The 51,414-nt window shown below is 51.2% G+C and carries 42 protein-coding genes and 2 rRNA genes (1 of these 44 cut by a window edge); 37 read left to right on the top strand and 7 right to left on the bottom strand.

Going from position 1 to position 51,414, the window contains the following annotated elements:
- The 7 genes from F3H20_RS06970 to F3H20_RS06935 all read left to right on the top strand — a co-directional run.
- Positions 1-125: ribosomal RNA gene (locus F3H20_RS06970) — 23S ribosomal RNA — on the top strand; the annotation flags it as partial.
- A 77-nt stretch (positions 126-202) separates the two neighbouring features.
- Positions 203-319 (top strand): 5S ribosomal RNA (gene rrf, locus F3H20_RS06965).
- 670 nt (positions 320-989) lie between these two features.
- The gene (locus F3H20_RS06955) at positions 990-1,421 is read left to right on the top strand and encodes a peptidylprolyl isomerase (protein WP_149734220.1); all 432 of its coding nucleotides are present in this window, start codon (positions 990-992) and stop codon (positions 1,419-1,421) included.
- 127 nt (positions 1,422-1,548) lie between these two features.
- Positions 1,549-2,313, top strand: coding sequence for a TSUP family transporter (locus F3H20_RS06950; protein WP_149734219.1), 765 nt, complete (start codon positions 1,549-1,551; stop codon positions 2,311-2,313).
- 250 nt (positions 2,314-2,563) lie between these two features.
- Positions 2,564-4,495: a PrkA family serine protein kinase gene (locus F3H20_RS06945; RefSeq protein ID WP_149734218.1), complete on the top strand. Its 1,932-nt coding sequence runs from the start codon at positions 2,564-2,566 to the stop codon at positions 4,493-4,495.
- 40 nt (positions 4,496-4,535) lie between these two features.
- The gene (gene yhbH / locus F3H20_RS06940; protein WP_149734217.1) at positions 4,536-5,723 is read left to right on the top strand and encodes a sporulation protein YhbH; all 1,188 of its coding nucleotides are present in this window, start codon (positions 4,536-4,538) and stop codon (positions 5,721-5,723) included.
- On the top strand, positions 5,716-7,020 hold the full coding sequence (locus F3H20_RS06935) for a SpoVR family protein (RefSeq protein WP_149734216.1): 1,305 nt from the start codon (positions 5,716-5,718) through the stop codon (positions 7,018-7,020). Before yhbH ends, F3H20_RS06935 begins: the two co-directional genes overlap by 8 nt.
- A gap of 86 nt (positions 7,021-7,106) precedes the next feature.
- On the opposite strand, the gene ytaF is transcribed toward F3H20_RS06935, so the two are convergent.
- Complete coding sequence (gene ytaF / locus F3H20_RS06930; RefSeq protein WP_149734215.1) at positions 7,107-7,745, bottom strand: sporulation membrane protein YtaF; 639 nt, start codon at positions 7,743-7,745, stop codon at positions 7,107-7,109.
- Between the two features lie 180 nt (positions 7,746-7,925).
- Between ytaF and gyrA the strand changes: the two genes are divergently transcribed.
- From gyrA to F3H20_RS06900, 6 genes are all read left to right on the top strand, one after another.
- Entirely contained in the window at positions 7,926-10,361 is a 2,436-nt protein-coding gene (gene gyrA, locus F3H20_RS06925) for a DNA gyrase subunit A (protein ID WP_149734214.1), read from the top strand.
- Positions 10,362-10,447: 86 nt separating this feature from the next.
- A complete protein-coding gene (locus tag F3H20_RS06920) occupies positions 10,448-10,858 on the top strand; it encodes a VOC family protein (protein ID WP_091751756.1) in 411 nt (136 codons plus the stop codon).
- A 23-nt stretch (positions 10,859-10,881) separates the two neighbouring features.
- Complete coding sequence (locus F3H20_RS06915) at positions 10,882-12,051, top strand: MalY/PatB family protein (RefSeq protein ID WP_149734213.1); 1,170 nt, start codon at positions 10,882-10,884, stop codon at positions 12,049-12,051.
- A gap of 203 nt (positions 12,052-12,254) precedes the next feature.
- Positions 12,255-14,156 carry a sigma-54-dependent Fis family transcriptional regulator gene (locus tag F3H20_RS06910; protein WP_149734212.1) on the top strand — a complete coding sequence of 634 codons (1,902 nt, stop codon included), beginning with the start codon at positions 12,255-12,257 and terminating at the stop codon, positions 14,154-14,156.
- Positions 14,157-14,212: 56 nt separating this feature from the next.
- On the top strand, positions 14,213-14,863 hold the full coding sequence (gene trmB, locus F3H20_RS06905; RefSeq protein WP_149734211.1) for a tRNA (guanosine(46)-N7)-methyltransferase TrmB: 651 nt from the start codon (positions 14,213-14,215) through the stop codon (positions 14,861-14,863).
- Positions 14,864-14,928: 65 nt separating this feature from the next.
- Positions 14,929-16,149 (top strand): DUF2935 domain-containing protein, encoded by a 1,221-nt coding sequence (locus F3H20_RS06900; protein WP_149734210.1) that lies wholly within the window; start codon positions 14,929-14,931, stop codon positions 16,147-16,149.
- A gap of 412 nt (positions 16,150-16,561) precedes the next feature.
- Here the strand turns inward: F3H20_RS06900 and F3H20_RS06895 are convergent, their stop codons facing one another.
- On the bottom strand, positions 16,562-17,533 hold the full coding sequence (locus F3H20_RS06895) for a hypothetical protein (protein ID WP_149734209.1): 972 nt from the start codon (positions 17,531-17,533) through the stop codon (positions 16,562-16,564).
- A 148-nt stretch (positions 17,534-17,681) separates the two neighbouring features.
- On the opposite strand from F3H20_RS06895, the gene F3H20_RS06890 reads away from it, so the two are divergent.
- The 5 genes from F3H20_RS06890 to F3H20_RS06870 all read left to right on the top strand — a co-directional run bounded on the left by F3H20_RS06890 (position 17,682) and on the right by F3H20_RS06870 (position 20,713).
- Positions 17,682-18,872 (top strand): FtsW/RodA/SpoVE family cell cycle protein, encoded by a 1,191-nt coding sequence (locus F3H20_RS06890; protein ID WP_223191662.1) that lies wholly within the window; start codon positions 17,682-17,684, stop codon positions 18,870-18,872.
- A 118-nt stretch (positions 18,873-18,990) separates the two neighbouring features.
- Positions 18,991-19,266 (top strand): PspC domain-containing protein, encoded by a 276-nt coding sequence (locus F3H20_RS06885; protein ID WP_149734208.1) that lies wholly within the window; start codon positions 18,991-18,993, stop codon positions 19,264-19,266.
- Positions 19,267-19,378: 112 nt separating this feature from the next.
- Complete coding sequence (locus tag F3H20_RS06880; protein WP_223191661.1) at positions 19,379-19,603, top strand: spore coat associated protein CotJA; 225 nt, start codon at positions 19,379-19,381, stop codon at positions 19,601-19,603.
- A 183-nt stretch (positions 19,604-19,786) separates the two neighbouring features.
- Entirely contained in the window at positions 19,787-20,044 is a 258-nt protein-coding gene (locus tag F3H20_RS06875) for a spore coat protein CotJB (protein ID WP_149734207.1), read from the top strand.
- Between the two features lie 24 nt (positions 20,045-20,068).
- On the top strand, positions 20,069-20,713 hold the full coding sequence (locus F3H20_RS06870; RefSeq protein ID WP_149734206.1) for a manganese catalase family protein: 645 nt from the start codon (positions 20,069-20,071) through the stop codon (positions 20,711-20,713).
- A 48-nt stretch (positions 20,714-20,761) separates the two neighbouring features.
- On the opposite strand, the gene F3H20_RS06865 is transcribed toward F3H20_RS06870, so the two are convergent.
- Positions 20,762-22,195: a sodium:solute symporter family protein gene (locus F3H20_RS06865; protein WP_149734205.1), complete on the bottom strand. Its 1,434-nt coding sequence runs from the start codon at positions 22,193-22,195 to the stop codon at positions 20,762-20,764.
- Positions 22,196-22,603: 408 nt separating this feature from the next.
- On the opposite strand from F3H20_RS06865, the gene F3H20_RS06860 reads away from it, so the two are divergent.
- The 7 genes from F3H20_RS06860 (at position 22,604) to mutY (ending at position 32,063) form a co-directional block, all read left to right on the top strand.
- Complete coding sequence (locus F3H20_RS06860; RefSeq protein ID WP_223191660.1) at positions 22,604-23,878, top strand: ammonium transporter; 1,275 nt, start codon at positions 22,604-22,606, stop codon at positions 23,876-23,878.
- 146 nt (positions 23,879-24,024) lie between these two features.
- The gene (locus tag F3H20_RS06855) at positions 24,025-25,269 is read left to right on the top strand and encodes a glycerate kinase type-2 family protein (RefSeq protein WP_149734204.1); all 1,245 of its coding nucleotides are present in this window, start codon (positions 24,025-24,027) and stop codon (positions 25,267-25,269) included.
- Positions 25,270-25,491: 222 nt separating this feature from the next.
- Complete coding sequence (locus F3H20_RS06850; protein ID WP_149734203.1) at positions 25,492-27,045, top strand: ArnT family glycosyltransferase; 1,554 nt, start codon at positions 25,492-25,494, stop codon at positions 27,043-27,045.
- Positions 27,046-27,062: 17 nt separating this feature from the next.
- A complete protein-coding gene (locus F3H20_RS06845) occupies positions 27,063-28,655 on the top strand; it encodes an ArnT family glycosyltransferase (protein ID WP_188128226.1) in 1,593 nt (530 codons plus the stop codon).
- Between the two features lie 41 nt (positions 28,656-28,696).
- The gene (locus F3H20_RS06840; protein ID WP_149734201.1) at positions 28,697-29,374 is read left to right on the top strand and encodes a response regulator transcription factor; all 678 of its coding nucleotides are present in this window, start codon (positions 28,697-28,699) and stop codon (positions 29,372-29,374) included.
- Positions 29,375-30,673 carry a sensor histidine kinase gene (locus F3H20_RS06835; RefSeq protein WP_149734200.1) on the top strand — a complete coding sequence of 433 codons (1,299 nt, stop codon included), beginning with the start codon at positions 29,375-29,377 and terminating at the stop codon, positions 30,671-30,673.
- A gap of 334 nt (positions 30,674-31,007) precedes the next feature.
- Positions 31,008-32,063 carry an A/G-specific adenine glycosylase gene (mutY, locus tag F3H20_RS06830; RefSeq protein WP_188128225.1) on the top strand — a complete coding sequence of 352 codons (1,056 nt, stop codon included), beginning with the start codon at positions 31,008-31,010 and terminating at the stop codon, positions 32,061-32,063.
- 188 nt (positions 32,064-32,251) lie between these two features.
- On the opposite strand, the gene F3H20_RS06825 is transcribed toward mutY, so the two are convergent.
- Positions 32,252-32,683, bottom strand: a complete 432-nt coding sequence (locus F3H20_RS06825) for a hypothetical protein (RefSeq protein WP_149734198.1) — start codon at positions 32,681-32,683, stop codon at positions 32,252-32,254.
- Positions 32,684-32,886: 203 nt separating this feature from the next.
- On the opposite strand from F3H20_RS06825, the gene F3H20_RS19850 reads away from it, so the two are divergent.
- The 5 genes from F3H20_RS19850 (at position 32,887) to polX (ending at position 40,543) form a co-directional block, all read left to right on the top strand.
- Positions 32,887-33,051, top strand: a complete 165-nt coding sequence (locus tag F3H20_RS19850; RefSeq protein WP_188128224.1) for a hypothetical protein — start codon at positions 32,887-32,889, stop codon at positions 33,049-33,051.
- A gap of 346 nt (positions 33,052-33,397) precedes the next feature.
- Positions 33,398-34,864, top strand: a complete 1,467-nt coding sequence (locus F3H20_RS06820) for a two-component system sensor histidine kinase NtrB (RefSeq protein ID WP_223191663.1) — start codon at positions 33,398-33,400, stop codon at positions 34,862-34,864.
- A gap of 206 nt (positions 34,865-35,070) precedes the next feature.
- A complete protein-coding gene (locus tag F3H20_RS06815; RefSeq protein ID WP_149734196.1) occupies positions 35,071-36,666 on the top strand; it encodes a putative polysaccharide biosynthesis protein in 1,596 nt (531 codons plus the stop codon).
- A gap of 209 nt (positions 36,667-36,875) precedes the next feature.
- Complete coding sequence (locus F3H20_RS06810; RefSeq protein ID WP_223191659.1) at positions 36,876-38,813, top strand: penicillin-binding protein; 1,938 nt, start codon at positions 36,876-36,878, stop codon at positions 38,811-38,813.
- 5 nt (positions 38,814-38,818) lie between these two features.
- Entirely contained in the window at positions 38,819-40,543 is a 1,725-nt protein-coding gene (gene polX / locus F3H20_RS06805; protein ID WP_188128223.1) for a DNA polymerase/3'-5' exonuclease PolX, read from the top strand.
- A 122-nt stretch (positions 40,544-40,665) separates the two neighbouring features.
- On the opposite strand, the gene F3H20_RS06800 is transcribed toward polX, so the two are convergent.
- Positions 40,666-40,929 carry an alpha/beta-type small acid-soluble spore protein gene (locus F3H20_RS06800; RefSeq protein WP_149734193.1) on the bottom strand — a complete coding sequence of 88 codons (264 nt, stop codon included), beginning with the start codon at positions 40,927-40,929 and terminating at the stop codon, positions 40,666-40,668.
- 433 nt (positions 40,930-41,362) lie between these two features.
- Here F3H20_RS06800 and F3H20_RS06795 point away from each other — a divergent pair, with 433 nt between their 5' ends.
- The 6 genes from F3H20_RS06795 to F3H20_RS06770 all read left to right on the top strand — a co-directional run bounded on the left by F3H20_RS06795 (position 41,363) and on the right by F3H20_RS06770 (position 48,756).
- Entirely contained in the window at positions 41,363-41,554 is a 192-nt protein-coding gene (locus F3H20_RS06795) for an aspartyl-phosphate phosphatase Spo0E family protein (protein WP_149734192.1), read from the top strand.
- Between the two features lie 32 nt (positions 41,555-41,586).
- Positions 41,587-42,699 carry an alanine racemase gene (gene alr / locus F3H20_RS06790; RefSeq protein WP_149734191.1) on the top strand — a complete coding sequence of 371 codons (1,113 nt, stop codon included), beginning with the start codon at positions 41,587-41,589 and terminating at the stop codon, positions 42,697-42,699.
- Between the two features lie 403 nt (positions 42,700-43,102).
- On the top strand, positions 43,103-44,221 hold the full coding sequence (gene ald, locus F3H20_RS06785) for an alanine dehydrogenase (protein WP_149734190.1): 1,119 nt from the start codon (positions 43,103-43,105) through the stop codon (positions 44,219-44,221).
- A gap of 285 nt (positions 44,222-44,506) precedes the next feature.
- On the top strand, positions 44,507-45,562 hold the full coding sequence (locus F3H20_RS06780) for an HD-GYP domain-containing protein (protein WP_149734189.1): 1,056 nt from the start codon (positions 44,507-44,509) through the stop codon (positions 45,560-45,562).
- 182 nt (positions 45,563-45,744) lie between these two features.
- Positions 45,745-47,778 (top strand): methyl-accepting chemotaxis protein, encoded by a 2,034-nt coding sequence (locus F3H20_RS06775; protein WP_149734188.1) that lies wholly within the window; start codon positions 45,745-45,747, stop codon positions 47,776-47,778.
- A gap of 198 nt (positions 47,779-47,976) precedes the next feature.
- The gene (locus F3H20_RS06770; RefSeq protein ID WP_149734187.1) at positions 47,977-48,756 is read left to right on the top strand and encodes a CheR family methyltransferase; all 780 of its coding nucleotides are present in this window, start codon (positions 47,977-47,979) and stop codon (positions 48,754-48,756) included.
- A 129-nt stretch (positions 48,757-48,885) separates the two neighbouring features.
- Here F3H20_RS06770 and F3H20_RS06765 read toward each other — a convergent pair whose 3' ends face one another.
- Positions 48,886-50,049 carry a D-alanyl-D-alanine carboxypeptidase family protein gene (locus F3H20_RS06765; protein WP_149734186.1) on the bottom strand — a complete coding sequence of 388 codons (1,164 nt, stop codon included), beginning with the start codon at positions 50,047-50,049 and terminating at the stop codon, positions 48,886-48,888.
- Between the two features lie 265 nt (positions 50,050-50,314).
- A complete protein-coding gene (locus F3H20_RS06760; protein ID WP_149734185.1) occupies positions 50,315-50,707 on the bottom strand; it encodes a hypothetical protein in 393 nt (130 codons plus the stop codon).
- 210 nt (positions 50,708-50,917) lie between these two features.
- Between F3H20_RS06760 and F3H20_RS06755 the strand changes: the two genes are divergently transcribed.
- On the top strand, positions 50,918-51,414 hold the 5' portion of the coding sequence (locus F3H20_RS06755; RefSeq protein WP_149734184.1) for a Crp/Fnr family transcriptional regulator. Its footprint extends 178 nt past the window's final position; the window shows 497 of its 675 coding nt (coding positions 1-497); its start codon is at positions 50,918-50,920; its stop codon lies beyond the right edge, outside the window.

The following is a 51,414-nucleotide window of genomic DNA, read 5'->3' as shown; positions in this document are numbered from 1 at the left end:
AAGATGAGGTCTCTCATAGCGTAGGCTAGTAAGGCCCCTTGTAGACGACAAGGTAGATAGGCCAGATGTGGAAGTCCTGTAAGGGATGCAGCTGACTGGTACTAATCGGCCGAGGGCTTGACTTATATTAAATGCGCACTTTCTTCTGTGAAGTTTTCAGGGAATGAAGCCCGTTAGGGAGAATTCACCTGAGAAATATATATCCAGTGACGATAGCTGTGGGGTTCCACCTGTTCCCATACCGAACACAGTAGTTAAGCCCACATACGTCGAAAGTACTTGGTTGGAAACGGCCCGGGAGGATAGATAGTTGCTGGTTAAGAGAAAGACACTCACATTTGTGGGTGTTTTTTTGTTGTGCTTTGAGAAAGGTTAACACATCAAGAAAGGCCGGTGGGGGTCGTATCATAACAACGCTTCAGCGCTGTCGCTGACTTACGCTTATGTTAAAATATACCCCCCACTGGGTGGCAGTAGTTGATCAAAATTTTTTAGCGCTTTGTAGAATTTTATTTATTTAGCTGAAAACCTATCCTCTTGAGCCGTTCCCGGCGGCCTTTACGGAAAAAGACGGTCCGTAGGATGAAAAAGGAGCGCCTTCCGTTAAGAAAATTTGTTTGTTTGAGCGAAGCGAGTTTCGGATTTTTAGGAAGGTGCTCCTTTTTCAAGTCTTTTGGAGTTCAGGCCTAGATTTTTTTGCCCCTTTTTGTATCATGACAAAAAGGGGGATTGATGATTGGTGATAGTTTAGCTTATAAGAATAAATGGCGGAAGCCATGCGTTAAATCAACACCAATGTTCGTGCTGAATTATGCTTTTGTTAGAGAACAATTTCTACATAAATGCTAGTAGCCCGCTCTAACACATTGCAGTAGAATAAAAGCTTCTAAGCAAAGCTAAGGAGGACATAATAAAAAATGCTATGAAACTTCCCCTATAATGGTATAATAATAAAGAAACACAGTGATGAATCAAAGTGAGGGATATGTTTGAAAAAGGCAATAATTGAAATGGATGCCGGGCAAATTGTGATTGAACTATTTGAGGCCGAAGCACCTAAAACCGTAGCTAATTTTGAGAAGCTGATCAACGAAAAGTTTTATGATGGTTTGACTTTCCATCGTGTGATCAAAGGCTTCGTGGCCCAGGGAGGTTGCCCTAACGGTAACGGTACCGGCGGTCCTGGCTATACTATTCCCTGTGAAACCAAGGGAAATCCTAAACGGCATGAACGGGGTTCTTTGTCGATGGCGCACCGCGGTCCGAATACGGGCGGCAGTCAGTTCTTTATCGTATATGAACCACAACCCCATTTGGATGGCGTCCATACTGTCTTTGGCAAAGTAATTGAAGGTATGGATGTGGTTGACCAGATACAACCGGGCGATAAGATGAACAAGGTCACCGTAGTCGAAGCATAATTGCTTGAGGCTAGTGTCTGGGCAATCTTGTCAGTGAATCTTGTCAGTGAATCTTGCTTGGTCGCAACAACTAATGACGTTGCTTGACGGCGTCATTTTTATTTTTTAAAAGTTGGGAGGGTGGCACATGGAATTTATCGACCCACATATGCTATTATTTTTATTGGCTGTCGGTTTCTGCGCCGCCTTTGTTGATTCCGTAGTGGGCGGTGGCGGCCTGATCTCATTGCCGGCCTTGCTGCTTACCGGTATGCCGCCCGGCTTGGCCCTGGGGACGAATAAAATGGCCAGCGTCATGGGCAGCTTTACCAGTACACTTTCGTTTATGTTTTCGGGGAAAGTAAACTTTAAGTTAATCAAATATCTTTTTTTTATTGACTTTTTTGGTTCCATACTGGGTGTCTATACGGTACAGCATATTCCGCCTCATTTTTTGAAACCGCTGGTCGTTGTGCTGCTGGTAGTGGTAACGGTATATACCTTGCTGCGGAAAGATTGGGGCGATGTCTCTACCTATGGCGGCATCACGGCGAAAACGCTCTGGCTCAGCGGTGCAGCCGCTGGGTTGTTGGGATTTTATGACGGCTTTTTCGGTCCCGGTACTGGATCGTTTTTGATTTTCGCCTTTCTCATGCTGGGGTTTGATTTTGTTGTAGCGGCAGGAAACGCCAAGGCTTTGAATTTTGCCAGCAACATCGCCGCAGTCATTGCTTTTGCCTATTTTGGCTCTATCCAGTATTCCTACGGCATCGTGATGGGCTTGGCGATGATTTTGGGCGCGTTGGCCGGCTCCCGGGTGGCGATTAAAAATGGGGCGGCTTTTGTTAAACCGGTGTTTATTTTTATGTCGTTGCTGCTGATCGGTAAGCAAATTTGGGATGTGGCGCACTGACTCGTCACGACAATATGACAGCAAGAAGGTTTCCCGCAGGCCGGGAGGCCTCTTTTTTTTGCAGCCAGGCAAGCCTGTCTCCCATAGAAAAATCAGAAGGTCTTGAAGGAAGGCTGCCCGGCCTTTTCTCTGCTAATTAATAAGATGACTATCCTAAATCGGGCAAAACGGTAATACATTGTAGTATGGCTATGTGTTAGCATTCAACTTTGCCGCATAGAGACTCAATCAGGATGAGGAGGGTACTTCTGTGGTTGATTTTAATTTTGCGACGCTGATCAAAAAAGACCGGGAAGAACGGCAGTATGTACCGTTTACCGGAACGTTTCTGGAATATTTAAAGCTAGTTGCCGAAAATCCTAAGCAGCACTCGATGTTGGCCCATCAGCGCATGTTCAATCTCCTGGTGGAGCCTGGCGTGGAGACAATCAAGACGGAGGAGCATCCACACTTAAAGCGCATCTATGGGAATGAAACCATTAAGCAATACGAATTTTTTAAACATGATTTTTTTGGCATTGATAACAGTATTATGAAAATCATGCGTTATTTCCACGCGGCGGCCATGAAAGGGGAAGAGTCGCGTCAGGTGCTGTATTTGGTTGGGCCGGTCGGCGCTGGTAAGTCGTCAATCATGGAGGCGCTAAAGCGGGCCTTGGAAGCAAGTCCGGATATTTACGTGCTGCAGGGCTGCCCGATGCGGGAAATGCCGCTGCACCTGATCCCGAAGCACCTGCGACCTGTTTTTGAACGGGAGCTGGGCATCAAGGTGGAAGGCGATTTGTGTCCGGTATGCCGCTATCGTCTGAAACATGAATTTGGCGGGGAATATGAGCGTTTTCCGGTTACGACGGCCGGGTTCTCGATACGGTCACGCAAAGGGGTCGGCGTAGTGCCGCCGGTAGATCCGAACAATCAGGATACGTCGGTACTAATCGGCTCGGTGGATATTTCCAAGCTGGATTTATACCCGGAGGATGATCCACGGGTGCTCTCATTAAATGGGGCGTTTAATGCCGGTAACCGGGGCATTGTAGAATTTATTGAGGTATTTAAGAATGAAGTCGAGTATTTGCACGCCATGATTACGGCCACGCAGGAAAAGTCCATTCCTTCACCGGGCAAGGGAGCGATGATTTATTTTGACGGCATTATTCTGGCTCATTCCAACGAGGCGGAGTGGAATAAGTTTAAATCCGACCATACCAATGAAGCGATTTTGGACCGGATTGTCAAGGTAGAGGTGCCCTATTGCCTGCAGTTGGATGAGGAAGTGAAAATTTACCGAAAAATCCTGAGAAACAGTAATTTTGATGCTCATATAGCGCCACACACCATCGAAATGGCCTCAATGTTCGCTATTTTGTCCCGATTGGCGCCATCGGTCAAGGTAGACGCTTTGACTAAGCTGAAAATCTACAACGGAGAAGAAATTGTAGAAAAAGGCTCGACTAAAAAGGTGGATATCTTCGAACTGAGGGAAGAGGCACAGCGGGAAGGGATGAGCGGAATTTCCACTCGTTTCATTATGAAGGCGCTGGATACGGCGTTGTCTGAATCGGAAAACAATTGTATCAATCCGCTGGCTATTTTGGATACCATGGTGAAAGCCACCAAGGAAATGGCTGTTAACGAGGATGAGAGAAAACGCTATCTGGGCTTTTTGCAGGATACAATTAAGAAAGAGTACAATCTGATTATTGAAAAGGAGGTAACCAGAGCCTTTATTCACGGTTATCAGGAGCAGGCGGAGAGTTTGTTCAACAACTATCTTGATCATGCCGAGGCCTTTGTTAACGTCACCAAGCTGAAAGACCCCAATACCGGGGAAGAGCTGGAGCCGGATATCAAGTTTTTGCAGTCCATTGAAGAGCAGATTGGTATTAGTGGTACAGCGTCTTTGGGCTTCCGGCAGGATGTTACTTCCTATATGTTTTCCATTTTGCGCAGCGGCGGACGGTTAGATTATAAAAGCTATGAGCCGCTCAAGGAAGCTATTGAGAAGAAGCTGACCTTTTCGGTTAAAGAGTTGTCGCGGGTGGTCACCAAAGCCAGGGTCAGGGATAAGGAACAGGACAGCAAGTATAATGCCATGGTAGAGGAAATGAAGCAAAACGGCTATTGTGATCATTGCTGCAATGTGATTTTAAAATATGCGGCCAATAATTTGTGGAAGGATTAGTGCATTAGCCATACTGGCTGCTGAAACGGAGTGAAGGACGATGGCGGTATTCAAGGATGGCGGGGCCGGTCATTCCGACCGGTCCGCATGGGATCGTAAGCGCCACCGGAAACTGATGGAGGATGCCATTAAGAGGAACCTGGGCGATATTATTGCTGAGGAAAGCATAATCGGTCAGAGCAAGGATAAAAAAATCAAAATACCGGTCAAGAGCATTAAAGAGTATCAGTTTATCTACGGAAAAGGCAATGACGGCAGTGCATCGGGTGACGGGCAGGAAAAGAAGGGGCAGGTCATCGGCAAGGTGGTGGGACAAAATGGAACAGGCAATGGGGGACCGGGTGGCAGTGATCCCGGTGAGGAAATTTACGAAACGGAAATTACCATGGATGAAATCATCGGTTATATGTTCAATGAACTGCAACTGCCGGATATCGACAAGAAGAAATACGGCCTTATCGAGGATGAATGCCGGATAAAGCGCAGCGGCTATCAGCCGAAAGGCATTCCGCCGCGGCTGGCGAAAAAGCGGACCGTTATTGAAAAGATAAAACGAAAGCAAAGCTACAGGCGCAATCAGGCCAACGGCGCGGAGCAAGCGATACCTGAGCGTATTCCTTTCCGGACCGAGGATCTTCGGTATCATCGGGTAAAGGAAGAGCATAAACGGCGTTCCAACGCGGTGGTCATTTGCATTATGGATACGTCCGGCTCGATGGACCAGACCAAGAAGTATCTGGCCCGGAGTTTTTATTTCCTGCTTTATCAGTTTGTCCGCTGGAAGTATGAGCAGGTGGAGGTGGTGTTCATCGCCCATACCACGGAGGCCAAGGAAGTAAACGAATGGGAGTTTTTTCATCGCGGCGAGTCGGGCGGAACGGTTATCAGCAGCGGCTACGCCAAAGCGCTGGAGGTCATTGAGGCAAGGTATAATCCGGCAGTGTGGAATATCTATGCCTTCCATTGCTCTGACGGTGACAATTGGGGCGATGACAATAACCGGGCCATCGGACTGGCCAAAGACTTGTGCGGGGTGTGCAATTTATTCGGTTACGGTGAAATTACTTTTACACAAAGCTGGAACGTCACTATCCGCCGGGATTTTGAGCGAGCCATGCAAGAGCCGAATTTCGTGATGGCAACCATGAGCAAAAAGGAAGATATTTGGCCGGCTTTTAAAAAAATATTGGATAAACATGTGACGGCTGGAGGAACGGAGCATGAATGATTACACGCTGCGCGAACTGGAGGCGTGGGGGGGCCGGATTGAAGAACTGGTCCGGGCGGCCGGCCTGGAGTGCTACGAGCAGTTTTTTGAGATATGCGATTATGAGGATATGCTGTGCTACGAGGCATATGCCGGCATGCCTTCCCATTATCCCCACTGGAGCTTCGGCAAGATGTATGAGCGGCAGCGGACCTTCTATCAATATAATCTGGTGGGCCTTCCCTATGAAATGGTGATAAATTCCGATCCCTGCCTGGCCTATTTGATGCGGGACAATACGCTGGCGCTGCAGGTTCTGACGATGGCCCATGTCTATGGGCACAATGATTTCTTTAGGAACAACCGTTTGTTTAAGGAATATACCCGGGCTGAGCTTACGGTGGAATTGTTTAAGAATCATGCCGACCGGGTACGAGGCTATATGGCAGATCCCTCCATCGGACCGGATCGGGTGGAACGGATTCTTGATGCCGCTCATGCGCTGCGCTATCAACTGCAGCGTTTTGGCAAAAGAGAGCAAAAGCACGACAGGGAGCAACTGACAAAGGAAAGCGAACAGGATATTCCGGACCGTTTAAAGAATGATCTGCTAACGTTTCTGGCGGAGCGGGGCAAGCTGACCGATTGGGAACGAAACCTGGTCTACATGGTCCGGGATGAAACCTTTTATTTTTTACCCCAATTGGAGACTAAGATCATGAATGAGGGCTGGGCCAGCTTCTGGCACTATAAATTGTTAAACCGGCTGTCTTTGCCGCAAAGTCTGCATTGGGAATTTCTCCAGCGTCACAATCTGGTGGTACGGCCCCATGCCAACCGGATCAATCCCTATTTTCTCGGGTTTAACATCTTCAGTTATTTAGAAGAAACCTATGGGTTGGACTATATCTTTCAGGTGCGGGCACAGGAACGGGATCAGTCGTTTCTGCGACGGTACCTGACCCGGGAATTATGCGAAAAGCTTTGTCTGTTCTCCTATACCGTACGGGGCAACGACATTGTCGTTAAGGAGGTCGGCGACGAGGAAGGCTGGAAGACGGTGCGGGACGATCTGGTCAAAGGAGTGGGACTGGGCTCTATTCCCTGTGTTGTTCCATCGGCGGTGGAACGGGACCAGCTTGTCCTCGAACATGTTTTTGAGGGCTGGGAGCTGGATATTACCTATGCCAGGGAGACGCTGAAATATGTTGTTGATTTATGGGGTGGCCTGGTGAGCTTGCGAACGCAGTTAAGCGGCAAGGCGAAACGGCTGATCTGCAGTGAGGATAAAGTAGTATCGCTGATCGACGATCTTTAGCGGGAACGGTAAATAAAAGCAACGCGACTGCCCTGTCAATGAACCGGGCAGTCGCGTCGCTTTTATTCGCTCAGGCGTGGGATGCGTCAGCTCAGGCGGAGCAGGCCGAGCAGGATTAAAATAATGCCGGGCAGGTAAGGGAAACGGCTTTTCAAAGCAGGGGAGACAAGCCGTTGGCAGGAGGCCAAACCCAGCAGGAGGGCACCCATTTGGACACAGCCCATCAGCAGCGGTGTGTAGGCAGGCAGCGAATTCATCAGAGCGGCAGCGAAGGTGGCTACCATGTTGTCGATACCCAGGGCCAGGCCCAGGAAAACCGCTTCCAATGCGCTAATGCGGCTGGAATGGTCCAAATCGGCAGTTTCCGGCTGAGCCATGATGCTGATGACAATGCGGCCGATAGAGATGGTGAGTTTTCGTGCCGTAGGTTCCTGACTATTTTCATAAGACTTTACGTCTTTGGTCAGATATTCCTGGAACAGGCTGCAGAGTCCAATCAAGATGAGCAGTAAGGCGCCGGCCACGACGGCGATATGGGGGTTCATAAAGTCGACGACATAAGCAGCGAAGAAAACGGCGGCCACAGTGGAGACCGCAGTGATGCTGCCTACAATCAGGAGGGATGCCGGCGGTATGCGGATATTTTTCAAGCCATAGGCTAAACCGGCAACAAAGCCGTCCAGACTCAGGGCCGTGGCCAGTAGCAGTACATAAAATATGTTCATACTGTAGCCTCCCGGATGTGTCAGGATGATCGTGCTACTTGTTTTTCGTGCTATAGTATGCAGGGGAGCGTCGCTTGGTTACCAGGAAAATCGCAGGCGACAGGAGGTTTTTTTTGTCCTTATGGGGAAATATATGGTATAATAAAGTGTTAGCACACTGAGCGATGTCGAGGTGAGAATGTGGATTTTGGATTAGGCAAGGTTTTGCCGGTACGTATTGAAGATGAAATGAAAAATTCCTATATCGATTACGCGATGAGCGTTATTGTTATGCGGGCGCTGCCGGATGTCCGGGATGGTTTGAAACCGGTTCACCGCCGCATTTTATACGCGATGCATGAGGCCGGGATGGCGCCGAACAAACCGTATAAAAAATCGGCCCGTATTGTCGGGGAAGTACTGGGTAAGTATCATCCACACGGTGATTCTTCGGTATACGATGCAACGGTTCGGATGGCGCAGGATTTTTCCATCCGCTATTTGCTGGTGGACGGGCATGGTAACTTTGGTTCGATTGACGGCGACTCGGCGGCGGCGATGCGATATACTGAAGTGCGCATGTCGCGGGTGGCCGAGTCCATGCTGGAGGATATTGAACGGGATACAGTCGATTTTGCTCCCAACTATGATGAGTCGTTAAAAGAGCCTACTGTTCTGCCCTCTAAGATTCCTAACCTGTTAGTGAACGGGTCGGCGGGGATCGCGGTCGGCATGGCCACCAACATACCGCCCCATAACCTGGGTGAAGTGGTGGACGGGCTGATTATGATGATTGATAATCCCGAGGTAACCATCCCTGAACTGATGATGGCGATCAAGGGGCCGGACTTTCCGACGGGCGGTTTGATCTTAGGCCGTGAGGGAATCCGTCAGGCCTATACAACCGGCCGGGGCGGTGTCAAAATGCGGGCCCAATGCCGGATTGAGAAAATGGCCAACGGAAAAAGCCGGATTTTGGTTACTGAAATCCCTTATCAGGTGAATAAGGCCAGACTGGTGGAAAAGATTGCCGAGCTGGTCCGCGACAAAGTGATTGATGGGGTTACCGATCTGCGGGATGAAAGTGACCGGAAAGGGATGCGGGTCGTTATTGAGCTGCGGCGGGATGTAAATGCCGATATTTTGCTTAATCAGTTGTACAAGCATACGCAGCTTCAGGAAACCTTCGGCATCATTATGCTGGCTCTTGTCGACAGGCGGCCGCGGATCATGAATTTGCATGAGATACTGCGGCACTATCTGGAGCATCAAAAAGAAGTCATTGTCCGGCGGACACGGTTTGAACTGGCTAAAGCCAAGGCGAGGGCGCATATCCTGGAAGGGCTGAAAATTGCTTTGGATCACCTGGATGCGGTTATTACGACCATTCGTCAGTCTAAGACGGTGGACATCGCCAAGGAAGCGCTGATGACCGGCTTTGACTTAAGTGAAAAGCAGGCCCAGGCTATTCTCGACTTAAGACTCCAACGCTTGACTGGCCTGGAACGGGAAAAGATCGAGCAGGAGTACAAGGATATTTTGGAAACCATCGAGTGGCTGGAATCGGTGTTGGCCGATGAGCATAAAGTTCTGGCGATCATTAAAGAGGAACTGCTGGACGTAAGGAAACGGTTTGCCGATGAACGACGCACAGTGATTACCACTGATGTTTCCGAACTGAATATGGAAGATCTCATTGCCGAAGAGGATATTGTCCTGACTTTGACCCATGGCGGCTATATCAAGCGGTTGCCGGTAGACACCTACCGCAGCCAGAAGCGGGGCGGCAAAGGGGTAACCGGTATGGGCACCAAGGAAGAGGACTTCGTGGAGCACCTGTTTGTGACCACGACGCATAACAATGTACTCTTCTTTACCAGCCGGGGCCGGGTGTATCAGTTGAAGGGCTATGAGATTCCGGAAGCCAGTCGTACGGCAAAGGGCACAGCCATTGTCAATATGCTGGCTTTAGAGCCGAATGAGAAGGTTACGGCCGTCATTCCGATTAAGGAATTCTCTGAACGGAAGTTCTTGTTGATGGTCACTCGTAAGGGCATCGTTAAGAAGACCGAGCTGATGGAATTTGATACAACCCGCAAGGGCGGACTGATCGCTATCAACCTGGACGATGACGATGATCTGATCGGTGTAAAACTTACCGGCGGTGAGCATTATGTCATTATCGGCACTAAGGACGGTCTGGCCATCTATTTTCCGGAAACCAATGTCCGGGCTATGGGCCGGACGGCTCACGGCGTCAAGGGGATTACGCTGCATGCCGGCGATAGTGTGGTGGGCATGGACACTGTCAAAAAGGACGGAGAACTGCTGACCGTTACCTCCGAGGGCTATGGCAAACGGACACCGCTGGCGGAGTACCGCAATCAGTCCCGGGGCGGCAAAGGCGTCATAAACATTAAGGTGACGGAAAAGACAGGGCATGTTGTGGGCATTAAGGTGGTTAAACCGGGCCAGGAACTCATGCTGATTACGGGAGACGGCATTGTCATCCGTACGGAAATTGATGCAATTTCGGTGTTTAGCCGCAACGCACAGGGCGTTAAGATCATGCGTACCGGCGAGACCGATACGGTGGTAGCCTTGGCAGTAGTTGAAAAAAAAGCGGACAATGAATAAAATAATATCCCGGCAGAGCCTGACCTGTTAAGGTTGGGCTTTGCCAGTATCACGGTGCAAATACATCTTTACTGGAGGCAGTTGCCATGCAAATCAAAAGGGTAGATTCGACCATCAGTACGTACAAACTACAGGAGTCAAGAGATTTCTACGTTAAGCATTTTGGCTTTGAGGTAGTATACGAGAGCGATTGGTATATCGAATTGCTGGCCAAGGGTCTGCCGACCGCGGGAATCAGCTTTGTGCTGGCCCAGCGGGAGGAGGGCGAGATTTTTAACGGTAAGGGCCTGATTATTTCCTTCGAGGTAGACGATGTGGACCGGGAGTTTTGGCGGCTTTCGGCCGAAGGAGTGGACATTTACCAGCCTATTCAGGAAAAACCCTGGGGTGAGCGGAGCTTTGTCGTTAATGATCCCAATGGGGTGCACCTTTACATTTATAAACTAATTCCGGCCCAGCCGGAATATCAAAAAATTTATGACGCCTATAAAAAATAACTCACAGGAAGGGCGGAATACCAATGTCGGCTACTTTTGATGAAATAATTGACCGGCGGCGGACGAACTGCCGTAAATGGGATGCGGCCTGCCAGCTTTTCGGTAATGACGAGGTACTGCCCATGTGGATTGCCGACATGGATTTTGCAGTCCCGGCGGCGGTGGCCAGGGCTGTGCAGGAACGGGCCGACCATGAAATTTACGGTTATCCTCACAAGGAGGAGCGCTTTTATCAAGCCATCCAAAACTGGCTGCTGCGCCGCCACGGCTGGCAGGTCCAGCCCGATTGGATTTTAGGAAATCCCGGCGTTGTGTCGGCTATCAGCACAGCCATTTTGGCCTTTACCGAACCGGGTGATAAAATTATTATTCAGCCGCCGGTATATCCGCCGTTTTTTAGTTGTGTGACGAAAAATAACCGGCAACTGGTGGAAAATCCACTACGCTTGGTCAACGGGCAGTATCAGATGGATTTTGAGGATTTAACCGGCAAGCTGGACGGGGTAAAATTACTGCTGCTCTGCAACCCTCATAATCCGGTAGGCCGGTCCTGGACCCGGCAGGAATTGCTGCGATTGGGACAGCTTTGTGTGGAACGGGGCATCGTTATTGTATCTGATGAAATTCATGCCGACTTGATTTTGCCAGGCTCTATTCATACGCCGATGGCATCCTTGTCACCGGAGATAGCCAGTCTGACGGTCACCTGTATGGCGGCCAGTAAAACGTTTAATGTAGCCGGCTTGTATACGTCGATTGCGCTGATTGCCGACCGGAAGCTGCGGCAGCGGTTTAACGGCATCCTGGAGGCTCTGGACCTGAATGGCGGTAATCTCTTTGGTATTACCGCACTGATTGCTGCCTTTGAAGAGGGGGAGGCCTGGCTGGATGAGCTACTCACTTACCTGGACGATAATGTGAGGTATATGATGGACTTTTTTGCTCAGCAGGTCGGGGGGATCACCCTGGCCCGGCCGGAAGCTACTTATCTGGCCTGGCTGGATTGCCGGGAATTGCAGCTAAGCCAGGCCCGGCTGAAGAAGTTTTTCATTCAGGAAGCCAAGGTGGGCTTAAATGACGGCATGACCTTTGGCCGGACAGGAGAAGGTTTCATGCGTTTAAATTACGGTTGTCCGCGAACAATACTGGAAGAAGGGCTTGGCCGCATCGCGCAGGCAGTCCGGCTTCTTTAGGGAACCACTGATTAATTTAGCGGAGCTTTTCCGCCCGGCTATGTCAGCAAAGCCTTGAAATAGCGGAGCTTTTCCTGGGGCTTTACTTTTCTTGTCAGGTGAGAACGTTTCTCGTCAAGTCGTAGGCTTGTTAGATCTGCGGTTCTTTAGCGGCTGGCCGGTCCTTTTCCGATTGATTGATTATACCGTAATGGAGGTTTACTATGATTCGTGAGCGGCGGAGCAAGGGGAAATTAGAGTCTTATTATCATCAGTTTGTGCACGAAGGGAAAATGGACCCCAATGTACATCCCTGGGTGGCGGAGTCATGGCAGCGGAGTGCGGCCAATCATATCGCCTATGAAAACATGCCCAGTTTAACGCGGCTGAGCAAGGCCGAACTGGCTGAACGGCAGCAAAGTCATCAGACAGCCATTGAATATTTGCAAGGGCTATATCAGGATGTACAGGAACACTTTACCCGTTATAATTTAAGTTTATTGCTGCTGGACCATGAATGCTATGTACTGAAAAGCTATGCCATGCCGTTTTTTCAAAAGACGCCGGGCGAGGTGGCCGGAGCCAGGCTGACGGAAGAGGACATCGGTACCTCCAGTATCAGCATTGCTTATGAACATCAAGTCCCGTTCCTGCTGTTTGGCCCGGAAATGTGGATTGAGGAATGCCAGACCGGGGACGCCTTTTCGGCGCCGATTATTCTGGGCGGTCAGACTAGGTATCTTTTGACCCTGATTTCAGCGGAGCGGGAGGCCTTGCCGTATAGTTCGGTGGCGGCGCTCATGCTCAGCATGAAATACGCGATGGAAAAACATTTGGATATGCAGGCTAAGCTGGCGGCCTGCCAGGCAATTTTAGATGCCGTGCCGCTGGCGGTATACCATATCGAGCCGGGCGGAGAGGTTACTTATGCCAACAAGCTGGGCGAGGAGCGGCTGGAGGCGGCCGGCGCGCCGCACAAACGGCCCAGCCTGAACGAGGTCGTCCTCAATTACCGTCATACTCCGCTGTACCGGGGCTTTCTGGGTATTCCCTCCTATAACAAGGAGGTCACCTGGATTACGCCGACCAAGACCTATGAGGACATTACCACGGTGGTTCCTCTGTATGGTCTGGATAAAGAAGTTGACAGCGTGCTGGCGGTTTCCCTGCCGATTGAGGATCTGAGAAATATGGTGGCCCATGCGGTGGGCTATACCGCCAGGTACAGTCTGGCCAGTATGGTAGGGGAAGATGAGGGCTTTGTCAGTCTGAAGGACAAGGCAGCCCGTATTGCCCGCTCCGGGCAGGCGGTGCTGCTGCAGGGTGAACCGGGTTCCGGTAAACAGCGGCTGGCCCATGGTATTCATCAGGCCAGTCCGCGGGCCGGTGGTCCGCTGATTACGCTGAAGTGTGGTGATATGCCGCCAGAGATGCTGGAAGACGAGCTGTTTGGCGTCAATATTTCGGCCGAGGAAAGCCGCACTGGCAAGCTGGAGCTGGCCAACGGCGGTACGCTGTTTTTGGACGAGGTGGAAAAACTGCCGCTCCATACGGCGGCCAGGCTGGCGGAATCGCTGGAGCACCGGCGGTTAACCCGCATTGGCGAGGAAGTTCTCCGGCCGATTGATGTGCGGATTATTGCGGCCTGTGACAGTGACTTGAAACGGCTTAGCGAAAAGGGGATTTTTTCGGAAAGCTTGTATAAATTAGTTTCCAAATCAATTATCCGGATGATGCCGCTGCGGGCCAGAAAGGACGACATTCCGGTACTGGCCCGGCACATCGTGGCCGAAATTGCCGGACAGCATCGCATGACCTCCAAGGAACTGGCGCCGGAGGCTGCTGAGTTTCTGATGTCTTATGACTGGCCGGGTAACGTGAAGCAACTGCAGGGTGTGGTGGAGCAGGCTTTCTTCAATACGCCGGGAGAAACTATCATGCCGGCGAATATCAATCTGCCGGGTAATAAGAGTCTGGCGGCTGCCACCTGGAAGGAAGACCGGGAAGTATTCATCGAGGCCTGGAAATCGGCCGGCGGCAATATCAGCCGCTTAGCCAATATGCTGAACGTCAGCCGGGTTACCTTGTACAGATATTTGAAAAAATACGGATTAGAAAAGGAATAGACCTTCGAAGAGGTCTAATACGCGGTAATATATGCGATAGATGAGGTGAACGGTAGATGAGACTCAGGCGAAAGCCCTGGATTGATGAAGCAATCAAAGACTATGAGGATATCGTGCGGTTTGGTCCGTTAGAGGGGTTGGCCGGCTGCTGGCAGCAAGAATTTGGCCGGACAGCGCCGCTTCATGTGGAGCTGGGAACCGGTAAGGGCCGGTTTATCTCGGAACTGGCCGAACGGTACCGGGACGTTAATTTTATCGGCATTGAGGCACAGCAGGATGTGCTGTTTTATGCTGCCCAGAAGGTGCGCGGCAAAGGATTAACCAATGTAAGGCTGCTGGTATTTGATATTAACGGCATTACCAATATTTTTGCTCCCGGCGAGGTAGACCGGTTTTATATCAATTTCTGCGACCCCTGGCCCAAGGCTCGTCATGCTAAACGGCGGCTCACGTACCGCAGTTTTCTGGAGAAGTACAGGACCTTGCTAAAGCCAGGCGGCGAGCTTCATTTTAAGACTGACAACCGGACACTGTTTGATTTTTCGTTGGAGGAATTCCGGGAGTGCGGCCTGCAGTTACGTAATGTAACCTATGACCTCCACGCCGAGGGTGCGCCTGGGGGTAGTGAGAACATTATGACCGAATATGAAGCGAAGTTCAGCGCCAAGGGTACAAAGATTAACCGGGCGGAAATATTATTTTTATGACCATCCGGGCGGGATGCGGCATACACTGTAATAGTCCATACTTTGTCGGATAGGAGAGTGTTTTTATGTCGCGTCAACCATCGTCCCGCACGGTTCCCCAGCCGCTGGAGCCCTTGAACGTGGAGGAGCTCAGGTTTTGGCTGACTATTATGAAAGAGCATGCCATCTTTATAAAAAACGGACTTCCCTGTGGCTGCACGGAATTGCGCGATGAAGCCCAGGCTTTTTGCGAAGAGTTTGCCATGCTGCTGGAACGGACCAAGCATGCCCAAAGCGATAAAAAATTTAACGAACTGGTCAATGATGCAAAATGCACGGTAAAGGATTTCTGCAAATTTAAACGGAGGCTGTTGGAAGACATCCTTCTTTGTAAAATCCAGGGCCACAGTTATCCCTTATTCATTGACCACATGGCGCGGGAGGCCGAATATGTTTTGATGCTGCTGGAGCAGATGAAGTCGGGGAAAATTCCGCTGACGACTGCGTCCAAAGCGCAGGAAACGCTCTTTTGGCTGCGCCTGATGGCCGATCATACCAAATTCATCGTGCATCTTCTGGACCCCTCCGAGCGGATATTAATCTGCACGGCCGAAGAGTTTGCCCGTGAATTTGATGATCTGTACTTACAGGGCCGCGATTTTGGCAGTATGATGCACCTGTGCAAGGAAGTAAATTCCTTTAGACGGTTTCTACGGGATGTACGGGCTGCAGTTATGCGGTTGCGTAATTTTAAAAAGGCCACCCATGATATGATTGTCGATTGCCGCCTGCTTGGTCTAATCCCAGCCGAGCTGGCTGATCATGTATACCGGGAGGCCGAACACTTCTTAATGGTTCTATCGCTGATGGATAAGGGAATTATGAAGCATGTTCTGGAACCCTGCGCCGACGGTTGTGCCGATTGGGAAAGCCTGCCGGAGGGACGGGAGGTCATCCAGACCGGCGAAGCGCCAGTTGCAGGGAGCGAACCGGTTATGCCGGAAGAGTTCGGTGAATTGACTGAACGGGAAGAGGAACTAGTTGTACCGGTGACGGAACTGTCCACCGCGTTTGAGTTTGAGCCGTCATTGCCGACAGATGGGGAGCTGCCTGCCGAACCGGCGGCTGAAACCGAAAAACCGGCTGCTGCCGTTCAGCCGCCGGATAAGAAAATGAAACCTGCCACGGGGAAAGCCAGCAAAGAGGTTCATACGAAAACTACAAAGCAGGATTCTCCTCCCCTGGCGAAACCTAAGTATAAATGGGGTGACCGGTGGCCCAGAAAATTAGGGAAGGAAATCAAGTAGTCGTGAAGGGGTCTAGGGCGTGTATTCAAACTATCTGAAGCGCTCCCTGTCGGCGCCTTTTATGCCATACCTCATTAATATTTTTTGAAATAGGGGCCGCTATTCCTGCAAGACTTAAAGGAAGCGCTGCTGTAATGAACCTGCCGGCCTGGTGAGAGAATTTCTCGGCTGGCAAGGGAGTAAAACCGCAGGAAAAGCTCAGCCATTTCAAGGTTTTATTGACGCAGCCAGACGGGAAAAGATCCGCCAGGCTGCGTGGTGTGAATAAATCAGCAGTTTCCTAATTCATCCGGCGCAAAAATCACTCGCCATGGATCATTCCGGTAGTTTAAATACACGCCCCGGTACATGAAAAAAACCTCCTAAGAATTGTTAGGAAGGTTTTTTTTGTCCTTATCGCTTGGCATGCAGTTTACTGAGTGTCCGACGGCAGTACGGCAATATAGCCGAGAAATTCGCGCTGCATATCGGTGATGGACAGTAGCCTGCCGTTTACCAGGTCGATCAAACTTAAGTCGGCGAACATGTGGCTGGAAGCGATGGCAAAATTACCGCCAGGCAGCAGATGCAGGCAGGAGATGGAACGGCCGACCGGAATCCGGCCGGTGACGGTTGCCGTAGGGATGTCGATGACCGTGATGGAGGCGCTTTCTTCATTAACAATGTAGGCCGTGTGCCCGTCGGGTGAAAAGGCGGCATGGGAAGGATAAGCGCAGGGAATGCTGCTGCTTTGGCAATTGCAATAGAGGATGGTCGCGGTAGCTTCGATCGCCGATGCTTCCGGCTGTCTGCTCATGAGAAATATTCCTTCGCCGGAAGCGCTTTCCGAAGTAAAGGGAATGATAAAATGGCCGTGGGAATCCTGTGTCAGATTAGTCGGTATGCCGGGAATGGATTGTTCATAAAGGAGCTGTCCCTGATGATCGAAGGCGGCGAAGCTGCCACCGCCGGGATGTTCCCAAATGCTATACAGCGTGTTGCCGTCAGTTTGAATACCGACACAGTAGGTCTCCGGTGAGCCGGGAGCGCCACAAGGCGTAACCGACAGGGAGACCAGGTCAAGCCGATGCAGGGAGCCCTCGGCAGTTGCGACAAAAGCCGACTGTCCGTCAGGCGATAGGGAGAATTGGCTGGGCGAAGGAATGGCCAGCGGCAGGCGATACAATGCCTGCTGGCGGAGATTGGCTGCCAGCAGTACGCCTTCTCCATTGGCGTCAGCCGGTATGTAAGCTTTGCTGCCATCGGCCGTCACCGCCAGATCGATGGGCGACAGGTCGGCAGAATAGGGCAGTTCGCTCACAATTTGCCCGGTGCCGCCATTGATTAGCAGCAGGGAATGGGCCAACGCATCCATTGCCAGCAACTGATAGGATATCCCTTCCATAATACTTCACCTCACATGATGATACCGGATTGTTACTGTTAAATCCGCTTGTCGGCATGATATCTTATGCAGGGCGGGGCAATTTGGTTATTGGGCTGGAGACAAATTTTCTGATATAATGGAAGAAAGTAGATACGGAGGCTTTGTTATGCTGAAAATTCCTAAAATATGGACAGGACCGGCCGAAGCGGTATTATATATTACTTTTATTTTATTTATCATTGGTACGGTTAATGTATTCAGTGCCAGCTTTGTTTTGGCGGGACAACTGCTGGACGACAGCTATTTTTTTCTTAAACGTCATTTGATCAGCTTTGCAATTGGTCTGGTCGGCCTAATTATCGCTACGAAGCCGGATTACCGGAAGTTGAACCGGCTGTCGGGGCTTTTGGCTGTTATGACGCTGGGCATGCTGATTGCCGTTCATTTTACCGGCGTTGATGCCAACGGAGCCCGGCGCTGGCTCAATCTGGGGATTAAATTTCAGCCGTCGGAGATTGCCAAACTGGCATCCGTCATTGTGGCGGCCAGTTATTTGGGACCACGGATTGATCGAAAAAGAAAAATTTCACTTCTGTCCTTACCGGTCATTTTTATTGGCATCATGGGGGTGTTGATTCTCAAACAGCCCGATATGGGGACCGCCGTGATTGTGGTGGGCCTTTGTCTGATCCTCTATGTGCTGGCCGGACTGCCCAAGCAGCAGCTTTATCTGCTGTATGGCGGCGGTGCGGCGGTGCTGGCTTACTTTTCCTATGCCGCTGCCTACCGGATGGACCGGATTACAGCCTGGCTTGATCCCTGGGAGCATCAGCAGGGAATTGGCTATCAGACGGTGCAGTCGCTGCTGGCCATTGGTTCCGGAGGCTTGTCCGGTACAGGGCTGGGGATGGGAGCCAGCAAGTTTTATTACCTGCCCGAATCGCATACCGACTTTGCTTTTGCGGTACTGTGCCAGGAATGGGGATTTTTTGGGGCTTTGCTGGTTTTGGTACTGATGGGGTTATTAGCCTGTTATGGCGGACAGATCGCCCGGCGGACTCCGGACGGCTTTGGCAAAATCCTGGCCATTGGTGTCACCCTGCTGGTAGCCGGCCAGGCGGTAATCAATATCGGTATGGTGTCAGGCTTGCTGCCGGTAGTCGGCGTACCCCTACCGTTCATTAGCTTTGGCGGCACGTCGCTGATTGTTAATCTGGTGGCTATGGGCATTTTAATTAATATCGGACGGCGATCGGCACGGCCGGCCGTGCCGGTGGATGAACTTTCCGGGCCAGAGCTGCCGGAAAAACCGGAAAAAAGATTAAAACTGGTGCAACGGCTAAAAGACCGCCGCTAGAAATCCTGCTATTAATCCCCGGCTGCCTGAGGCAGCCGGGGATTTTGATTAAAAGAAGCAAGAACCGGTAATACTGTTACTAACTATTGTTTGTTACGGGAACCGGGAGGTGGCGGTTGTGGTATGGGTAATCCGGGTTGGTGCATACCTATTTAGTGGCTTGACAATATGGCAGTTCATGCAAAGTAATACGGCCGGCGGCGGGCCGTTACATCGTCCGCTGGCGATTGACCAGGCGCATGCCATGATCCTCGGGGTGTGTGCCGGAGTCAGCAATTATACCGGAGTGGATGTGTCGCTTATCCGGCTCGTGTGGGTGTTGGCCGGACTGTACCGCGGGGCCGGTATCGTACTATACCTTCTGGCCTTTTTTATTATGCCGCTGGCCAGTTAATACAGAAATAACAATTACCGGCTCTGTCTTGTTGGCAGAGCCGGTTTTTTTGTGGCATTTGACTAGCCGTATACATAACATATACTAGGGTTAGTTGAGAGGAGGATAAAGCGTGGAACGGAGACCGAAGAAAACCTATGTGTCACCCGATACTGATGATTGTACCTATGACGAAGAGTATATGGAAGGAACGATTTGTCCGGCGGACATGGGGATGCGGCTGGCTCATTCGTACGTACCCTGGCAATTTTACAAGCAGGCCTTTAATCCCCAGGAGGCGCTTGCTAAAGGAACATTATTCCCCGAATTATATGGTGTTTATAAAATACCCCGCTAGTACTTTGTCAATTCTAAAAAGGTGGAATATGACTGGACTGTTTTTCGTAAGGCAAGGCGGAAAAAGGGGTCATACCGGGGAGTATGAGGACTGACAACAACGCAGACTTGCGGAAAATCGACCGACAGTATTTGCTGGATTAGGGTTGATAAGGTGCTAAGTGAGTAAGAGGAGGTGCATACCGTGGACTGTGAGAAACAGGCGGCAAGGCTGAAAAGAATTCAGGAAATGGAATTTGTAGCGGTCGAGCTTAATTTATATCTGGATACCCATCCCTGTGATGAAGAGGCTATTAATGACTATAACTGTGCCGTGCAGGCCCTGCGGAGACTGGTGGAGGACTATGAAGAAGAATACGGGCCGTTGATTCATTTTGGCATGGGCGGCTACAGCGGTGAACCCTGGCAATGGTCGCAAGGACCCTGGCCGTGGCAGCTATAAGGAAGAAGGAGGAATGTCAGCATCATGTGGCTATATGAAAAAAAACTGCAGCACCCGGTAAGAGTAAGCCGGCCGGATGTAAAGTTCGCCAAAATGGTCATTACCCAGTACGGCGGTCCGGACGGTGAATTATCGGCGTCGCTGCGTTATCTTAATCAACGCTACAGCATGCCTACCGATATGGCCAGAGCTACCCTTACGGATATCGGAACCGAGGAACTGGCCCATATGGAGATGATAGCCGCACTGGTCTATAAACTGACTGAGTGCGCGACTTGCAAGGATTACAAGGAAGCCGGCTGGGAAGGGCAGTTCGTGCAGCATGACGGCGGGCTGTTCTGGGCCGATGCCAACGGCGTACCCTGGTCGGCAAAATATATTGCCTGTCTGGGTGATCCCATTACCGATCTGACGGAAAATATGGCAGCGGAACAAAAGGCCCGTGCTACCTATGAACATCTGATTGCCTGTACCGACGATCCCTGTGTAAAAGACACGCTGCGCTTTTTGTGGCAGCGGGAAGTTGTTCACTTCCAGCGATTCGGCGAGGCTCTAAATGTGGTACAGGACTGGATGTGCCAAAGTAAGCATATCTGGACCGGCCATGAAATTAAACGGGAGGATGAAGAACAACCGGTGGAGGAAGACAAAACGAGTGACAGCCTCTGACCGGATAAATAAAAGGAGCAGTCTTGTGCGTGACAGACTGCTCCTTTGCTATGGGGTGTTTTTTTCGGAATCTCTGGCGGGAAAGAGAACCATCATGCCAAGCATGACGAGCATGGTGGCGACGAGAGCAGTCGATTGGGCGTTTAAAAAACCAAGGCCCTTACCGCCATAACCAAACTGCAGGACGGCGGTAATAACGATGCCTGTCAGAGCGGTGAGGAAGGCGGCTGCCGTACTTGGCCGCCGGGAAAACAGGCCAAACAGGAGTGGCGCGGTCAGCGAAACCGACATGAGAGAATAAAAAATAGACAAGGCCGCGATGATATTGGGCAGGACGATGGCCAAAAGCACACCAATCAGGCCGGCTACGGCGGTGACTACCCGGTTGATGCGCAGCAGCTTTTCGTCCGCGATGGAAGGGTTAACAAAGGTTTTGTAGAGGTCCTTGGTAAAGGCGGTGGTGATCATATAGAGCACTGCGTCGGCGGCACTGATCTCCGCCGAGAAGATGGCAGCCAAGGCCAGCGCCGAAGCCCAGAAGGGCATGCATTCTTTCATGACGGTAGGCAGTGCCAGATCACGCTCGGTAAGCTGCGGCAGCGTCACAAAAGCCGCCATGCCGAGGATGACCGGAACCAGGGAAAAGGCCAGCATGACCAGGCCGCACAGGAAGGTACTGCGGATGACTGTTTTTTCGTCTTTGGCACTATAGACTTTACCAATCAGGGCTGGTGAAATAAAAAAGGAAGGAGTCAGCATCAGGAAAAACCCAACCAGGGAAGTGATGCCGATGCCGTCAAAACTAAAATAGGAGGCAGTCAGGGCCGCATTGCCCAAATGGGCGGCCACCTTATCCTGCAGGCCGCTCCAGCCGCCTACCGCCTGCAGGACAAAGGGCAGGGCGATAGCAAAGCCAAGAAATTTGACACAAACCTGAATGATATTGACATAGGCGGCCGACAGCAGACCGCCGGCGCCGAAATATAGTACAACCACCAGGGCGCCACTGATAATGCCGGCTGTTTTAGACATGCCGGCTACTGCCGATAGAATCCAGGCGATGCCCATCAACTGTCCGGCAAAAATTGCGATGCTGCCAATGGCCATCAGCAGGGAAATCAAGGCGCGAAAACCGGGACTGTAACGGTAGTCAAGATAATCGCCCAAGGTATACAGGTTGTGTTTGACGGCTTTGCGCCAGATCGCCGGGCCAACCCAGAAGGCCAGAATCATGGTGCCGACGGCGGAGGCGATAATCCACCAGGCCGCCGATATGCCTGTTGTATAGCCAAGTCCGGCGATCCCGACGGTGGAACCGGCACCGATATTGGGGGCAATCAGGGTAGCAAATAGTAAACCGGCACCAAATTTGCGGTTGCCGACAAAAAAGTCATTAGTGTTCTTTACCCGGTTTTTTAATAAAAAGCCAATGGCAATTAAAAATAACGCATAACCAAAAATAATCCAGACGTATCCGTTCATGATTACAGCTCCCTCGACTCTCATCAGCCAGCAGGCTGACTGTTTGTCCGTTGATTTGGAATATATTCATTTTAGAGTATAGACCGGTATTTTTCCAGTGAAAAATTCTACAGACGAGAATACTAGTGGCTCACCAATGCTAAAAATGCAATTTTTTGACGGATCTTTTTCCGCAAGACTTTATTGCCGGTGTCTTGTAAAAAACTTTCATAATTTAATTCGCACCTCCAGATTTGACGGATCACTGTCTAATCCGAAGGGAAAATTAATTGAAATTGATATTGACAGTACCGTGAAAAATGTCTAAAATGATGAAGTAAAATTAACATAATGAAAATGAGGCAATGAAGCCTTCGCTATATGCGAGGGCTTTTTCTGTTTTTTTTTAAGTTTAAGGAGGTTGTCCGGATGGAGCAGGTAATGGCAATCAGTGCAGGAGACACAACGTTCGTATTAGTTTCGGCGGCATTGGTCATGTTTATGATCCCTGGGGTGGCTTTTTTTTATGGCGGCATGGTGGGGCAGAAAAATGTATTGAACACACTCACCCAGGTTTTGGTTGTGCTGGCTATTGTATCGATAGAGTGGGTTGTGTTTGGCTACAGTTTATCCTTCGGACCGGATCATGGCGGGTTGATCGGTGATATGAGCATGCTGGGGCTGCAGGGGGTAGGGCCTGCCGGAAATGGCGATTATGCCCCGACTATTCCGCATTTGGTATTTGTTATTTTTCAGATGATGTTTGCCGTGATTACACCGGCGTTGATTTCCGGTTCTGTCGTAGAAAGAATGCGGTTTCCCGCGTTTGTTGCCTTCACCTTTATCTGGAGTGCGGTGGTGTACAATCCGCTGGCTCACTGGGTGTGGGGCGTAGGCGGCTGGTTGCGGGAAATGGGGGCGTTGGATTTTGCCGGCGGTACGGTGGTTCATATCAGCTCCGGCATTGCCGGTCTGGTTGCCTGTGTCATGCTGGGCAAGCGCCGTAAGCAGACCAGGCCACATCATTTACCCATGGCCGTACTGGGAGCCGCTATGCTGTGGTTTGGCTGGTTCGGTTTTAACAGCGGCAGCGCATTGGCGGCCAATGCCCTGGCGGCCAACGCATTTTTAGTGACTCATCTTTCAGCGGCGGCTGGGGCGGCAGCCTGGCTTATCGTGGAATGCCTGCATGAGGGAAAACCCTCGCTGCTTGGCCTGATCAGCGGTGCGGTGGCCGGTTTGGTTGCCATTACGCCGGCAGCCGGTTTTGTCACAGCCATGTCTTCGATTATTATCGGGCTATTGTCCGGCGGTATTTGTTATTTTTCCGTTACGATTATGAAGGGGCGCCTGGGCTACGATGATTCGCTGGACGCTTTTGGTATTCACGGGGTCGGCGGCATCTGGGGCGCTGTGGCTACCGGACTGTTTGCCACGACATCAGTCAACAGTGCCGGGGCTGACGGCTTATTCTACGGTAACGCCGCCCTGCTGATACCGCAGCTTGTAGGAGTGCTGGCCGCCTGTGCTTTCAGCGGCATAGCAACCTATATCATCATGAAGCTGTTAGGCGCTGTCATGGCCGTCCGTACAGAGGCGGCGGTCGAAAGCACCGGTCTTGATATTAGCGAGCACGGGCAGGAAGCGTATGAACTGACGCTGGCCACGGTGCTGCCCCTGCCAAAGGAGAAGTTTTTGGGCTAAAGAGCGTTTTAAAATAAGCAATTTGTTTAATAGTTTATTTGTAATATAATAAAAGAGTCAGATATCATGGAATACATTGTGTAGTTGGACCAACTATATATGGATTTCATGATTTTTTATCTGCAGGTTAAGAGAAGAGGGATACGATGACCGATCTACGGGAAGACGCAAGAAGGATTGTCAATGAAGCCATTGCCGGAGTACTGCCCCACCAGGCGGTGGGAGCTGCACTGGCAGACTGCCGGTTTCCCGGCAGAGTTTATCTGGTTGCTATCGGTAAAGCCGGTTTCTCGATGGCGCAGGCCGCTGCCAAGACGCTTGGGCCGGCTCTGGTCAAAGGAGTTGTTCTTACTAAATACGGCCACGCCCAGGGGCTGCTGGAGCGGATTGAAGTAGTGGAAGCAGGACATCCGGTGCCTGACCGGAATACGCTGTACGGCACTGAAAAGGTGTTGGCGCTGGTTGAGGGGCTTACGGCAACAGATACCGTACTCTTTCTGGTGTCCGGCGGCGGTTCGGCCTTGTTTGAAAAACCGCTGCCCGGCGTGGACCTGACCGATCTGGAAAAAATCACGCAGCAATTACTGGCCTGTGGTGCCAATATTGTTGAAATCAATACCATCAGAAAAAGATTGTCGGCGGTCAAGGGTGGGCGTTTTGCGCACTTGTGCCGGCCGGCCCAGGTGTTTTCCGTTGTCCTGTCCGATGTGCTGGGGGACCGTCTGGATTCGATTGCCTCCGGTCCGGCCTGGCCCGACGCAGCGACAGTAGAGGAAGCCCTGGCGATTGTGGAAAAATATAAATTAAGGCTGCGGCCGGAGCTTTTGGCCAAGCTGAAGCTGGAAACACCCAAGCAGGTGGACAATGTTACCGTCATGGTTACCGGCAGCGTGAAAGCCTTGTGCCGCCAGGCTGCCGCCGCAGCGGAAAGACTCGGTTACCGTCCGGTTATTCTTACCACCCAGCTGACCTGTGAGGCTCGGGAGGGAGGACGGTTCTTAGCGGCGATTGCCCGGGAGATCAGGGATGGTGGCTATTTGCAACCGCCCTGTGCGGTCATTCTGGGTGGCGAGACCGTCGTAAATGTAAAGGGGAAGGGCAAGGGCGGTCGAAATCAGGAGTTTGCACTGGCCGCTGCCGAAGGGATCGCCGGGCTGGCGGATACGGTGGTTATTGCTGCCGGGTCGGACGGTACGGACGGCCCAACTGATGCTGCCGGCGGGCTGGTCGATGGCCAGACCCAGGAGGTGCTCTTGCGACAGGGGTTAAAGATAGGGGCGGTTTTGGAAGACAATGATGCTTATTGTGGATTGGCGGCTTGTGACGGCCTGGTGTTGACCGGGCCGACGGGGACCAATGTGAATGATGTAGCCGTCCTGCTGTGCCGATGATTTGATCGGCGGCTAATGAATATAGTTAGTTGGCAAAAAGCGGAAGAATGGATTAATCCATTCTTCCGCTTTTTTATGTCTATGAGATTTTCAGTCTTTTTTCAGAATCTGCTTTTATACTTGGGCTAACCAGAGGAACCGGCGGGCTTTTTTTATGGCAGGCAGTAGTTTGCCGATAGCCAGCGGTTCCTTAAGCAAGACTGGAAGGGTAGGACAAATATAATGAAATGGGATAGAAAAGCAGAGTTGGCTATTGTTGTGTTAGTGGCCGCGTTTATTATGTTTTTTCAATTAGGACATTTGCCGCTCCTGAATCCGGATGAACCGGTTTATGCTCAGACAGCAAGGGAGATGCTGCAGACAGGGGACTTCATATCACCCCGGATCTACGGTGATTTTTGGTATGATAAGCCGCCCATGTATTATTGGCTGGTAGCCGCTTCATTTAAACTGTTTGGGCAGAACGAGTTTGCCGCCCGCTTTCCTTCGGCCTTACTGGCCGTTTGCGGCGTCCTCGTGGTTTACCGTTTCGGCAAGGCCATCTTTGGCCGGCGGGCCGGGCTTATTGCTGCCTTGGTGCTGGCGACCAGTGTGGAATATTTTTACTTGGGCAAGGCGGCTGTAACCGATATTACATTGACTTTTTTTATGACGGCTTCCTTGCTGTTGTACCTAAAAGGAAAGTACTATCCGGCTTATGTGGCTGCCGGACTGGCGGTTTTAACCAAGGGTCCTGTAGCTATTGTTTTACCGGCAGCCATTGTCCTGGCTCATCTTGTTTGGACAAGGGGATTTGGTGAGATAAAACGGATCAAACTAGTTAGCGGAACACTATTAATGTTGTTGGTTGCCTCTCCCTGGTATTTGGCCATGTACCATTTTCATGGTATGGACTTTGTAGATACCTTTCTCGGCTTTCATAATGTAACCCGGTTTCTTAAGCCGGAGCATCCATCCGGGACGCTGTGGTATTACTACATTCCTGTGCTTTTACTGGGTTTTTTCCCCTGGTCAGTGTTTCTTGGCCAAGCTGGTAAACGCATTTGGCAGGAACGGAAAGGACTGGTTGGCCGGGAGTTGAGTTTTCTGGTTATCTGGGCGGGGACGGTGTTCGTTTTTTTCAGTCTGTCTCAGACTAAGTTAATTTCGTATATTTTACCGATGTATCCCCCCTTAGCTCTACTGACCGGCTGGTATATCGATCACTGCATCTCCCGGGAGGCGGTACGTAGCATGTTTGGCGAACCGGTTATTTTGCTGCTGCTAGTCTTTGGCTTGCTGGAAGGCGGGCTTATTTGGGGAGCTTTGGCGTATCTGCCGGCGCTTATCCCGGGTGCCGTTCTGACTGGCCTGGTTTTTGGGATCACTGCTGCCGGCGCCTGGCTGGCTGTAAAACAGGGCCGGGCGATACGGCTTGTCGGAGTGCTTACTGGCGGCATGCTGCTATTTATTGCCGTTTTGATGACCAGCCTATTTCCGGCAGCGGCGCCGGCCCTGTCGGTTAAGGATGTGGCTGCTGACTTTAAGGCCCAGTATGACGGGCAGGCGCCGGTCTATGTGGAAAAGTTTCTCCGGCCAGGCTTTGCCTACTATACGGAACAGCCTGGTAAGGAACTTACGTCGATCAATCAGGTACTGGACAATATGAAAAGTACATCAAGACCAATTTATTTTGTTGTTAAGGAGAAAAACTACCGGAGCTTGCCGCCTGCAGAGCAGCAAGAACTGCAGCTTGTTGCGGTAGCGGACAATGTGGTAGTGCTCAGGAAAGAATGAGCAAAGTTGGTGAAATTATGAAAAATATATATCGAATTCTTCTATTTATTGCTGTATTTATGTTATTTGCCAGCTTTGGACAGCAACTTCCCATTACTGATCCGGTGGAATCCAACTATGTTTTGACGGCTAAGGAAATGCTGGCGGCCAATAGCTGGCTGTCGCCACAGATTTACGGCCATGTATGGTTTGATAAGCCGGCCATGGTTTACTGGATGTTGAACCTTTCCTTTACACTTTTTGGCGTGAACGAGTGGGCGGCTCGGCTGGTACCAGCCTTGTTTGGTGCCGGCGGTGTGGCGCTCATGGAATGGTTTGTCTCTCAGGTGGCCACGCCACGCCAGGGACTGCTGGCGGCCGGACTGCTGGCGACTTCCTTCCAATATTTCTTATTGTCGAAGCTGCTGATTACCGATATGATTCTCTTCGTGTTTGCCAATGGGGCAGTGGCATTGTTTTATTTGAGCTATACGCGGCGGGATAAGACGAGATACCGCTATCTGGGGATGTACCTTTGCATGGCGCTGGCGGTACTAACCAAGGGACCGGTTGGCCTGGTGCTGCCGGCGTTGATTATTGTGCTCTTTCTTGCCTGGGAGCGAAATTGGTCTGAATATAAGGAGCTTCGCCTTTTTTCGGGAGGCCTATTCTTTCTGGCGGTAGTGTTGCCCTGGTATGGGTATATGTTTTTTGCCTATGGCGATGCTTTTTGGAATGCTTTCTTTGGCGTTAACAATTATCTGCGGGCGACGGTGTCGGAGCATCCCAAGGGTGATGTATTTTACTATTATATTGTGATATTTTTGGTCAGCACGCTGCCGTGGAACGGCTTAGCCCTGGGTGGATTGTACACCGGGTTGAAAAAACTGGGCAAAGACTCTCTATACACGCTGCTGACCTTATGGGCCTTGCTGTATTTAATCGTTTACTCCTGCATGGCCACCAAATACCCGACCTACACCTTTCCGCTGCTGTTTCCGGTGGTAATTCTGGCGGTGCTGTATGTGACGGAACGGAGTATAAAGAATAGCGCCGCCTGTATACTGGCGCCGTTTGCCTTGGCCTTTGCCGTCTTTCTCGGCGCCAGTTATCCTTTTACCTCTTTAACGGCGTTTAGTGGACTGGTGGCGGTTAGTCTGGCGCTTATTGGCTATACCTGGTGGCGCGGTCAGCGGCGCGGCTCCAGGGCCATGGTTTGGGCGGGTTGTGCCGGAATGCTCTGCTTTTATTTTCTCGTTTCGGTTTTAGTCTTACCTGATGCAGCCCGGGAACGGTCGGGCAAGGAGCTAGCCGAATTGCTCCGCCCTTATGCCGGCTATACGATAGGCACTTATCAGTTTTATAGTACCTCGGCCGTTTTCTATAGTGGCAACCTTTTGGTAAAGATGCAGTCCCCCGAACAGGATAAACCCTCGCAAACCGGGCTGAACTGGTCTTTGAAATATACTATGCCGGAAAGTACCTTGCCGGAGTTATATAAGCAAGCCGGACCGGTCCTTGTAGTTGTAACGACTGATAAGACGAATGATTTTGAACAAGAGGCGAAAGGCTATACCTATGCTAAAGTAGGTGCTTCCGAGGAGTACTGTTTGTATAAACTGGAAAAATAGTTGAAACAATGGTAGTATGAAAATAAAAACGGAGAATGGTTATGCACATTTTGTTGGCGGAAGACGACCGGCGGTTGGGGAATTTGATTCAGCACATGCTGCAAAAAGAGGGAATGACGGTAGATTGGGTGGTTAGGGGTGATATGGCGCTTGAGTACGCGGCATATTCGCCTTATGATGTCATTATATTGGATTGGATGATGCCGGGACGAACGGGCTTGGCGGTTTGTGAAGAGTTGCGGCAGACGGGTTATCATCAGGCCATCTTGCTGTTAACCGCCAAGGACGCGGTGGAAGACCGGGTGCTTGGCCTGGATACCGGCGCCGATGATTACTTGGTGAAACCCTTCGAGTTTTCCGAATTGCTGGCGCGCCTGCGGGCGCTTTGCCGGCGTAGTTCTCATCAACTAAAAGAGGATGTCGTTGAGTTTGGCGGGCTGGCTCTGGAACGGACCAGCCGGGTACTGCGCCAGGCTGACGGGAGTAAGACTCAGCTTTCCGGCCGGGAGTTTCAGATTCTGGACATGCTGCTGCAAAATAAGGGACAGGTTGTGCCCAGAGAACTGATTCTTGACCGCGTATGGGGCTTGGAGGCGGAGGTTACGTCCAATAATTTGGACGCCTATGTTCGTCTGTTGCGCAAAAAAATTGATCCCAGCGGCAGCAACGGCTTACTCCAAACAGTGCGGGGGATCGGCTATAAATTGGAGGAAGCGTAGATGTTCACCAAGATCAGATGGCGGCTCACTTTTTTGTATTCCGGTTTTATGGGTTTTTTCTTACTGGCCTTTGTGGTGAGCACTTATTTTGGCTTGTCGTGGGTGGTGTATTCAAACGAGAAGGATGAAGTGCTGCTGTTTGCCGAGGAGGAGGCCCGAGAACACGCTGCTGTGATGATGCATGGTGATTTACTGCAACAGGCCTTTCAGGATCAGGAGAACCGGGATATGGGCCGAATGTTTGCCTATGCGTTTGATAATAAAGGCAAGATGATTACAGCGGAAAAGCCTAATGCTAACATTGAAGATATTGTGCTCGACAAAATTGCTCACTGGAATGCGCCAATGGGCGAAGTGGTGCGGCTGCCGGTGGATTTGCCGGATACCGATAAGGATTTGCTGCTGATGCTGGTTGCCCTGCCGGTCATGCATGGGGAGGAACAGCTAGGTACGGTGTATGTCGGTCGTGACAGCAGTCAGTATTATCAGCTTTTACAGACGCTGCTGTATATTTTGGCACTGGCTTCCCTGGTGTTTTTGCTGGTTGCCTCGGCCGGCGGCTATATCATGGCCGGCCGGGCGATGATTCCTATAAAAAAATCCTATGAGCGGCAGCGGGATTTTGTGGCTGATGCCTCGCACGAACTAAGGACGCCGCTCAGCGTACTGATGGCTTCGGTGGAGGCGGTTCAGGCGGAGCAGCAAAATGAGGAACAGGGTTTTGTACGGCAGGTGTTGGCCGATATGAAGGACGAAATCAGGCGAATGACTAGGCTGATCAGTGACTTGCTGACCTTGGCCAGGGCTGATGCCGCAGTAATCAACCTTTTTAAGGAAAACTTTGACTTGGTGCCACTGGTGAAGCAGGCCGTCAGGACTATGCAGCACCTGGCAGTGGAGAAGACTATAAAAATTGATTTTAGCTCCGCCGAAACTTCATTACTTGTTTTTGCCGATAAAGAACGCATTAATCAATTATTGCTGATCCTAATGGATAACGGAATAAAATATGTGCCCGCCGGCGGCCGGGTGATGATCAATCTGGAGCGGGCTGCTAAGGCGGATGAGGTGATATTGAGAGTAAGCGATAATGGTCCCGGTATTCCTGAGAGTGAGCAGGCGATGATTTTTGAACGGTTTTACCGGATGGATAAGGAACGGTCCCGGGAGATGGGCGGCAGCGGTCTGGGACTGTCGATCGCCAAATGGATTACTGAAGCTCATGGCGGGACAATTACGGTAAAAAGCCGGCCAGGCCAAGGGGCTTCCTTTATTGTCACGCTGCCCCGGGCTTTCTAGGGAATGAATACTCGTTGCCACACTCCCAACATAAAAAAAGCAAGCCGATCGAAGCGACCGGCTTGTAAAGTGGGAGAGGAGAAAGTTTAGAAAATCTTCATGCACTACTATTATTGCGCTATTTTGGATGAATTATACATTGTACGAAAAAATAAAAAAATATTTCTGGATTTTTTGTTCCGCAAGGCGAAGGGGCCGCTCATATCGGATATATAAAGGCGACGACAACAACGGGAGTTGGAAAAAGACTGCAAGATGTTCCATATATTCAGGCGAAGCAGGGTATTATGGTATAATACGTAACATAAAGTGTACAGCACAAAGGAGAACAGGTATGAAGATTGCGGCCCTGCTGCTTGACTGGTACGATAAAAATGCCCGTGATTTGCCATGGCGGCGGGACAAGGACCCCTATAAAATATGGGTGTCGGAAATTATGTTGCAGCAAACCCGGGTGGAAGCGGTTAAAGACTATTACAAACGCTGGATTACCCGCTTTCCCAACCCCGGAGAACTGGCCCGGGCCTCGGAGCAGGAGGTGCTGACCTATTGGCAGGGCTTGGGCTATTACAGCCGGGCCAGAAACTTGCTGGCTGGTGTCCGGGAAGTTTGCGCCGCATATGGCGGCAGCATGCCGGAAGAGGGGGAACAGGTTCGGGCTTTACCGGGTGTTGGTGATTATACGGCCGGCGCAATTTTAAGCATTGCCTATAATCGCCGTGTCCCGGCGGTAGATGGCAATGTTATGCGGATTTTCAGCCGGTTGTTCTGTTTGGAAGAGGATATTTTAAAGGCTCCGGCCAAGCGGGCAGTTCACCGTCTGGTGCAGGAGCAAATAGACAAGGATAGGCCGGGGGACTTTAATCAGGCATTGATGGATCTGGGAGCCATGATCTGCGTGCCGCAGCGGCCCCGCTGTCCGGAATGCCCGCTCCGGAATCTGTGCTTGGCCCGGGAACGGGGCGTGCAGGAGGTGTTGCCTGTGCGGTCCCCTAAAAAAGCGCCGGTTAAGGTCAGTCTGGCCGCCGCGCTGCTGGAACAGGACGGTCGCTATCTGATCTGTCAGCGCCCGGTCTCCGGCTTACTGGCCGGCATGTGGGAGTTTCCGTCGTTAGAGCTTAGGGACGCATTGACGGAAGCGGATCAACTGCGGGACTGGCTGCAGTCGGTATTTCTTCTGGAGGTCCGGGTATTGGAGGCAGAAAGGCAAGTGGTTCATACCTTTAGCCACCGTCAATGGCATTTGACCTTTTATCGCTGCCGCCTGCTGTCCACGGCGTCGGAGCTGCCGGACAACGCCCGCTGGTTCAGCCTGAACGACGGAGATCGTCTTCCCTGGGCCGGTCCGCACCATCATGTAGCAATGGCTTTACGGGACGATAAAGAATAAAAAAGGGAGGTTTTCTTGGCAAAACAGCCAAGAAAACCTCCCTTTTTATTCTTAGGGAACCACTGATTTATTCGCACTGCATTCTGGCGGATCTTTTTCCTCTGGCTGTGTCAGCAAAACCTGGAATAGGACTGCTATTCCTGTGATTTACTTCCTTGTCAGCCTGGCAGGTCCATTAAATCAGCGGGTCACTGTAACCAGGAATGGGCGGCTCCGTAAAAAAAGCTCCCCAGCATATCAAGACAATAAGCAAGATAGAGCAAGGAAAAATAGACTTGCAAAAAGAACATGCCGGCGGCGATAAAATCACCGGATTGTTCAAGCACCTGATCGGAAGCTTTGATCAGCAGGAACATTTCGGCGATGAAAAAAAGCGGCGCTATCGAATATAAAAGGCCCGACAGTGGTGTATGTACCGTGTAGTAAACGTAGCCCATCCAGCCGAGATTCATCACGGCCGACAATAGGAGGGACAGGAGCTCGCTTTCGCTGGTCGCGAATTCGGCATCCTCCTCCTCAGCGAATACTTCGCCGGCAGAAGCCGGTAAAAATATGTCAATTACGGTGTTCCAAAGAATAAAGAAAGAAAAAGCAAAAGAAAAAATACTTAACAAACCCATAAATCAGGATAGTCCTTTCTTGGCAGTAAGATGTTGAAGAAGGTATCTTGTTAATGGTATCATAAATTCTAAAATACATAAATAGCTTTCCTGAATTATTGCTGACTGATTTTTGCCAAAAAATCAGTATCGTCTTAATATCCGGACGGTTCATCACGATATATATAATAGAAGGTATTATATGAGCCAAGGAGGGCGAAAATATGATTACCAGAGTTATGGCGATACAACCTGTTCAAAGGATTGACCTGCAATATCGTGATAATGACCGCCGGCAAAATGCCATGGCGGGGAAAAGAAAACCATCGGGCAGTTTTAAGGATGTTCTGTCCAAATCTGCCGCGCAAAAGCCGTCTGTCACAAACTAAGCTCTGTATAAGTGCTTGTCTGGGATATCTATATTTGCATACAGGTCATCTGATAAAAGCTTTGCCTTTTAAGGCAAAGCTTTTATTAGGTATTTATCATTGCTGATCGTAAAGTGGTGTAATGATGAGCTTTTAACAAACTCATGGAAGTTATGAGGAAAATATCGATGTGGTGCAGGACTGTGGATTTGCTTGGCGAATGAAATTTTTAATTTGTATTCTCAAAATCGCGGAGTCGGGCAGTAGCGTGGAGATAAATCAGCACATGGAGATCATCGGAGCGCACATGACGCTTTATTATTTATAGGGTTATGTTTTCTAGCGGAAAAAGGGGGAACTCCTATTGATGCCGATAGCAGTTCATAAGCGTGCCTGTCTTGTGATCGCAGTGGTAATGACTGTTGGATTTCTTTTCTTTGCTTTAGTTCACTTGAACGATCAGCGACAGCTTGATGCAACAAAGAAAGAGCGGGAATTATTAAAAATTGCCGCCATGCTGGAAGGCAGGCTTTTGCCGGTGCTGGAAGGGCTGGACAACCAGGGGATTTTGACGGACGGCTTTTCGAAACGGCAGAAACGGGCCCGGATCAATGCGGTCCTGCAGCCGGTGCTGAATGAATTTGCCGAAGAATATCCGCTTTATTCTCTGGGGTTTTATCTGGAGGATCTCCAGGTTGTGGCTGTGGCGCCTTTTAACTGCAGTTTGCTGGGAAGAACGGTGCTGGTTGACCCACTGCAGGATTTCGAGCTGCAGCGCGTCAGCATGCCATATATAGAAAACGATTTCACCTGGGATGGGAAGGAGCAACTGCTGTTGACTTATCCGGTGACGCTAGGCCATGTACGGGGCCATGTGTGGGTCAATTGCAAGTCGCGGCCTTGGGATGCCGCAGTGATGTGGCCGACGGCGGGGCGGTTGGCGGTATTTTTTGTTTGCTGGTTTTTAGCGATGATCTTGCTATGGCAGTTATTTAGAAGAATGGAAAACGGTCTGGGCCAACTGGTGGAGGAGTGGCGGCAGTTCGACGCATTGCCGGCGCGGCTGCGGGAATATCCTGCGCTGATACCGCTGTTTGAACGGCTGGTTCAATTGCAGACAGCAGTTCAGACTGAAGTGGCAACCAAGGAAAAGCTGGGCCGGGAGATCAGCCGCCTGGACCGGCTGCAGCTCGTATCGCAAATGGCGGCCGGCGTGGCCCATGAAATTCGCAACCCCATGACAGTAGTAATGGGATTTGTTCAGATGATGGCGCAAAAGGCGGAGGAACGTTCAAAGAGTAAGTTTGCTCTGATTATGGACGAATTGAAACGGGTTAACGACATTATTTCCGATTTCCTGTCGCTGGCGCGGGACAGGGAACTCGAAATGGGGCGGTACAGCCTCAATGATATTATCCAGGGGCTATATCCGCTCATTTTTGCTGATACTATCAAGCAGGGCATTGACCTTCAGGTGGAATTGGCCGACCAATTGCCTCAGGCCTATTTGGACAGCAAGGAAACAAAACAGTTGATTTTAAACCTGACCCGCAACGCAATTGAAGCCATGACCGGCCGGGGAAACCTGCTGATCCGGACCGGCCGGGAAGGCGGCAGAATCCGGCTGTCCATTGCTGATACGGGCTGTGGAATTCCCCAGGATATTCTCGACAAAGTGTTTGATCCGTTTTTTACGACCAAAGCGGAGGGGACCGGTCTGGGGCTGGCTGTCTGCAAAAATATTGTAGACCGTCACGAAGGGACGATTGAGGTGGAATCTTCGCCGGGCAAGGGGACGGTTTTTACAATTTATTTTCAGGTTGCTGGAGGTTAGTACAAAGATAATGGTTTAAAAAATGAGTGGAACAAGGTAAAATGTAAGTATTGGCGCACGGTTAGTGCGGTTTGATTATATCCTGACAAAAGTTTAGTGCTGACGGGTGATTTTTCCGCAGATTGAGGATACTATGGCTATGCCGCAGATGTAATCATGATTATTTGAAGAAATGTCAGAAAAAGTGGAACGGAGACATAGGATAGATGAGCAATGCGTTTTTGAAAGGGACACTGGTTTTGACCATTGGCGGCGCCATTGTCAAGGTGACCGGTGCGCTAAACTGGATGATTTTGTCACGGGTGCTAAGCGCGGAAGGGATTGGAATTTATCAACTGGCTTTTCCTATTTATGTACTGGCTTTTACCGTATCGTCGGCCGGTTTCCCGGTAGCTATCTCCATCGTTACGGCAGAAAAGCTGGCTAACAATGACTTTAAAGGAGCGAAACGGGTATTTACCGTTTCGCTGTCCGTTATGGCTATCACCGGTCTGATTATGAGCCTGCTGATGTACTTTGGCGCTGGCTGGCTGATTGATACACATTTTGTACGGGACGCCCGGGCCTATCATTCGCTGATTGCCTTGGCTCCGGCTGTGTTTTTTGTGACCCTGCTTTCCAGCTTTCGGGGTTATTTTCAGGGCTGGCAGTTTATGACTCCTACGGCTGTGTCGCAGATCGTGGAGCAACTGGTGCGGGTAGTGACGATGATAGCCTTTGCCAGCATGCTGCTGCCGCAGGGACTGGAATACGCGGCAGCAGGTGCCACCTTTGGTGCCGCGCCTGGTGCCGTATTCGCCCTGGGGGTACTGCTGGCCTATTACTGGCAACTCAAGAAAAGATACCAGGAAAAGTTGAAGGATCAGGTGGCTTGTACCGTTCAGGAGACTAAACGCAGCATTATCCAGCGGATTGTCAAGCTATCTATTCCGGTTTCGCTGGCCCAGATGCTGCTGCCCGTGGTAGCTATTTTAGATTTGCTCATCGTGCCGCTTCGTCTGGAGACGGCCGGGTTTTCCGTCGAACGGGCGACCGAATTATACGGCTACCTGACCGGCATGGCGCTGCCGCTGGTCAATATGGCCACCATTTTGACGGCTTCCCTCGCCTTAAGCCTGGTGCCGGCCATCTCAGAAGCCGCCGCCCTGGGGGACCGGCAGATGTCTTATCAACGAGTGGCCACAGCTATGCGCATTTCCAATTTAATTACCATTCCTGCCTGTATCGGGCTTAGTATTCTGGCGACACCGGTGTCGCAGATTTTTTATGGAGCGCCGGAGGCGGGGACTACCGTCGCCGTCATGGTCATCGGCATATTTTTTCTGGGCATGCAGCAGGTTTCGACCGGTATTTTGCAGGGCTTAAGCCATACCAGCATCCCGTTGATTAATATGGTGATTTCCCTGCTGGTGAAAGTGCTGATTAACTGGATTCTGGTGGCGCTTCCCTGGTGGGGTATCGTCGGTGCTGCCTGGGGAACGGTAGCCGATTATGCGGTGGCTGCCATACTGAATATTTATTTTGTAAAACGTTATACCGGCTTTAGTATTGATCTTGTGGAAACAGGTAAAATGCTGGTTGCCGGTGTCGCCATGGGTGGCGTGATTTACGCTGTTTTTGGCCTGCTGGCAGCCGGCGGCGTATTTATCGCCACCGCTGCCGCTATCGTGGCCGGCAGTCTGATATACGGGGTTGTATTAATCCTGACCGGCGGTCTGGTGGAACAGGATATTCGTATTTTGCCCTATGTCGGTCCTTGGCTGGCCGAGTTTCTGCAAAGACGGAAATGGCTGAAAAAATAAGGTTTTGGAAGAAGATAAAGAGGACGCGCCGCTGCGTCCTCTTTATTTCTTCCGTTGCATTTCGCTGCTGTTTGACGGTATCCGGCAGGTAAAGACAGCTTTCATATAGTATATATAATCATAGTCTGCGAATACTTCCAAGAAAGGCTTGAAAATACATGAGCATACGTCAACCGATACAAACTGCGGCACCGCGGGTGCAGCGCCGCATGGCAATATTGTTTACTCTGCTGCTGTTGGCCGTTACCGGTCTGATTGGGCGAATTGCCTGGATTCAGTTTGTCGACGGCAAAAATCTTGCTTTGAAGGTACAGCACCAACTGATCGACAATAAAGTGTTGCAATCGCCGCGCGGTACAATCTATGACCGCAACGGACGGGAACTGGCGCTGAGCTGTCTGACAAAATCCCTTTATGCCGATCCGGGCATGCTGAAACCGGATAAGGAGTCGGTTGCTGCTGTTCTGGCGCCGGTATTAGGCATGAATGTGGGTGTCTTGCAGGAAGCGCTGGGGCGGGAGGGGCATTTCGTCTGGTTAAAGCGCATGCTGGATGCCGATGTTTCTCAGAAAGTGGCGGAATTGATTGAAAAGAATAATATAAAAGGTTTAGGTTTCATCGAGGAAAGCAAGCGTTACTATCCTAACGATACCTTGGCGGCCCATGTGCTTGGTTTTGTCGGAACCGACGACGTCGGCTTGGAGGGCATGGAACTTGCTTTGGATAAAGTGATCAAAGGCAAGCTGTCGGAAGCTACGATTGAGACGGACAGTCATGGCACTCCTATTTTTAAGTCTATCTTTAATTTTCTGCCCCGCAAGGAAGGCAAAAGCGTTAAGCTGACCTTGGACAGCACTATTCAATTTATTGTGGAGCAAAGCCTGGATAAGGTGATGAGCGCAACCAAAGCCAGCGCGGCTACGGCAATTGTGATGAACCCCCGCACCGGGGAAGTGCTGGCTATGGCCAGCCGTCCGGGGTATAACCCCAATTATTTTGGCCAGTACAGCGAAAAGGAATGGAAAAACCGGGCCATTTCAATTATTTATGAACCAGGCTCCACCTTTAAAAGCGTTGTTGCCGCCGCGGCCTTACAGGAAGGGCTTGTATCGCCGGAGGAACGGTTTGTCGATACCGGTTTTGTTGAGGTTTCCGGCCGGCGTATTCGCAACTGGAGCGGTGAAAGCTACGGAAATATCTCGTTTACCGATATAATAAAGCAATCGATCAACACCGGCTTTGTTCAGGTCGGGATGCGGGTTGGCGCCGTTAAGCTCAATGATTATGTACGGAATTTCGGGTTTGGCAAAACAACCGGCATTGAGCTGGAAGGGGAGGAAAGCGGTATTTTGTTTGATCCTCACGAGATGAGGGATTCCGATCTGGCGACTATGTCGATCGGGCAGAGTATTGCCGTAACGCCGCTGCAGCTTATTACCGCCGTATCGGCCATTGCCAATGACGGTGTATTGCTAAAGCCGCATATTGTAAAAGAAATGCTGAATGCTGACGGCAGTGTGTTCAGCGCGACCCCGACCGATGTCGTCCGGCAGGTAATTCGATCCGATACAGCTCATACGCTGGCGGGCCTGATGGAAAAGGTCGTGTCCGAAGGCGGCGGGAAAAATGCGTTCGTTCCCGGCTATCGCTTTGCCGGCAAAACGGGTACGGCGGAAAAGTTGAATGAAAAGAGCGGTGGCTATGAAGCCGGCCATTACATTGCCTCCTTCGTAGGCTTCGGGCCGGTGGAAGATCCGCAAATCAGCGTTTTGATCGTCATTGACGACCCTGACGGCATGTATTATGGCGGCGAAATTGCAGCTCCGGTGTTTAGCGAGATCGCTTCCCAGATTATGCGGTATTTGAATATTCCTCCTTCGACCAATGCACTGCCCACGACCAATACTGCCGCATTGCCGGCCCAAACGCCGCCGCCCGCAGCGCCGGCTGTGGCGGCGTCGGCGACAGGGACGGTGGCGATGCCTGACTTGTCCGGTAAAACGGTGCGGGAGGCGGCGGAAATTCTGGACAGGCTCGGGCTGGCCATGTTGCCGGTGGGAAGCGGGGTGGCGGTGAGCCAAAGTATTGTGCCGCAGACGCCGGTCAACTCCGGCAGTGAAATAACCGTGACATTTGAGGCAAGGTGATGGCGATGGACAGACAGAAACTGGCGGAGTTGCTGGCAACTATGGCGCTGCTATTGGAACTTGCCGGAGAAAATACTTTTAAAGTACGGGCCTATCAGGGCGCCGCCCGGGCAATTGGCAAATCAACGGAGGATTTGGATGAATTGTACCGGAGCGGCAAGCTGGAAACAATCAAAGGAATTGGCCGGGCTATTGCCCGGCATATTGCGGAATATGCCGAAACCGGAACAATTGAAGAATACCGGCAGCTTAAGTCGACTGTGGCGCCGTCCTTGCTGGAATTGGTCAAGATTCCGGGGCTGGGACCGAAAAAGGCAATGGCCGTTCACGCGGCTCTCGGCGTCGACTCCATCGGCGAGCTGGAATATGCCTGTCGGGAAAACCGGCTGATCGCCCTGAACGGGTTTGGCGAGAAAACACAGCAGGCCGTACTGCGGGGGATTGAATATATGAAAAAATTCCAGGGAAGTTTATTGCTGGCTGAGGCGTGGCCTTTGGCGGAACGCATAGCCGCTTATTTGCTGGAGCAGGACGGGCTGACGGCCGCCCGGGTAGCCGGCGCTGTCCGGCGGCGCTGCCCAACCGTGCGGGAAATCGTCATTGTAGTACAGGCCGATGCGGCCGGGCTAGCCACGCTGGAGGGCATTTTGACCGCCATGCCCGGTGTGGAGCAGGTAACAAGCCCGGAAACAAGCTGTTTTCAAGCTGTATTGTCGGTTGGAATTTCGCTGCTTGTCCGGGTAGCCGCGTTGGAGGATTTTCCGGCGGCTCTATGTCTTTTTACCGGCAATGACCAGCATGTGGCGGAGCTCAGACGCCTGGCAGGTGAACAGGAATGGACTCTGGCCGACGGCCGGCTGGTGAATGCCGACGGGAAGGCGGTGCCGCTGGCGGCTGAAGAGGATATATACCGGAAGCTGGGCCTGAGTTACCCGGAGCCGGAGCTGAGAGAAGGCCAGGGGGAAATCGCTCTGGCGGCGCAGCAGCGCCTGCCGGTGTTGGTACAGCCTGGCGATCTGCGCGGCGCCTTTCATATGCATACCACCTACTCGGACGGTACGGCCAGCTTGGCCGCTATGGGCGAGGCTGCGGCGACGCGGGGCTGGTCTTATATCGGGATAACCGACCATAGCCGGACGGCCGTGTATGCCGGTGGTCTTTCGCTGGAGCAGATACGGGCACAGCGTCAGGAAATCGAGCGGCTTAATGCCAACCGGCCGGACTGCCTGATTCTGGCGGGAATTGAAAGCGATATTTTGCCGGACGGTTCGCTGGATTATCCCGACGATATACTGGCTCAGTTTGATTTTGTTATTGCTTCGGTGCATTCGGCGTTTCGCCAAAGCGAGGCGGAGAAAACCAAGCGATTGAAAAAGGCTATGCAAAATCGCTATGTCACCATGCTGGGGCATCCTACCGGACGCATCCTGCTGGCCCGCGAGGAGTATCCCTTGGATATGACGGAGATCATTCAGACAGCGGCGGATACAGGGACCATCATTGAAATTAACGCCAGTCCCTACCGGTTGGATTTAGACTGGACCTGGTGCCGGGTGGCCAGGGAAAAAGGAGTTCTTTTGTCGGTCAATCCCGATGCCCATGGGGTGGCCGAGCTGGATTCTGTCATTTACGGTGTGGCGGTTGCCCGTAAGGGAGGGCTAACGGCGGCCAACCTCTTAAATACCAGAGAACGGCCGGATATGCTTACGCTGCTAAGGCGCAAAAGATAAGGGCCCGGCCGACTTGCCGGTGCCCTTGCTTTTTTGTCAAATAAATAGCCGGCTACATAGTAAGCCGGCGGGAAAACCATAACAAGGCGGTTATTAGCCGCCTTGTTTGTATGGGGAGAGGATTAAGCCTTGTTGTTCGCGTCGTACTGAGCAGTCAGCGTACCGCTGGTGCTGCCAGTGCTGGCGCCGCCCATCGAGGATTCATATTGTTCGATCATCTTGCGGACCATATGTCCGCCTACACGGCCGCAGTCGGCAGAGGTCATGGTCGACCAGCCCTGCGAGCGGACGCGGTCGGCGATGCCCAGTTCAGAAGCTATTTCCAGCTTCATGCGATCTAAAGCGTTTTCCGCAGCGGCGTTTACAGGTTTGTTGCTTCTTGACATTGATAATCACCTCCTTGATTTCGTAGTAAGGTTATTATCAACCAAAATGAGCAGCCTTATGCCGCAAGTCCAACGTTAAATAGTGCCAGTACTGGTAATAACTCCGGCTTTTTTTGTTATATTGCCGGGCCGGATTAAGTCTGATTCATGGTATTTGCCGGACTTTTTCGTCCTTTTGGCCGTCGAAAAACAAAGGGGTATTGGACAAAATTTGCTATTGAACAGTGCCAAGGCACAAGTTATAATGAGGTATATTATGGAAGCAGAGGCAGCGGATTCTATATTAGAGAAAAAAATCAAATGCTGTCTGCCATTTCCGGCGAGAGAACCGGAGAGAAATCGTGCTCGGAGAAGTAGAAGGTACGTCAAACTGTCTTAGCGGAGGCTCCGGAGGGCAGTGAAGGGCGCAAAGCAAGGGGAAAGGAAGAAATGAATGTTTGACCTGATAAAACAGCAGCAATTAATCGAGAAGGAGCGTTCCAGGCTGCATGAGCTGGTAATTGCTAAGCGAGGCAATTTCGCAGACCCGGAAGTAAATGAATTAAGCGCCCATTTGGATAGGTTGATTGTAGCGTACGAACGGAGTAAAATGAAAAAGAACAAAGGGCGGCAGTTTCAGCTATGACGAACTGAGGTTGCGCCGGAGGAGGGATTCGTATGCTGACTCGGCCGGTATGGGCTGAAATCAATATGTCGGCTATAGAGAACAATATCAGGAATATAAAGGCGTTGCTACAGCCTAAGACTAAATTTTGTGCTGTGGTAAAAGCCGATGGCTATGGCCATGGCGCGGTGGAAGTGGCCAGGCTGGCCCTGCGGGAGGGGGCCGATTATCTGGCGGTAGCGCTTTTAAGTGAGGCCATTGAATTGCGGCAGGCCGGCGTGACGGCGCCGCTTTTAATTCTGGGTTATACGCCGCCGGAGCAGGCACAACTGCTCGTCGCTTATCAGATTACTCAGACAGTCTATAACGAGGATATGGTCAGGGCTTTGTCCAGGGCGGCTACTCACAGCGGCAAGCTGGCCAAGGTCCATATAAAGATAGATACAGGCATGGGACGCATTGGCATCCGGCCGGAGGACGCGGCGGATTTTGCCCGGTTGGTTAAGGACTGTCCGGGCCTTGAGCTGGAAGGGGTATTTTCGCATTTGGCGGCTGCTGACAGCCAGGACAAGAACTATGCCCACCGCCAGTATGCACTCTTTACGGCGGCGCTTCAGACGATCCAGGAGGCTGGCATTGCGGTGCCGCTCCGGCATATCGCCAATAGTGCCGCTGTTTTGGATTTGCCGGATATGCAACTGGATATGGTCCGACCCGGCATTATTCTGTACGGCCTGTTGCCTTCGGCGGAAGTACAGCCTTCTTTTTTGCTTGAACCGGCGATGAAGCTAAAGGCACGAATCAGTCATAGCAAGGAAGTACCGCCCGGTACGCCTATCAGCTATGGCTGTACCTTTGTGACGGACAAGCCCAGTGTGATTGCCACTTTGCCTGTGGGCTATGCCGACGGCTGGAGCCGTCTGATGGCCGGTAAGGCCAGTGTACTGGTAAGGGGCCGGCGGGCACCATTGGTCGGCCGTGTATGTATGGATCAGTGCATGATTGATGTTACCCATATTCCCGAAGCCCGCGGCGGCGATGAGGTGCTGCTGTTTGGCGGTGCAGAACTGCCGGCCGACGAAGTGGCCCGCCATATGGGGACGATTAATTATGAAGTAGTCTGTATGGTCAGCAAACGAGTCCCTAGAATCTACATTCGGGACTAGTGTCTCATCCGACAGAAATCTGCAGCAGACCACCGGCCCCTTTTGCCGTCAGTCTTCGTTGTCGTCGACTTGCATATAGCCGATATGCGCGTCTCCTCCGTCTCGCCTGACGGCAAAAATTCTCGGTGCCATACTACATCTTTCCATCGGATGAGACACTAAATGGAAACATAAGTTTCCAAAGGAAACGAATCATACCTGATATGGAATTAAAAGTAACCAAAATAGGGAAACTCATCAAGCTTTTGGCTGGTGAGTTTCTTTTTTGTCCATGAAAGGGATGCTGTTAGTAAGGGTGATAAAAAAGTATTTTATTTTTTATTGTTTTTTATAAAGTTGGCATGAATCATGCATAATATAAGAACGTTCCATTACTTTGCACATTCAGTTGGGGGAGATAGCAATGATTATTGGTGTGGTAAAAGAAATCAAAAATAATGAAAATCGCGTCGGCCTGACGCCGGCGGGAACCGAGGCGCTCTGTAAGTCGGGGCATGTTGTACTTGTGGAAAAATCGGCTGGTGTAGGCAGCGGCTTTTCCGACGAAAGTTACCAAAAGGCGGGCGGTACCATACTGGCCGACAAAAAGGGACTGTTTGATAAAGCGGAAATGATTATTAAAGTAAAAGAGCCGCAACCGTCGGAATACGATTTGTTCCATGCGGGGCAAATTCTCTTTACCTACCTGCATTTGGCGCCGGAACCGGAACTGACCAAAGCGTTGCTGGATAAAAAGGTAGTGGGGATCGCTTATGAAACGATTGTAGGCCACAATAATTCTTTGCCCCTCTTGTCTCCCATGAGTGAAATTGCCGGCCGTATGGCTGTGCAAATTGGCGCTCAGTTTCTGGAAAAGCCGAACTCTGGCAAGGGCGTCCTGCTAGGCGGCGTTCCCGGTGTAGCATCGGCCCAGGTAGTCATTGTCGGCGGTGGTATCGTCGGCACCAATGCCGCTAAAATTGCTGTAGGCATGGGAGCCAGGGTAACAGTAATAGACCGTTCGGTGGAGCGGCTGGGTTATTTGGACGACATTTTTGGCGGACGGATTGTTACGGTTATGTCCAACAGTTATAATATCGCTCACTGGGTGCAAAAAGCCGATCTCCTGATCGGTGCTGTATTGCTGCCTGGGGCGAAGACACCGAAACTGGTGACCGAGGCCATGGTAAAATCAATGGAACCGGGCTCGGTTATTGTTGATGTAGCTATTGACCAAGGTGGCTCGGTGGAAACGATTGACCGCGTTACGACGCATAGCGAACCGACCTATACAAAATATGGCGTAGTCCATTATTCGGTAGCCAATATGCCGGGAGCGGTTGCCCGTACCTCGACGCTGGCATTAACCAATTCCACCTTGAATTACGCTCTGCAGATCGCCAACAAAGGCTATGTTCAGGCTGTCAAAGATGATGCCGGGCTGGCAAAGGGCGTTAACGTGATTGACGGTAAGCTGACCTATCAGGCTGTGGCTGAGGCGCTGCAGCTGCCTTACACCCCGTTGAACGACGTATTGAAATAACTGTAAAGACCTGAAAAGCTCTTCCCATTGTCAGTAGGCAGGCCGCTTGTAGCGCGGGTCGCCTGCCGGTGGGGAGAGTTTTTTTGCATTGTTCGACAAAATAATATTTTTATCGAATATTTTGTAGTCGTTGCGAGGATTTTATAATATACCGGAGAAATACGTAGTACATAATTTTGCCATACCATATAAGTAATGTAGATGACGGGTTAGCGGGGCACGCCGGCGGCTCGCTGTTTCAATCTGCAGGCATCTGACCGGAGTAGGTCTTGTGTGGAGGGTGTCGTGTTTTCTAATCAATACAGAGTAAAAACGGAAGAACTGAAACCGGGGATGATTGTGGCGCAGGCGGTTGTCTCCGAGACCGGGCAGGTTTTGCTGGAACAGGGCACATTATTGACGGAGGGCTTCATCCAAAACCTCATTAAATGGCAGGTGCCTTATGCGGTAGTGGTTATGCCCTATAAAATCCGTTCTGTTCAGCGTCGCTTTTTTTCTTTTTACGAGGATACGCTGCGCATGATTACGCGGACTTTTGAACGGGTGCGGACGTTTAATGAGGTGCCTGTTGCCGAATGCCGGGAACTGGTGGACAGTTATATTGAACTGCTTGTCAACGTGGTCGGCGTGGTCGACCGGCTGTACCGGGTAAAGGCCCATAACGAGTATACCTTTCAGCATTCACTGAATGTGGCCATTTTGTCGGGCGTTTTAGGAAAGTGGCTTGGGTTTAAGGGGCAGGAGCTGAAGGATATCATTCTGGCCGGACTCCTCCATGATGTGGGTAAATTGCTGATTTCCCAGGATATACTGGATAAGCCGGGCCGACTTACTGATGAGGAGATGCGGATTATTAAAACCCATCCGGCCCATGGCTATGACCTTTTGTCAAGGTGCCCGGAGCTTCGCGAGGAGGTACGGCTGGCCGCTCTGCAGCACCATGAACGGGAGGATGGCAGCGGCTATCCGGTGGCGCTGGCGGGCAAGGAAATTCACATATATGCTAAGATTGTGGCTCTGGCCGATATTTATGATGCCATGAGTTCGCAGCGGGTATACCGGCAAAGATTACGTCCGTTTACGGTAGTGGACAATATCCTGCAGGATATGCAGGGCAAGCTGGACCCCCGAATCTGTATCACTTTCCTGTCCAACTTACGCCGCTTTCTTTTGGGTAGTTCGGTATTGTTGAGTGACGGAAACAGGGCTAAAATTGTCTGGCTTAATGATCTGCTGCGCATCAGGCCGGTAGTAAGGCTGGACTGCGGCAGTGTGGTGGATTTGGCAGAAGAGAAACAACTGGACGTTGTGGCGCTGTTGGATGACAGTCCGGAAGCGTAGAGGAAATAGTGTCGATTGATGACAACATATTTGGCAGCGGCATTGAAAAGTAAGGACATAAAGCGTAGGTCAGGACTATTTGCTGCTATAACTGCCAGGTTGCTGTTGAGGTCGTTGAATGGATAGCAGACCGGCTGTCCATTTTTATTTGAATAGATGAAAGCAGGGGAGATTTGAGAGCTATGAAAGTAAAAAATATGCAAAACCGATTATTGATCATGTTGTTGCCATTAGTATTGGTGGGACTGAGCATCCTGGCCGGTGTCAGTTACTATCTGTCCGCCGGTGCCTTGCGTGACAGTGTTGATCAAACTGCCAAGGCGGTAGGCACCGATTATGCCAATCAGATTCAGGGCGATGTCCGCCTGATGATGGCGCAATTGGCCGACCTGGCCAGTGTGCAGCGTGTCCGGTCAGGGGCGGACAAGGGACAGATCGTGGCGGCCATGGCTGAGGCTAAAAACCGGTTGGGGGCTTTTGATGCCGTAGTGTTCATTTTCCCGGACGGCACGGGGATTAACAGTGAAGGAAACACAGCCAATTATGGCGAGCGGGATTATTTTAGAAAGGTAAAAGCCAGCCAGGACGCGGCGGTGTCGGACCCGCTGGTCTCCAAGACAACCGGAAAACTGTCGGTGGTGCTGGCTGTACCGGTGATTTATAATAATCAGCTTACCGGTGTATTGGTGGGGACGGTTTCGGTGGAGCGGCTGACCGCCAAGATTAAGGATCTGACTTTTCTGGACTCGGGTTACGGGCAGATTAGTGACGATTCAGGACTTATTATTGCCCATCCGAAACGGCCTGATCTGGCAGGCAAGCTTAGCCTGCGGGAGAAAAAGATTAATTCTGAGTTAAAGCTGCAGCAGGATGAACTGGATGACCGGTTGATTCAACTGTTTAAGGCGGCTGCCGACGAAGGAAAACAGGCGCGTGGAGTATATTCCTTTGTGGATGGCGTGACCAGGATAGCGGTGACCACACCGGTTGATTTGCCGGGCGAGCAGCGCTGGGTGGTGACGGTAGCGGCGCCGGAGGTGGAAGCTACCCGGCAATCGGCAGCGCTGGCGAAAGCCATGCTGATCATCTCGATTATCTCGCTGCTGGTGGTTGGCTCGTTCATTGTACTCATCGCCAGGCAGTTGGCCAGACCGATTGCGATTATCCGTGATGAATGTCTCTTGCTGGCCCAGGGTGATTTGCGCGACCGGGAGGCTAGAGTCAGGACCGAGGACGAAATTGGACAGTTGGCGCAAGGGTTCCGGCAGATGCGGGATAATCTACGGGCCTTAGTGATGAAAATTCACTCTCAGTCGGATCAACTGGCCGCTTCCAGCGAGCAACTGACGGCCGGTGCCGGACAGTCGGCACTGGCGGTTAACCAGGTGGCCGATTCGATTACCACGGTGGCGGCCGGTTCGAGCGAGCAAATGACAGCGGTCCGGGAAACCGTCCAGGTGGTCGAACAAATGTCGGACCATATCCAAAAGCTGGCGGAAGATACCGTTACCGTTGCCGCCCAGTCGGCCCAGGCTGCCAGCCAGGCCAATGACGGCGACGCGGCGGTTAGCCGGGCTATTGAACAGATGAATCAAATTGAAGAGACCGTTACCGGTTCGGCCCGGCTGGTAACCGAGCTGGGTGAACGGTCAAAGGAAATCGGGCAAATTGTGGCTACCATCTCCGGTATTGCCGGGCAGACTAATTTGCTGGCGCTCAATGCCGCTATTGAGGCGGCGCGGGCCGGTGAGCAGGGCCGTGGCTTTGCCGTAGTGGCGGAAGAGGTGCGCAAACTGGCCGAGCAGTCGCAACTGGCGACCGAGCAGATTGCCGCTTTGATCAATAGCATTCAGACGGAAACGGATGAGGCTGTGACGGCGATGAATAATGGCACGAAAGAGGTCAAGCTGGGAGCTGAGGTTGTTGATGCCGCCGGTCAGGCTTTCCGGGAGATTGTTGCGCTGATCAATCAGGTTTCCGGTCAGGTGGAAGGATTCTCGGTAGCCATCGGGCAGTTGACTCAGGGCAGCCAGCAAATCGTGGAGTCGGTCAGTCAGATCGAGAACCTGAGCCGGAAGACGGCCGGCGAGGCTCAGACTGTATCGGCTGCCAGCGAGGAGCAGTCGGCTTCCATGGAGGAAATTGCTTCTTCCAGCCAGAGCCTGGCTAATCTGGCCACGGAGCTTAGGGATTCAGTCAGCAAATTCCAGGTATAGAGCCGGGGTACAACTAAGACTGAGCAATAGGAAAAAATACCGGTGCTGTAGCGTACCGGTATTTTTTAGTAGGATTATCAAGGATTATGTCGAATAATTAAAAGGATTATATCGCATAACAGCAGGCGGGGCGGTCTTCGCTACAGGTCGGATAACCGGATATGAAGCAGACTATAAGAAAATTTGGGGGTCGTGTACATGGACGAGAAAGACTGGGAGAGCTTTAAGCAAAAATTGAACAGCAAGTCGGGCATTAACCTGAACGATTATAAACCGGCTCAAATGCAGCGGCGGATTGGCAATTTGATGACCCGCCACGGCGTACATACCTATATGGATTTTTTTGCTCTCATTGACCGCAATCCGGTGCTATATAAGGATTTTATCGACTACCTGACCATCAACGTCACCGAGTTTTTCCGGACGCCGGAAAAGTTCAGCGAACTCGAGAGCAAAGTTCTGCCCGAGCTATTGGCGAAAAGCCCGAAGCTGAATATCTGGAGTGCCGGCTGCTCTATTGGGGCTGAGCCTTATTCGCTGGCGATGATTCTGGCCGATATGACGCCCAATAGCAGACACCGGATTCTGGCAAGCGATCTGGATGTGGAAATTCTGGCGAAAGCACAGAAGGGTATCTATACCAGCAATGAATTTAAGAATATTTCCCAAAGCCGGGCCAGCAAGCATTTCAAACAGGAAAATGGTCAGTATGTGATCAGCAATGACATTAAATCCCGTGTGGAGTTTAAGCGACACAATCTGCTCTTGGATAAGTTCGATTCGGGTTTTGATTTGATACTCTGCCGCAATGTGGTTATTTATTTCACGGAAGAGGCCAAGGATGCCCTGTACCGGCGGTTTTTGGCAGCCCTCAAGCCGGGCGGCGTGCTGTTTGTCGGCGGTACCGAGGCTATTTTGAATTTCCGGGAGATCGGCTTTCAGCAATACCTGCCGTTCTTCTACCGTAAGCCCTTTTAGTACCTTGATAAGCTCGTAAGGTTTTTTGTCCCCCAAGGCGGCGGAAGGCCGCACATATCGGCCCTATGTGCGATGGTTGGAAAAAGAAGGTAAGCTTAGCTAGGTATTTAGATGATGCAAGGTGCCGGTCTAGAGAGCACCCCAGCCGGATAGCAGGCGAAACATAGCCGTCAACTGGTTGAGCAGCACCCGTGGCAGCGTGCGTTCCTCAATCGCCTGAGCGGCGACAATATCCACCGTTTTTACCGGTTGGTCGTTGACGTAAAAAATAATTTCCCCGATTTTTTGCCCCTGGTATACAGGGGCGTTTAATTTGTCCGGCAGGTCGGTTTTGACCGTTACGTGGGGAAAATCCTCAGCCGCCACGGTTAGAGCGGCATAAGATGTCACCAGCGCATCTACCTCACCGGCAAAACCGCCCTCAACGGGAAGTACGGCGACGATTTCATTCTCCTGGGCAAATTCATAGAGATCAAAGGCGTTAAAGCCGTATTTGAGCAACTGCATCGAATCGTACCAGCGGTTATGATCATGGAGCACTACGGCAATGAGCTTCTGGTTGCCCCTGGTGGCACTGGACACCAGACAGGGACCGGCTTCGCCGGTCGTGCCGGTCTTAACTCCGTCGGCATCATCCAGCATCCACAACAGCTTGTTGGTGTTGCGTAAGTTTACGTCATGGCCGTTGCCCCGTTTGTCCAGCCATTCGATGGTGGTTTCTTTCGTATTGACAATGTCGGCAAAGATAGGATTGCTTAGAGCATAACGGGACATCCAGGCCAGATCGAAGGCTGTGGAATAATGGCCGGCGGCGCTTAGACCATTGGGGTTACAAAAATGACTGTGCAGTGCGCCTAAGGCCGCCGCCTTTTGATTCATCAGATCGACAAAAGCCTCGCTGGAACCGGCCAGATGTTCGGCAATGGCAACAGCTGCGTCGTTGCCAGAACGGAGTAATAGGCCTGTTACCAGTTCGCGAAGGGAGATGAGCTGACCGGGATACAGGTGCATGGAGGAGCCGGGTGTGGACGAGGATTTAACACTGACCTTGGTCATTTCATCCAGCCGGCCGCTTTCGATGGCCAGAATCGCGGTCAGAATTTTAGTGGTACTGGCCGGGGCGCCCCGTTTGTTCATATTTTTGTTATAGAGAACCTGCCCTGTTTTGGCATCCATTAAAATGGCGGCGTTGGCCTTGATGTCCGGTACTGCTGCTGCCGTTGCCCCGGCTGCTGGGCAGAGGAGCAGGACCAAAGCGAGCAGGCAGGAGCAAAGACGGTTTGTAACAGCCATGATAACCCTCCCGGCAATAGTAGTCACTAGTACCTTGAGTCCTAAGCCGGTGAATACTGACGGTCTATTTGCCGCAACCCTTCGTTGTCGTCAGCCTGCATACTTACGGTATGCTCTTCTTACGTCTGGTGTTGTGAGAAATAGCCTCGCCATGATCCTGCCATTTGAGGTCTGACAAGGTACTCGCCTCTTTCTTTATCCATATATATTTAGCAGGCGGCAGGTTCATGACGGATGTTGCAGAGAAAGACGATATTTGACCGGATTATTCGTAGGGGTATGGCTTTAGCTGTTGCCAATGGTTCTGGATTAATTGTTCGTAGCGCATCATCGCTGCGGTCCGTTCGTTGCGCAGTGCCTGAATGGAGCTTAAGACCTGCTGATTAAAGTGGTATACCTTTTGCTTGGGAATTACGACCGGTTTGGCGTATTCCTGCAGCTTGGTGGCTACCTTGGCATTGCTGCGCCCGCATTTTAGGAAAACAGCCGGCTCCAGCAAATCCGATCCATCATAACGGTTGATCAGGCAATTGGGCTCCAGGCGGTCAAGGATATTTTTGGTTTCTCCCTCATAGATCAGAGCCTGCTGACAACCAGGGCAGGTATTGGTCGCAGGGGAAAGCCAGGTATTGCAGTTAAGGCAGATAAAGCCGGTCATAGCGGCACCTCCGTAGCTTTTCGCGGCGACCGGCCAGACGCCTGGGCCGCCGCAGATATTGTCAGTAGTAAACTGCCCGGAAAGGAAGAAAAATATTTACGCTCCACGGTGCTGGGAATAAAACCTAAGTGACATTTGCAGGATTTAGACTATCGCTTCACTAATTATTATGTAGTAGTAGGCCATTTCTGTCATATTGAGGTGTAGTGTGTGAAACAATTGAATGAAATACCGATATTTTCCGATTTGACGGAAGAACAATTGAGGCAGATTGAGACTTGTACCACCGATCGGCTGTATCGCAAAGGCATGATTATTTTTATGGAAGGCCAGCCTGGCGAAGGGTTCCATTATATACAGCAGGGAAGAGTTAAAATCGTCAAAATATCCGACGACGGGCGGGAGCACATTATTCATTTGTTAGATGAAGGCGATATTTTTGCCGGTGTGGTCCTGTTTAACACCGCGCCTTATCCGGCGACTGCCGTGGCGCTGGAGGATTGCCGGGTCGGCGTGATAAAAAACAGCGATTTGGAACAACTGGCACTGCACAACAACGCTCTGGCTATGCATCTGATTAAAGCGATCAACCAGCGGCTGCTTTATGCCCAGCAAAAAATCGCCAATCTGGCGCTGCATGACGTTACGGCCCGGACGGCGGAAGTGCTGCTGCGGCTGGGTAAAGAAAAAGGGCGGCGCAATGCCGA

It is taken from the genome of Propionispora hippei DSM 15287 (assembly GCF_900141835.1).
Classification (GTDB): Bacteria; Bacillota; Negativicutes; order Propionisporales; family Propionisporaceae; genus Propionispora; species Propionispora hippei.
The sequence above is the reverse complement of the archived record's forward strand: the minus strand, read 5'-3'. Positions and strand labels throughout refer to the sequence as shown.

What these genes read in the sequence shown, in the direction of transcription:
- F3H20_RS06950 (WP_149734219.1), top strand. Translation starts at nt 1,549, where the DNA reads ATGGAATTTATCGACCCACATATGCTATTATTTTTATTGGCTGTCGGT.
- yhbH (WP_149734217.1), top strand. Translation starts at nt 4,536, where the DNA reads ATGGCGGTATTCAAGGATGGCGGGGCCGGTCATTCCGACCGGTCCGCA.
- F3H20_RS06935 (WP_149734216.1), top strand. Translation starts at nt 5,716, where the DNA reads ATGAATGATTACACGCTGCGCGAACTGGAGGCGTGGGGGGGCCGGATT.
- ytaF (WP_149734215.1), bottom strand. Translation starts at nt 7,745, where the DNA reads ATGAACATATTTTATGTACTGCTACTGGCCACGGCCCTGAGTCTGGAC.
- F3H20_RS06920 (WP_091751756.1), top strand. Translation starts at nt 10,448, where the DNA reads ATGCAAATCAAAAGGGTAGATTCGACCATCAGTACGTACAAACTACAG.
- F3H20_RS06915 (WP_149734213.1), top strand. Translation starts at nt 10,882, where the DNA reads ATGTCGGCTACTTTTGATGAAATAATTGACCGGCGGCGGACGAACTGC.
- F3H20_RS06910 (WP_149734212.1), top strand. Translation starts at nt 12,255, where the DNA reads ATGATTCGTGAGCGGCGGAGCAAGGGGAAATTAGAGTCTTATTATCAT.
- trmB (WP_149734211.1), top strand. Translation starts at nt 14,213, where the DNA reads ATGAGACTCAGGCGAAAGCCCTGGATTGATGAAGCAATCAAAGACTAT.
- F3H20_RS06900 (WP_149734210.1), top strand. Translation starts at nt 14,929, where the DNA reads ATGTCGCGTCAACCATCGTCCCGCACGGTTCCCCAGCCGCTGGAGCCC.
- F3H20_RS06895 (WP_149734209.1), bottom strand. Translation starts at nt 17,533, where the DNA reads ATGGAAGGGATATCCTATCAGTTGCTGGCAATGGATGCGTTGGCCCAT.
- F3H20_RS06890 (WP_223191662.1), top strand. Translation starts at nt 17,682, where the DNA reads ATGCTGAAAATTCCTAAAATATGGACAGGACCGGCCGAAGCGGTATTA.
- F3H20_RS06870 (WP_149734206.1), top strand. Translation starts at nt 20,069, where the DNA reads ATGTGGCTATATGAAAAAAAACTGCAGCACCCGGTAAGAGTAAGCCGG.
- F3H20_RS06865 (WP_149734205.1), bottom strand. Translation starts at nt 22,195, where the DNA reads ATGAACGGATACGTCTGGATTATTTTTGGTTATGCGTTATTTTTAATT.
- F3H20_RS06860 (WP_223191660.1), top strand. Translation starts at nt 22,604, where the DNA reads ATGGAGCAGGTAATGGCAATCAGTGCAGGAGACACAACGTTCGTATTA.
- F3H20_RS06855 (WP_149734204.1), top strand. Translation starts at nt 24,025, where the DNA reads ATGACCGATCTACGGGAAGACGCAAGAAGGATTGTCAATGAAGCCATT.
- F3H20_RS06850 (WP_149734203.1), top strand. Translation starts at nt 25,492, where the DNA reads ATGAAATGGGATAGAAAAGCAGAGTTGGCTATTGTTGTGTTAGTGGCC.
- F3H20_RS06845 (WP_188128226.1), top strand. Translation starts at nt 27,063, where the DNA reads ATGAAAAATATATATCGAATTCTTCTATTTATTGCTGTATTTATGTTA.
- F3H20_RS06840 (WP_149734201.1), top strand. Translation starts at nt 28,697, where the DNA reads ATGCACATTTTGTTGGCGGAAGACGACCGGCGGTTGGGGAATTTGATT.
- F3H20_RS06835 (WP_149734200.1), top strand. Translation starts at nt 29,375, where the DNA reads ATGTTCACCAAGATCAGATGGCGGCTCACTTTTTTGTATTCCGGTTTT.
- mutY (WP_188128225.1), top strand. Translation starts at nt 31,008, where the DNA reads ATGAAGATTGCGGCCCTGCTGCTTGACTGGTACGATAAAAATGCCCGT.
- F3H20_RS06825 (WP_149734198.1), bottom strand. Translation starts at nt 32,683, where the DNA reads ATGGGTTTGTTAAGTATTTTTTCTTTTGCTTTTTCTTTCTTTATTCTT.
- F3H20_RS19850 (WP_188128224.1), top strand. Translation starts at nt 32,887, where the DNA reads ATGATTACCAGAGTTATGGCGATACAACCTGTTCAAAGGATTGACCTG.
- F3H20_RS06820 (WP_223191663.1), top strand. Translation starts at nt 33,398, where the DNA reads ATGCCGATAGCAGTTCATAAGCGTGCCTGTCTTGTGATCGCAGTGGTA.
- F3H20_RS06815 (WP_149734196.1), top strand. Translation starts at nt 35,071, where the DNA reads ATGAGCAATGCGTTTTTGAAAGGGACACTGGTTTTGACCATTGGCGGC.
- F3H20_RS06810 (WP_223191659.1), top strand. Translation starts at nt 36,876, where the DNA reads ATGGCAATATTGTTTACTCTGCTGCTGTTGGCCGTTACCGGTCTGATT.
- polX (WP_188128223.1), top strand. Translation starts at nt 38,819, where the DNA reads ATGGACAGACAGAAACTGGCGGAGTTGCTGGCAACTATGGCGCTGCTA.
- F3H20_RS06800 (WP_149734193.1), bottom strand. Translation starts at nt 40,929, where the DNA reads ATGTCAAGAAGCAACAAACCTGTAAACGCCGCTGCGGAAAACGCTTTA.
- F3H20_RS06795 (WP_149734192.1), top strand. Translation starts at nt 41,363, where the DNA reads ATGTTTGACCTGATAAAACAGCAGCAATTAATCGAGAAGGAGCGTTCC.
- alr (WP_149734191.1), top strand. Translation starts at nt 41,587, where the DNA reads ATGCTGACTCGGCCGGTATGGGCTGAAATCAATATGTCGGCTATAGAG.
- ald (WP_149734190.1), top strand. Translation starts at nt 43,103, where the DNA reads ATGATTATTGGTGTGGTAAAAGAAATCAAAAATAATGAAAATCGCGTC.
- F3H20_RS06775 (WP_149734188.1), top strand. Translation starts at nt 45,745, where the DNA reads ATGAAAGTAAAAAATATGCAAAACCGATTATTGATCATGTTGTTGCCA.
- F3H20_RS06770 (WP_149734187.1), top strand. Translation starts at nt 47,977, where the DNA reads ATGGACGAGAAAGACTGGGAGAGCTTTAAGCAAAAATTGAACAGCAAG.
- F3H20_RS06765 (WP_149734186.1), bottom strand. Translation starts at nt 50,049, where the DNA reads ATGGCTGTTACAAACCGTCTTTGCTCCTGCCTGCTCGCTTTGGTCCTG.
- F3H20_RS06760 (WP_149734185.1), bottom strand. Translation starts at nt 50,707, where the DNA reads ATGACCGGCTTTATCTGCCTTAACTGCAATACCTGGCTTTCCCCTGCG.